At 63.5% G+C, this 56,156-nt stretch carries 53 protein-coding genes (2 of these 53 only partly in view); 31 read left to right on the forward strand and 22 right to left on the reverse strand.

Annotation, left to right across the window (positions count from 1 at the left end; genetic code table 11):
* From VDP79_RS14055 to gcl, 7 genes are all read right to left on the reverse strand, one after another.
* Window positions 1-105: the beginning of a malate synthase G gene (locus VDP79_RS14055; RefSeq protein WP_323018781.1), read on the reverse strand. It extends 2,070 nt beyond the left edge of the window; the window shows 105 of its 2,175 coding nt (coding positions 1-105); it begins with the start codon at window positions 103-105; its stop codon lies beyond the left edge, outside the window.
* Window positions 106-281: 176 nt separating this feature from the next.
* Window positions 282-1,706 carry a pyruvate kinase gene (pyk, locus tag VDP79_RS14060; RefSeq protein WP_323018782.1) on the reverse strand — a complete coding sequence of 475 codons (1,425 nt, stop codon included), beginning with the start codon at window positions 1,704-1,706 and terminating at the stop codon, window positions 282-284.
* A complete protein-coding gene (locus VDP79_RS14065) occupies window positions 1,703-2,146 on the reverse strand; it encodes a GlcG/HbpS family heme-binding protein (protein WP_323018783.1) in 444 nt (147 codons plus the stop codon). Before VDP79_RS14065 ends, pyk begins: the two co-directional genes overlap by 4 nt.
* Window positions 2,147-2,174: 28 nt before the next feature.
* Window positions 2,175-3,434: a glycerate kinase gene (locus VDP79_RS14070; RefSeq protein ID WP_323018784.1), complete on the reverse strand. Its 1,260-nt coding sequence runs from the start codon at window positions 3,432-3,434 to the stop codon at window positions 2,175-2,177.
* A 97-nt stretch (window positions 3,435-3,531) separates the two neighbouring features.
* Window positions 3,532-4,416 carry a 2-hydroxy-3-oxopropionate reductase gene (locus VDP79_RS14075; RefSeq protein WP_323018785.1) on the reverse strand — a complete coding sequence of 295 codons (885 nt, stop codon included), beginning with the start codon at window positions 4,414-4,416 and terminating at the stop codon, window positions 3,532-3,534.
* Between the two features lie 37 nt (window positions 4,417-4,453).
* Window positions 4,454-5,230: a hydroxypyruvate isomerase gene (gene hyi / locus VDP79_RS14080; protein WP_323018786.1), complete on the reverse strand. Its 777-nt coding sequence runs from the start codon at window positions 5,228-5,230 to the stop codon at window positions 4,454-4,456.
* 60 nt (window positions 5,231-5,290) lie between these two features.
* On the reverse strand, window positions 5,291-7,072 hold the full coding sequence (gcl, locus tag VDP79_RS14085; RefSeq protein ID WP_323018787.1) for a glyoxylate carboligase: 1,782 nt from the start codon (window positions 7,070-7,072) through the stop codon (window positions 5,291-5,293).
* A gap of 221 nt (window positions 7,073-7,293) precedes the next feature.
* Here gcl and VDP79_RS14090 point away from each other — a divergent pair, with 221 nt between their 5' ends.
* From VDP79_RS14090 to VDP79_RS14105, 4 genes are read left to right on the forward strand one after another with little or no spacing between them, the layout of a single operon-like run.
* Window positions 7,294-8,205: a LysR family transcriptional regulator gene (locus VDP79_RS14090; protein ID WP_323018788.1), complete on the forward strand. Its 912-nt coding sequence runs from the start codon at window positions 7,294-7,296 to the stop codon at window positions 8,203-8,205.
* Window positions 8,206-8,221: 16 nt separating this feature from the next.
* The gene (gene maiA, locus VDP79_RS14095) at window positions 8,222-8,905 is read left to right on the forward strand and encodes a maleylacetoacetate isomerase (protein ID WP_323018789.1); all 684 of its coding nucleotides are present in this window, start codon (window positions 8,222-8,224) and stop codon (window positions 8,903-8,905) included.
* Window positions 8,906-8,915: 10 nt separating this feature from the next.
* Window positions 8,916-9,809 (forward strand): DMT family transporter, encoded by an 894-nt coding sequence (locus VDP79_RS14100; protein WP_323018790.1) that lies wholly within the window; start codon window positions 8,916-8,918, stop codon window positions 9,807-9,809.
* 10 nt (window positions 9,810-9,819) lie between these two features.
* Window positions 9,820-10,761: a LysR substrate-binding domain-containing protein gene (locus VDP79_RS14105; protein ID WP_323018791.1), complete on the forward strand. Its 942-nt coding sequence runs from the start codon at window positions 9,820-9,822 to the stop codon at window positions 10,759-10,761.
* Window positions 10,762-10,776: 15 nt separating this feature from the next.
* Here VDP79_RS14105 and VDP79_RS14110 read toward each other — a convergent pair whose 3' ends face one another.
* Complete coding sequence (locus VDP79_RS14110) at window positions 10,777-11,277, reverse strand: Lrp/AsnC family transcriptional regulator (protein ID WP_323018792.1); 501 nt, start codon at window positions 11,275-11,277, stop codon at window positions 10,777-10,779.
* Between the two features lie 154 nt (window positions 11,278-11,431).
* On the opposite strand from VDP79_RS14110, the gene kynU reads away from it, so the two are divergent.
* The 16 genes from kynU to VDP79_RS14190 all read left to right on the forward strand — a co-directional run bounded on the left by kynU (window position 11,432) and on the right by VDP79_RS14190 (window position 26,970).
* Window positions 11,432-12,682, forward strand: coding sequence for a kynureninase (kynU, locus tag VDP79_RS14115; protein WP_323018793.1), 1,251 nt, complete (start codon window positions 11,432-11,434; stop codon window positions 12,680-12,682).
* Window positions 12,683-12,787: 105 nt separating this feature from the next.
* Window positions 12,788-14,206, forward strand: coding sequence for an amino acid permease (locus VDP79_RS14120; protein WP_323018794.1), 1,419 nt, complete (start codon window positions 12,788-12,790; stop codon window positions 14,204-14,206).
* Window positions 14,207-14,212: 6 nt separating this feature from the next.
* Window positions 14,213-14,971 carry an alpha/beta hydrolase gene (locus VDP79_RS14125; protein WP_323018795.1) on the forward strand — a complete coding sequence of 253 codons (759 nt, stop codon included), beginning with the start codon at window positions 14,213-14,215 and terminating at the stop codon, window positions 14,969-14,971.
* A 161-nt stretch (window positions 14,972-15,132) separates the two neighbouring features.
* The gene (locus tag VDP79_RS14130; RefSeq protein ID WP_323018796.1) at window positions 15,133-16,617 is read left to right on the forward strand and encodes a 2-hydroxymuconic semialdehyde dehydrogenase; all 1,485 of its coding nucleotides are present in this window, start codon (window positions 15,133-15,135) and stop codon (window positions 16,615-16,617) included.
* A gap of 2 nt (window positions 16,618-16,619) precedes the next feature.
* Window positions 16,620-17,045 (forward strand): RidA family protein, encoded by a 426-nt coding sequence (locus VDP79_RS14135; RefSeq protein WP_323018797.1) that lies wholly within the window; start codon window positions 16,620-16,622, stop codon window positions 17,043-17,045.
* An 85-nt stretch (window positions 17,046-17,130) separates the two neighbouring features.
* Window positions 17,131-17,703 (forward strand): 3-hydroxyanthranilate 3,4-dioxygenase, encoded by a 573-nt coding sequence (gene nbaC, locus VDP79_RS14140; protein ID WP_323018798.1) that lies wholly within the window; start codon window positions 17,131-17,133, stop codon window positions 17,701-17,703.
* A gap of 38 nt (window positions 17,704-17,741) precedes the next feature.
* Window positions 17,742-18,734 (forward strand): amidohydrolase family protein, encoded by a 993-nt coding sequence (locus VDP79_RS14145; protein ID WP_323018799.1) that lies wholly within the window; start codon window positions 17,742-17,744, stop codon window positions 18,732-18,734.
* Window positions 18,735-18,745: 11 nt separating this feature from the next.
* A complete protein-coding gene (gene dmpE, locus VDP79_RS14150; RefSeq protein WP_323018800.1) occupies window positions 18,746-19,531 on the forward strand; it encodes a 2-oxopent-4-enoate hydratase in 786 nt (261 codons plus the stop codon).
* A gap of 11 nt (window positions 19,532-19,542) precedes the next feature.
* Complete coding sequence (locus VDP79_RS14155; protein WP_323018969.1) at window positions 19,543-20,451, forward strand: acetaldehyde dehydrogenase (acetylating); 909 nt, start codon at window positions 19,543-19,545, stop codon at window positions 20,449-20,451.
* Between the two features lie 11 nt (window positions 20,452-20,462).
* On the forward strand, window positions 20,463-21,491 hold the full coding sequence (dmpG, locus tag VDP79_RS14160) for a 4-hydroxy-2-oxovalerate aldolase (protein WP_323018801.1): 1,029 nt from the start codon (window positions 20,463-20,465) through the stop codon (window positions 21,489-21,491).
* Window positions 21,488-22,276, forward strand: a complete 789-nt coding sequence (dmpH, locus tag VDP79_RS14165; protein WP_323018802.1) for a 2-oxo-3-hexenedioate decarboxylase — start codon at window positions 21,488-21,490, stop codon at window positions 22,274-22,276. The genes dmpG and dmpH overlap by 4 nt, the downstream gene beginning before the upstream one ends.
* A gap of 49 nt (window positions 22,277-22,325) precedes the next feature.
* Window positions 22,326-23,495 carry an ABC transporter substrate-binding protein gene (locus VDP79_RS14170; protein WP_323018803.1) on the forward strand — a complete coding sequence of 390 codons (1,170 nt, stop codon included), beginning with the start codon at window positions 22,326-22,328 and terminating at the stop codon, window positions 23,493-23,495.
* Window positions 23,496-23,554: 59 nt separating this feature from the next.
* Window positions 23,555-24,475 (forward strand): branched-chain amino acid ABC transporter permease, encoded by a 921-nt coding sequence (locus tag VDP79_RS14175; RefSeq protein ID WP_323018804.1) that lies wholly within the window; start codon window positions 23,555-23,557, stop codon window positions 24,473-24,475.
* Between the two features lie 27 nt (window positions 24,476-24,502).
* Window positions 24,503-25,468 carry a branched-chain amino acid ABC transporter permease gene (locus VDP79_RS14180; RefSeq protein ID WP_323018805.1) on the forward strand — a complete coding sequence of 322 codons (966 nt, stop codon included), beginning with the start codon at window positions 24,503-24,505 and terminating at the stop codon, window positions 25,466-25,468.
* A gap of 1 nt (window position 25,469) precedes the next feature.
* On the forward strand, window positions 25,470-26,231 hold the full coding sequence (locus VDP79_RS14185) for an ABC transporter ATP-binding protein (protein WP_323018806.1): 762 nt from the start codon (window positions 25,470-25,472) through the stop codon (window positions 26,229-26,231).
* A 28-nt stretch (window positions 26,232-26,259) separates the two neighbouring features.
* Complete coding sequence (locus VDP79_RS14190; RefSeq protein WP_323018807.1) at window positions 26,260-26,970, forward strand: ABC transporter ATP-binding protein; 711 nt, start codon at window positions 26,260-26,262, stop codon at window positions 26,968-26,970.
* A 57-nt stretch (window positions 26,971-27,027) separates the two neighbouring features.
* Here VDP79_RS14190 and VDP79_RS14195 read toward each other — a convergent pair whose 3' ends face one another.
* The gene (locus VDP79_RS14195) at window positions 27,028-27,540 is read right to left on the reverse strand and encodes an ureidoglycolate lyase (RefSeq protein ID WP_323018808.1); all 513 of its coding nucleotides are present in this window, start codon (window positions 27,538-27,540) and stop codon (window positions 27,028-27,030) included.
* 16 nt (window positions 27,541-27,556) lie between these two features.
* Window positions 27,557-28,084, reverse strand: a complete 528-nt coding sequence (gene uraD, locus VDP79_RS14200) for a 2-oxo-4-hydroxy-4-carboxy-5-ureidoimidazoline decarboxylase (RefSeq protein WP_323018809.1) — start codon at window positions 28,082-28,084, stop codon at window positions 27,557-27,559.
* A 98-nt stretch (window positions 28,085-28,182) separates the two neighbouring features.
* On the opposite strand from uraD, the gene VDP79_RS14205 reads away from it, so the two are divergent.
* A complete protein-coding gene (locus VDP79_RS14205; RefSeq protein WP_323018810.1) occupies window positions 28,183-29,118 on the forward strand; it encodes a LysR family transcriptional regulator in 936 nt (311 codons plus the stop codon).
* Window positions 29,119-29,159: 41 nt separating this feature from the next.
* On the opposite strand, the gene VDP79_RS14210 is transcribed toward VDP79_RS14205, so the two are convergent.
* Both VDP79_RS14210 and VDP79_RS14215 read right to left on the reverse strand, forming a co-directional pair.
* Complete coding sequence (locus VDP79_RS14210) at window positions 29,160-30,548, reverse strand: NCS2 family permease (RefSeq protein ID WP_323018811.1); 1,389 nt, start codon at window positions 30,546-30,548, stop codon at window positions 29,160-29,162.
* A gap of 194 nt (window positions 30,549-30,742) precedes the next feature.
* Entirely contained in the window at window positions 30,743-31,690 is a 948-nt protein-coding gene (locus VDP79_RS14215) for a LysR family transcriptional regulator (protein WP_323018812.1), read from the reverse strand.
* Window positions 31,691-31,832: 142 nt separating this feature from the next.
* On the opposite strand from VDP79_RS14215, the gene xdhA reads away from it, so the two are divergent.
* The 6 genes from xdhA (at window position 31,833) to VDP79_RS14245 (ending at window position 40,257) form a co-directional block, all read left to right on the forward strand.
* A complete protein-coding gene (gene xdhA, locus VDP79_RS14220; protein WP_323018970.1) occupies window positions 31,833-33,317 on the forward strand; it encodes a xanthine dehydrogenase small subunit in 1,485 nt (494 codons plus the stop codon).
* Between the two features lie 16 nt (window positions 33,318-33,333).
* The gene (gene xdhB / locus VDP79_RS14225; RefSeq protein WP_416233133.1) at window positions 33,334-35,706 is read left to right on the forward strand and encodes a xanthine dehydrogenase molybdopterin binding subunit; all 2,373 of its coding nucleotides are present in this window, start codon (window positions 33,334-33,336) and stop codon (window positions 35,704-35,706) included.
* Window positions 35,703-36,737 carry a xanthine dehydrogenase accessory protein XdhC gene (gene xdhC / locus VDP79_RS14230; protein WP_323018814.1) on the forward strand — a complete coding sequence of 345 codons (1,035 nt, stop codon included), beginning with the start codon at window positions 35,703-35,705 and terminating at the stop codon, window positions 36,735-36,737. The genes xdhB and xdhC overlap by 4 nt, the downstream gene beginning before the upstream one ends.
* Window positions 36,738-36,788: 51 nt before the next feature.
* Window positions 36,789-38,120: a guanine deaminase gene (gene guaD, locus VDP79_RS14235; RefSeq protein WP_323018815.1), complete on the forward strand. Its 1,332-nt coding sequence runs from the start codon at window positions 36,789-36,791 to the stop codon at window positions 38,118-38,120.
* A gap of 104 nt (window positions 38,121-38,224) precedes the next feature.
* Window positions 38,225-39,709: an AMP nucleosidase gene (locus tag VDP79_RS14240; protein ID WP_323018816.1), complete on the forward strand. Its 1,485-nt coding sequence runs from the start codon at window positions 38,225-38,227 to the stop codon at window positions 39,707-39,709.
* Window positions 39,709-40,257 (forward strand): YaeQ family protein, encoded by a 549-nt coding sequence (locus VDP79_RS14245; protein WP_323018817.1) that lies wholly within the window; start codon window positions 39,709-39,711, stop codon window positions 40,255-40,257. The genes VDP79_RS14240 and VDP79_RS14245 overlap by 1 nt, the downstream gene beginning before the upstream one ends.
* Window positions 40,258-40,316: 59 nt before the next feature.
* Here the strand turns inward: VDP79_RS14245 and VDP79_RS14250 are convergent, their stop codons facing one another.
* From VDP79_RS14250 to VDP79_RS14270, 5 genes are all read right to left on the reverse strand, one after another.
* Window positions 40,317-41,180 (reverse strand): aldo/keto reductase, encoded by an 864-nt coding sequence (locus VDP79_RS14250; protein WP_323018818.1) that lies wholly within the window; start codon window positions 41,178-41,180, stop codon window positions 40,317-40,319.
* Between the two features lie 120 nt (window positions 41,181-41,300).
* Window positions 41,301-42,053, reverse strand: coding sequence for a TSUP family transporter (locus VDP79_RS14255; protein ID WP_323018819.1), 753 nt, complete (start codon window positions 42,051-42,053; stop codon window positions 41,301-41,303).
* Window positions 42,054-42,445: 392 nt separating this feature from the next.
* The gene (locus VDP79_RS14260; protein WP_323018820.1) at window positions 42,446-43,471 is read right to left on the reverse strand and encodes a DctP family TRAP transporter solute-binding subunit; all 1,026 of its coding nucleotides are present in this window, start codon (window positions 43,469-43,471) and stop codon (window positions 42,446-42,448) included.
* A 55-nt stretch (window positions 43,472-43,526) separates the two neighbouring features.
* Complete coding sequence (locus tag VDP79_RS14265) at window positions 43,527-44,825, reverse strand: TRAP transporter large permease (protein ID WP_323018821.1); 1,299 nt, start codon at window positions 44,823-44,825, stop codon at window positions 43,527-43,529.
* Entirely contained in the window at window positions 44,822-45,346 is a 525-nt protein-coding gene (locus VDP79_RS14270) for a TRAP transporter small permease (RefSeq protein ID WP_323018822.1), read from the reverse strand. Before VDP79_RS14270 ends, VDP79_RS14265 begins: the two co-directional genes overlap by 4 nt.
* Window positions 45,347-45,592: 246 nt before the next feature.
* Between VDP79_RS14270 and ilvB the strand changes: the two genes are divergently transcribed.
* Window positions 45,593-47,293: a biosynthetic-type acetolactate synthase large subunit gene (gene ilvB, locus VDP79_RS14275; RefSeq protein ID WP_416233134.1), complete on the forward strand. Its 1,701-nt coding sequence runs from the start codon at window positions 45,593-45,595 to the stop codon at window positions 47,291-47,293.
* Window positions 47,294-47,345: 52 nt separating this feature from the next.
* On the opposite strand, the gene VDP79_RS14280 is transcribed toward ilvB, so the two are convergent.
* Genes VDP79_RS14280 through VDP79_RS14290 form a run of 3 tightly spaced genes read right to left on the reverse strand, consistent with a single transcriptional unit; the run spans window position 47,346 to window position 50,691 of the window.
* Window positions 47,346-48,104 (reverse strand): SDR family oxidoreductase, encoded by a 759-nt coding sequence (locus VDP79_RS14280; protein ID WP_323018824.1) that lies wholly within the window; start codon window positions 48,102-48,104, stop codon window positions 47,346-47,348.
* A 17-nt stretch (window positions 48,105-48,121) separates the two neighbouring features.
* Window positions 48,122-49,579 (reverse strand): aldehyde dehydrogenase family protein, encoded by a 1,458-nt coding sequence (locus tag VDP79_RS14285; protein WP_323018825.1) that lies wholly within the window; start codon window positions 49,577-49,579, stop codon window positions 48,122-48,124.
* Between the two features lie 32 nt (window positions 49,580-49,611).
* A complete protein-coding gene (locus VDP79_RS14290) occupies window positions 49,612-50,691 on the reverse strand; it encodes a tartrate dehydrogenase (RefSeq protein ID WP_323018826.1) in 1,080 nt (359 codons plus the stop codon).
* A 186-nt stretch (window positions 50,692-50,877) separates the two neighbouring features.
* Between VDP79_RS14290 and VDP79_RS14295 the strand changes: the two genes are divergently transcribed.
* The 3 genes from VDP79_RS14295 to VDP79_RS14305 all read left to right on the forward strand — a co-directional run bounded on the left by VDP79_RS14295 (window position 50,878) and on the right by VDP79_RS14305 (window position 53,800).
* Window positions 50,878-51,858, forward strand: a complete 981-nt coding sequence (locus VDP79_RS14295; protein ID WP_323018827.1) for a TRAP transporter substrate-binding protein — start codon at window positions 50,878-50,880, stop codon at window positions 51,856-51,858.
* Window positions 51,859-52,004: 146 nt separating this feature from the next.
* On the forward strand, window positions 52,005-52,514 hold the full coding sequence (locus VDP79_RS14300) for a TRAP transporter small permease (protein WP_323018828.1): 510 nt from the start codon (window positions 52,005-52,007) through the stop codon (window positions 52,512-52,514).
* 8 nt (window positions 52,515-52,522) lie between these two features.
* A complete protein-coding gene (locus tag VDP79_RS14305) occupies window positions 52,523-53,800 on the forward strand; it encodes a TRAP transporter large permease (RefSeq protein WP_323018829.1) in 1,278 nt (425 codons plus the stop codon).
* A 116-nt stretch (window positions 53,801-53,916) separates the two neighbouring features.
* On the opposite strand, the gene VDP79_RS14310 is transcribed toward VDP79_RS14305, so the two are convergent.
* On the reverse strand, window positions 53,917-54,921 hold the full coding sequence (locus VDP79_RS14310) for a TRAP transporter substrate-binding protein (RefSeq protein ID WP_323018830.1): 1,005 nt from the start codon (window positions 54,919-54,921) through the stop codon (window positions 53,917-53,919).
* A 51-nt stretch (window positions 54,922-54,972) separates the two neighbouring features.
* Window positions 54,973-56,156 carry the 3' portion of a TRAP transporter large permease subunit gene (locus VDP79_RS14315; RefSeq protein ID WP_323018831.1) on the reverse strand. It continues 97 nt past the right edge of the window, so only the last 1,184 of its 1,281 coding nucleotides appear in the window; its start codon lies off the right edge, out of view; it ends in the stop codon at window positions 54,973-54,975.

The following is a 56,156-nucleotide window of genomic DNA, read 5'->3' on the forward strand; positions in this document are numbered from 1 at the left end:
GAAGGCGGCGGGCTGCACCCCGGTGCCGGGCAGTGCTTCCTGTTCGAGGAACTGGTGCAGCACGGCTGCGACCTGGAGTCCATGGCTGGAAATGCGATCGGTCATGATGGTCCTTGGCTAATCTGAAGATCAATCCCAGGATTATAGGCAGTCTTCTATAAGAGTTAAAGGGTGATGAAGAGGGCCTGCAGGTTGTGCGATTCTGGCTAAGGCATTGATGTCACAAAGAAAAGGCCCGCATCCTAAGAAGCGGGCCGGCTATATGCCAGTGCAGATACTGCTTATTTTTCCGGCACCTGGGCGATGTGCAGCAGGTTGGTGCTGCCGCTGCGGCCAAACGGCAGGCCGGCAATGACGATCAGCGTGTCGCCCGGTGCAGCCAGCCCCGACTGTCGGGCGGCGTCCGTGGCGCAGCGGATCATTTCGCTGGATTCCTGCAGCTGCTCGGGAAAGTGCACCGGGCGCACGCCCCAGGCCAGCGCCAGGCGGCGGGCCGTGCGTTGCTCGGAGGTCAGTGCCAGAATCGGCGTGATGGGCCGTTCGCGGCAGGCCCGCAGGGCGCTGAATCCCGACGCTGTGTAGGCAACGGTAGCAGCAGGCTCCAGCAGGCCCGCCACGCGGCGCAGCGCACAGCAAATGGCGTCCGGGATGTTGGATTCGGCGGGGCTGTGGGTGGCGTCCAGGTTGGCTCGCCAGGAAGGATCGGCCTCCACCTCGCAGATGATGCGGGCCATGATGGTGACGGCTTCGAGCGGATATTGGCCGGATGCCGATTCGGCGGACAGCATGACGGCGTCCGCCCCGCTGTAGACGGCGGTGGCCACGTCGGACGCTTCGGCCCGTGTGGGCACCGGGGCGGTGATCATGGATTCCAGCATCTGGGTGGCGACCACCACGGGTTTGCCGGCGGCGCGGGCATGGCGCACGATGCGTTGCTGCAGCACCGGCACGCGCTGCGGCGGCAGTTCTACGCCCAGGTCGCCGCGGGCGACCATGATGCCGTCGGCCTGGTCGATGATGGCGTCCAGATGATCGATGGCGGCGGGTTTTTCCAGTTTCGCCATGATCCAGGCCTGGTCGCCGATCAGGCTGCGGGCCTCGATGATGTCTTCGGGACGCTGCACAAACGACAGCGCCACCCAGTCCACGCCCAGCGACAGGCCAAAGGCCAGATCGGCGCGGTCTTTCGGGGTCAGGGGAGAAATCGGCAGGATGACGCCTGGCACGTTCACGCCTTTGCGGTCGGACAAGGGGCCGCCCACCATGACGGTGGTCTCGGCGAAGTCCGGGCCGTGGCGGTCCACGCGCAGGCGCAGCTTGCCATCGTCCAGCAGCAGGTCGGTGCCGTCTTCCAGGGCGGCGAAGATTTCCGGGTGCGGCAGGTTGGCGCGTTGCGTATTGCCTTCGGCCGGGTCCAGATCCAGGCGAAAGTCCTGGCCCGCCTGCAGGGTGATCTTGCCGCCGCCGATTTTTCCGACCCGCAGCTTGGGGCCTTGCAGATCCATCAGAATGCCGATGGGACGGCCGATGTCCTGTTCGATCTGACGGATGATGCGGTAGCGTTCGGCATGGTCTTCGTGGCTGCCGTGGCTGAAGTTCAGGCGAAAGACATTGGCGCCGGCATCGACCAGGGCGCGGATCTGTTCTGGGGTGGAGCTGGCGGGGCCCAGAGTCGCCAGGATGCGGGCGCGGCGTTCGGTGCTCATGCCGGTTTTCCTTGGTACAGGTGTTCGGCCAGGTGGGCCGGACCGTCCAGCGCGGCGACGCCGGCGCGGGCGACCTGGGCGTCCTGGCCGGCTTGCACGCCCGATACGCCGACGGCGCCGACCACCAGGCTGTCGTAGTAAATGGGTTCGCCGCCTTCCAGGGGCACGACCGGCATGGACAGGGCGGCGATGCGGCCCTGATTGACCATGTCTTCGTAGACTTTGCTGGGTTTGCCGCTGAGCACGCAGGCGCGCGCCTTGTCAGGGGCGACCATGGCGCTCATGATCGGCGCGGCATCCATGCGTTGCAGCCAGAGCGGGTAGCCGCCGGCGTCACAGATGGCGATGCTGACATTCCAGCCGTTCTGGCGGGCTTCGTCCTCGGCGGCGGCCGCCATGCGGCGGGCATCGTCCAGGGTCAGGACACGAATTGTTTTCATGCGGTGTCTCCTTTGGCGAACCGTCCTGTCACAGGATCAGGATGGCGCGAAAATCATTGACGTTGGTCAGGGTCGGGCCGGTGATCAGGGAATCTCCCAGGCGCTCGAAGAATCCGTGGCCGTCGTTATCGTCCAGGTGGGCGCGAGGCGGCATGCCGGCCATCCAGGCGCGGGCCAGGGTATCGGGGGTGATCAGGGCGCCGGCGATTTCCTCCTGGCCATCGACGCCGTCCGTATCGCCCGCCAGGGCGTAGATGTTGCTGGCGCCGTCCAGGGCGATGGCGGTGGACAGCAGGCATTCCACATTGCGTCCGCCGCGGCCTTGGCCGCGCACGGTGACGGTGGTTTCACCGCCCGACAACAATACGCAGGGTGCGGGCACGGGTTGGCCGTGGGCGTGGACCTGCAAGGCGATGCCAGCCAGCACCTTGCCCACGTCACGGGCTTCGCCCTCGATGCGGTCGCCCAGCAGCACCGGGGTGATGCCGGCAGCGCGGGCCACGTCGGCGGCGGCTTCCAGCGCCATCTGCGGGGTGGCGATCAGATGGGTTTCCACGCGGGCCAGCAGCGGGTCGCCGGGCTTCAGGGTTTCGCCTCGGCCCGATTCCAGCAGGGCGCGGGCGCCCGCCGGCAGGGCGATGCCGTAGCGGCGCACGATGTCCAGCGCATCGGCGCAGGTGCTGGGGTCAGCGACCGTGGGGCCGGAGGCAATGTCGTTGGGCTGGTCGCCGGGCACGTCGGAAATCAGCAGATTGATCACGCGCGCGGGGGCGCAGGCGGCCGCCAGGCGTCCACCCTTGATGCCAGACAGGTGGCGGCGCACGCAGTTCATCTCGGCAATCGTCGCGCCGGATTTCAGCAGGGCGCGGTTGATGGCCTGCTTGTCGGCCAGGGTGACGCCAGCGCCCGGCACGGGCAGCAGCGACGATCCGCCGCCGGAAATCAGACAGATCACCAGGTCGTCGGCTGTCAGGTCCCGCACTTGATCGAACAGGCGCTGGGCGGCGTGTTCGCCGGCTTCGTCGGGGACCGGGTGGGCGGCTTCCAGGATTTCCAGGCGTTCGCAGGGCACGGCGTAGCCGTAGCGGGTGACGATGACGCCTTCCAGCGGACCCGGCCAGTGTTTTTCAAACGCCTGCGCCATGGCGGCTGAGGCCTTGCCTGCGCCGATCACGATGGTGCGGCCCTTGGGGGGCGTCGGCAAAAAGGCGGGGATGCAGTGTTCCGGCTGGGCAGCGCGCACGGCGGCCTGGAACATGCGGGTCAGAAGATCGCGGGGTTCTGTCATGAGACGTCCGTGCAAGAGGCAGTGCAAAACAGCGGATTCGCGCGGCGGGGCCTGGGGGTTCAGGTCCCGTCGCGTGATCCGGGATGCCGGCAGCGGTTTACTGGCCGATCTCGTGGTTAGCCATGATCTCCAGCGCGCGCACCATGCCGGAATGATCCCATGCCGCGCCGCCGTGCGCCACGCAGGAGTTGAACAGTTCCTGGGCCACGGCGGTGCTGGGCAAAGACAGACCCAGCTGGCGCGCGGTGGTCAGGGCCAGGTTCAGGTCCTTCTGGTGCAGATTGATGCGAAAGCCCGGGTCAAAGGTGCGCTTGACCATGCGCTCGCCGTGCACTTCCAGGATGCGCGAGCTGGCAAAACCGCCCATCAGGGCCTGGCGCACCTTGGCCGGATCGGCGCCGGCCTTGGAGGCCAGCACCAGGGCTTCGCCCACGGCTTCGATGGTCAGGGCGACGATGATCTGGTTGGCGACCTTGGTGGTCTGGCCGTCGCCGTTGCCGCCGACCAGGGTGATGTTCTTGCCCATCAGCTCGAAGATCGATTGGCATTGGTCAAAGGCCGCCTGGCTGCCGCCGATCATGATGGTCAGGCTGGCGGCCTTGGCGCCGACTTCTCCGCCGGACACCGGGGCGTCCAGGTATTCGCAGCCCAGGGCGTTGATCTTCTTGGCGAATTCCTTGGTGGCGACGGGCGAGATCGAGCTCATGTCGATCACGATCTTGCCCTTGGACAGGCCGGCGGCCACGCCGTTTTCACCGAACAGGACGGCTTCGACGTCCGGGGTGTCGGGCACCATGACGATGATGATGTCGGATGCCTTGGCGACTTCAGTGCTGTTGGCCAGCGCCTTGGCGCCCGCGTCCAGCAGGCTTTGCGGGGTCTTGCCCACGGTGTAGGTGACCAGCGTGTGGCCGCCCTGGATGAGATTGGCCGCCATGGGGGTGCCCATGATACCCAGACCGATGAAACCGATATTAGCCATGTGAGTGCTCCTTGATGTTCGTGTGGGGGTGTCTGTGTCAGGCCAGCGCCTGGATCCAGCCCAGACCGTCTTCAGTGCGGGCGGCGGGTTTGTATTCGCAGCCGATCCAGCCCGTGTAGCCGGTCTGGTCGATGTGGCGCAGCAGCCAGCGATAGTTGATTTCGCCCGTGCCGGGTTCGTTGCGCCCGGGGTTGTCGGCCAGTTGGATGTGACCGATGGACCCCAGATGCTTGCTGATCGTATTGCCCAGCTCGCCTTCCATGCGCTGCGCGTGATAGATGTCGTATTGCACGTGCAGATTGTCGGAGCCGACCTCGGCGATGATGGCCAGGGCCTGATCCGTGCGGCTCAGGAAAAAGCCGGGGATGTCGAAGGTATTGATGGGCTCGATGACCAGGCGGATGCCGGCCTTTTTCAGTTCGGCGGCGGCAAAGCGCAGGTTGTTCACAAAGGTCTGGTGCGCGGCGGCCTGGTCGACACCGGCCGGAACCTTGCCGGCCAGGCAGTTCACCTGGGTGCAGCCCAGGGCCTGAGCGTAATCGATGGCCCGGGCGACGCCTTGCTTGAACTCTTCGACGCGGTCCGGGTGGCAGGCGATGCCGCGCTCACCGGCGTCCCAGTCGCCGGCGGGCAGGTTGTGCAGCACCTGGACCAGACCGTTGTCCTTCAGGCGCTTGGCCAGGTCTTCTTTGGGGTAGGCGTAGGGAAACAGGTATTCGACGCCTTGGAAACCGGCTTTGGCGGCGGCGGCGAAGCGGTCCAGAAAATCGATCTCGGTGAACAGCATCGAGAGATTGGCGGCAAATTTCGGCATGAGTGACTCCTTGGGGTTTCCGTGGCGGCCCTGCGCGGCGGGGCTGCCACGGGGCCGGTCTTAGTCCAGCAGGGTGATGGCGGTGGGGGCGTCTTCACCGCGCTCGGCCAGTTCCTCGAACTCGTTGATCGCGTTGATGTCGTTGCCCATCGAGATATTGGTGATGCGCTCCAGAATGAATTCGACCACCACCGGGACCTTGAATTCCTGGATCCAGGCGCGAGCCTGCGCAATGGCGGGCTGGATGTCCTCGACTTTTTTCACGCGGATGGCCTTGCATCCCAGGCCTTCGGCGACCTTGACGTGATCCACGCCGTAGCCGTCGGTTTCCGGCGCGTTGATGTTGTCAAAGGCCAGCTGCACGCAGTAGTCCATGTCAAAGCCGCGTTGCGACTGGCGAATCAGGCCCAGATAGGCATTATTGACCACGATATGGATGTAGGGCAGATTGAATTGCGCGCCGACGGCCAGTTCTTCGATCATGAACTGGAAGTCGTAGTCGCCCGACAGCGCTACGATTTCGTCACCGGTATTGGCGGCCACCACGCCCAGGGTCGCGGGTACAGTCCAGCCCAGGGGGCCGGCCTGGCCGGCGTTGATCCAGTGGCGCGGGCCGTAGACGTGCAGCAGCTGGGCAGCGGCGATCTGCGACAGGCCGATGGTGGTCACATAGCGGGTATTGCGGCCAAAGGCCTTGTTCATTTCTTCGTACACGCGCTGCGGCTTCAAGGGCACCTGGTCAAAGTGCGTCTTGCGCTGCATGGATTTTTCGCCCTTGCGTGCGCGGCATGCCTGCGCCCAGGCGCCGCGGTCACGCAGCTGGTCGGCGGCTTTCAGGCGCTTGGCTTCCTCGATCATCAAACGCAGGGCTGCGCCGGCGTCGGAGGCGATGCCGTAATCCGGGCCGAAGACCTTGCCGATCTGGGTGGGGTCGACGTCGATGTGCACGAACGTGCGGCCTTCGGTGTAGACGGCGGTGGAGCCGGTGTGGCGGTTGGCCCAGCGGTTGCCGATGCCCATGACGAAATCCGAGGCCAGCAGGCTGGCGTTGGCATAGCGGTGAGCGGTCTGCAGGCCGACCATGCCGGCCATCAGCGGGTGGTCGTCAGGAATGACGCCCCAGCCCATCAGGGTCGGGATGACGGGCACGCCGGTCAGTTCGGCGAATTCCTGCAGCAGGTCGGCGGCGTCGGCGCTGAAGATCCCGCCGCCGGCTACCAGCAGGGGGCGCTCGGAGGCGTTCAGCATGGCCACGGCCTTGGCCGCCTGGGCGGGCGAGGCGGCGGGCTGGTAGACCGGCAGCGGTTCGTAGGTGTCGATATCGAATTCGATTTCGGCCATCTGCACATCAAAGGGCAGATCTACCAGCACCGGGCCGGGACGCCCGGAGCGCATGACGTGGAAGGCCTGCTGCAGAATGCGCGGCACCAGTTCCGGTTCACGCGCCATCACGGCCCATTTGGTGACCGGCTTGGCGATGGTTTCGATGTCCACGGCCTGGAAGCTTTCCTTGTGCAGTTGCGCACGCGGCGCCTGGCCGGTGATGCACAGGATGGGGATGGAGTCGCCGGATGCGGAATACAGGCCGGTGATCATATCGGTGCCGGCGGGGCCGGAGGTGCCCAGACACACGCCGATATTGCCGGGGTGGGCGCGGGTATAGCCTTCGGCCATGTGCGAGGCGCCTTCGACGTGGCGCGCCAACACGTGTTTGAAGCCGCCGTTCTTGCGCAGGGCGGAATACAGCGGGTTGATGGCGGCGCCGGGCACGCCGAACAAAGTGGTGATGCCTTCTTTTTGCAGGACTGCCGCGGCGGCGTCCACTGCTCTCATCCGAGCCATGATTACTCCTTGGTCTGATCTGTTAGGTCTGCGAGTCTGGAACCAGCATAAAGAAAGGCATCCAGGACAGGAATCCCCATGAGTCTCGTTTCTGTCGATACTATAAGTATCTGATAACAGAAAGCTGGAGTAGAATTTCTGAACGGAAGAGAGGCGTTGATTGCATCGATATTCCCTGTCGCACAAGGACATGGCAGTTGTTTCAGGCATCGGAGACCAGCATGGGCCGCTATACCGACATCAGCAGTTTTGTATTGATTGCCGATAAGGGCAGTTTCGCGGCGGCTGCCCTGGTGGAAGGCGTCACGCCGGTGGTCATGGGGCGGCGTCTGACGGCGTTGGAAAAGCGCCTGGGCGTGCAGCTGATGCACCGCTCGACGCGCGGCCTGGTGCTGACCGAACTGGGCGAACGCTATCTGGAGCAATGCCAGCAGCTGATTCAGGATTTCGATGCAGCCGACGCCAGCATCGTCGCGCGCCGGCGCACGCTGAGCGGCCATCTGGTGGTGTCGGCGCCGGCGTCGTTCGGGCGCCAGCATGTCGCGCCGCATGCGCTGGCGTTTCGCCAGCGCTACCCGGATCTGGCGCTGTCCTTCAATTTCACCGACAGCGTGGTGGATCTGGTGCGCGAGGGCTATGACATGGCGATCCGTATCGGCGAAGTCACGGACCCGAACTATGTCGCGGTGCGGCTGTTTCCCAACCAGCGTGTCGTCTGCGGCACCCCGGCCTATTTCGAATCGCATGGCGTGCCCAGGGTGCCCGAAGATCTGGTGCGGCATAATTGCCTGGCCTTCAATCTGCAAGGCGGTCAGCATCGCGGCTGGACTTTCGTGCGCGACGGCAAGCCTTTTGCCGTGCGGGTGCGGGGGGATCTGGCGTGCAATGACGGCGAATTGCTTTATGAATGGGTCCGCCAGGGCCTGGGCATCGGCTGGCGCTCTACCTGGGAAATCCAGCGTGAACTGAAGCGCGGCGAACTGGTGACGGTGCTGGATGAATTCGCCCTGCCCGCCTACGACATCCAGGCGGTCTACCCGCAGCAGCGGTATCTGCCGGCCAAGGTGCGCTATTTCATTGATGATTTAAAGCTTCATTACCAGCAGGCCGGGTACTGGGAAGGCGGGCGATGAAAGGGGTGGATCATGCGTGAACTCTATTCTTTTTTTTAATAGCTCAGCGGCGTATCGCGTGCGCATCGCTTTGGGCCTGAAGGGGCTGGATTACAGGATCGTGCCTGTTGACCTACTGAAAAAAGGCGGGGGCGAGCAGCGCGATGCGGCCTATCTGGACCGCAATCCGGCAGGTCTGGTGCCGGTGCTGGTAGATGACAGACACGTCCTGACTCAGTCGCTGGCCATCATCGAGTACCTGGACGAGGTGTACAGGACCCCGCCGCTGTTGCCGCCGGATCCGGTGGGCCGCGCCCGGGTGCGGGCGCTGGCCTTGTCCATCGCAGCCGATATTCATCCCTTGAATAATCTGCGGGTGCTGCGCCGGCTGGCGCATGATCTGCAGATAGAGAAACCCGCCCGTGACGACTGGTATCGGCATTGGGTCATGGTGGGCTTCCAGGCCCTGGAGGCGCATCTGCGGTCTTCCGACACCGGACGGTGCTGTCATGGGGATGACCCGGGGTTGGCGGATTGCTGCCTGATTCCTCAGGTCCACAATGCGCGCCGTCTCCAGGTCGATATGGCGGCCTATCCCAATATAGAGCGTATCGCGGTCTATTGCGGTGATCTGCCGGCCTTCCGCGCCGCGCATCCGGATGTCCAACCGGACGCGCATCCCCAGGTGAAAAGACAGGATGTGCGCCCGGGGGCAGGCTAAAATGCGGTCTATGAGAACACCGGAAATTTCCTCGCGCCGCAATGAACGTCTCGCCTTGTTGGCGCTGGCCGGGATGGCGATAGGCTGGGGCTACAACTGGGTGGTGATGAAATCGGTGCTGGCCTACGTCGGGCCTTTCGATTTTTCCGCCCTGCGCACCCTGTTTGGCGCCATGTTGCTGCTGGCCGTGCTGGCGGTGTTGCGCCGGCCGATGCGCATCCGGGCCCTGGGGCGCGTCATCCTGCTGGGGGTGCTGCAGACGGGGGCGTTTTCCGCCCTGATCCAGATCGCCCTGCTGCATGGCGGCGCCGGCAAGACGTCCATCCTGGTCTATACCATGCCCTTTTGGGTGATCCCCATGGCCTGGGTGGCTTTCGGGGAACGGGTGCGCGGTCTGCAGTGGCTGGCGCTGGCGCTGGCCGCGCTGGGGCTGACCCTGATTTTGGAGCCCTGGACCCTGCATGCCGATTTCATGAGCGAATTGCTGGCCGTGTCCGCCGGGCTGTGCTGGGCGCTGGCGACCATCGTGGCCAAATGGATCCGGCGCGACTATCCCATGGATGCCTTGCCGCTGACGGCCTGGCAGATGCTGTTCGGCGCTTTGGCCCTGTGCCTGGCGGCGTGGGTGGTGCCTGAAAAACCGATCGATCCGGCGCCGTATTTCTATGGGGCGCTGATTTATAACGCCGTCATCGCCACGGCCCTGGCCTGGTTTTTGTGGTTGTTCGCTTTGCAGCACCTGTCAGCCGGTGTGGCCAGCATGTCGGCGTTGGGCGTGCCCGTGGTCGGCGTGCTGGCAGGCTGGCTGCAGCTGGGCGAACAGCCCGGTGTGCTGGAACTGACCGGCATGGTGCTGATCGGGATCGCCTTGGTCGTGGTCAGCATGCGATCCGCCCAGAAATAGCCGCCGCGCCATGGTGTCCGACGACCACTTGTCGCGTATCCGCGAGCTGAAATTCAAGCAGCTGCTGGTCTTCGAGCGCGTGGCGACGTTGGGGTCCATGCACAAGGCGGCTGAAGCCGTCCATATGACGCAGCCCAATGTGGTCAAGATCGTGCGCCAGCTGGAAGACTTGCTGGATGTGACATTGTTCGAGCGTCACAGCAAAGGGGTGCGCCTGACGGTGTTCGCCGATCATTTGCTGGAGCGCATCCGCCCCATGTTGGGGGACGCCCGCGCCATGAGCGAGGAGCTGACCGCTTTGCGCGGCGGCGACGGCGGGCAGGTGGCGGTGGGCACGCTGATTTCAGCATCGGCCTGGTTGCTGCCCGAAAGCGCCGCCCTGATGAAGCAGCGTCACCCCAAGGTCGGGCTGATGATCCAGGAAGCCACCAACGACATTCTGTTCCCGATGCTGCAGGTGGGTGAATTGGACGTGATCCTGGGGCGGCTGCCTGACAGCCCTGGTGAAGGCGTGGAGACCCACGCGATCTACCAGGACGAGTTGATGATCGTGGCGCGGGCCAAGCACCCGCTGTCCCAGGGGGCGGAATGCGCCGTGCGGGATTTGTTGGATTACCCCTGGATCGTGCCGTCCAATGCCTCGCCGGTGCGCCGGCAGGTGGACCAGTTCTTCCTGAGCCGCCAGATGCCCATTCCGGACAACCAGATCGTCTCCCTGTCCATGCTGACCAATCTGGGGATTCTGGCCCGCTCCGATGCGCTGGCCATGTTGCCCAGCGTCGCCGCCCGTCCATTGATCCAGGTGGGCGTGTTGTTCGAAGTCCCCATCCACGTGCGCCTGCCCTTTGGCGCCATCGGCTACAGCGTGCGGGCCGACCGTGCGTTGGTGCCGGCAGCGGCTGCTTTTGTGCAGGTGTTGCGCGAAGTCGGGGCGCGGGCCGGGGTGGTATAGCGCGGGCGCGTTGCGTCAGCGGGATTCCGGGGCAGAGGCGCCGCCCTGCAGGCTGTCGATCGGCACGAATTTTCCACGCGACTTCAGCTTGTCCAGCACGATCTGTGAATGAATGCGCGTCACGCCGCGTAGTTTGTTCAGGCGATTGACGATGAATTGCGAGAATTCCTCGAAATCCCGCGTGCGTACATACAGCAGATAGTTGGCCTGGCCCGTCACGATGAAGGCGTTGACGACTTCGTCCATGGCCTGGATTTCGCGGGTGAAGTATTGGTGTTCGGATTCATTGAGCTGGCCGATGTTCAGTTCGACGAAGGCCTCGATCCTGAACCCTAGCTTGGGGGCGCTGAGCGTGGCGTTATAGCCCTCGATGTAGCCGTGTTCTTCCAGCAGCTTGACCCGCCGGTGGCAGGCGGATGGCGAGAGCGCGACCAGATCGGCGAGTTCCTGATTACTGAGGCGCCCGTTGGTCTGCAGAGTGCCCAGGATTTTCAAGTCCAGTGCGTCCAGTCTCATTTATCAAATTTCCTGCGAATTGGTTGTCATAAATTCGAATAACATTCCATATCATACCGATAATATTGGAATTTTCGAAGAATTTGTCATCACCTCGATGCTAGACTATTTTTATCGAAGTTCGTTGAAAACAGCCGCTGTAGAGGAAAAAAACATGGTGACTTTGGAACAGTGCCGGGCCTGGGATGCCGCCGATGAGCTGGCCAGCTTGCGTCAGCACTTCGATCTGCCTTCGGGTGTCATCTATCTGGATGGCAATTCGCTGGGCGCGCTGCCGAACCATGCCTTGAGTCGTGCGCAGGATGTGATCCAGCGCGAATGGGGTGTGGATCTGATCAACAGCTGGAACAAGAACAGCTGGTGGACCTTGCCCACGCGTCTGGGGGATTTGCTGGCGCCGGTCATCGGCGCCGGGGCGGGCGAGGCCGTCGTCACCGACACGACCTCGACGAATCTCTTCAAGGTCGTGGCCAGCGCCGTGCGTATCCAGCAGCACGAGCACCCGCAGAAAAAGGTCATTCTGGCCGAGCGCGATGCGTTTCCCACCGATTTGTACATGATTCAGGGCCTGTCGGAATTCCTGGATCGCGGCTACGAACTGCAGTTGATCGATCAACCGGAGGATCTGCCGGCAGCGCTGACCGATCAGGTGGCCGTCGTCGTGCTATCGCACGTCAATTACCGCACAGGCTATCTGCACGACATGGCGGCGGTCAGCGAGCAGGTGCATGCCAAGGGCGGCTTGATCATCTGGGACCTGTGTCATTCGATCGGCGCGGTCCCCATGGACCTGGGCGCTGCCGGTGCGGATTTTGCCGTCGGCTGCACCTATAAATATCTGAATGGCGGCCCGGGATCGCCTGCCATGCTGTGGGTCAATCCCCGTTTGCGTCAGCAAGCCTGGCAACCCCTGTCGGGTTGGTGGGGGCATGCGCGCCCCTTCGATATGTCTACCGAGTACGCGCCAGATGCCGGCATCCGCAGTTTCTTGTGCGGTACGCAGCCCATCGTGTCGATGGCTTTGGTAGCGTGCGGCCTGGAGATCTTCCACCAGACCGACATGCAGGCGATCCGCCGCAAATCGCTGGCCATGACGGATCTGTTCATCCAGTTGGTGGAGCAGGAATGCGCCGGCCAGGAGATCGAACTGATCACGCCGCGTGATCATCATTGCCGTGGCAGTCACGTCAGCTTCCGTCATCCGCAAGGGTATGCCGTGGTCCAGGCGCTGATTGCGCGCGGCGTGGTGGGCGATTATCGCGAGCCGGAGGTCATGCGTTTTGGCGTGACGCCGTTGTACCTGCGCTTCGAGGACATCTGGAATGCCGTCCAACACCTGAAGGCTGTACTGCTGCAGCGTGAATGGGATCAGGAGCAGTTCCGGACCCGAGGCTTGGTGACCTGATGCAAGTGTTTTATCCCGTCTGATCCTTATAAGCGCCAGCTAGAGCGCACCTATCGGACAGGCGGGGCTCTCAAAAAACCTCCCATCCAGGGAAGGAGACAAATCATGAGTGGGTTCGACAAAATCCAGTCCCGGGAAGCCGGACTGCACAAGAAATTGACCGCTGGGCAGATGAGTATGATCGCCATCGGCGGGGCGATCGGTACCGGCCTGTTTCTGGGCAGCAAGTTCGCGATCGGCTTTGCCGGTCCGGGCGTGATCATCAGCTATGTGATCGGCGGTATCGTCGCCTTATTGCTGATGGGCTGCCTGGCCGAGATGACGGTGCAGCATTCCACCTCCGGTTCGTTCGGCGCGTACGCGGAACACTACATCGGTCCGCTGGCCGGATTCCTGGTCCGTTACTGTTACTGGTCCTGCATCGTGCTGGCCGTGGGCACCGAAGTGACGGCGGTCGCGGAATATATGAAATTCTGGTTTCCGGGCATGCCCGCCTGGATCTGGATCGTCGGGTTTTCGGCGGCCCTGATCGGCGTCAACGCCTATAGCGTCAAGGCGTTCGGGTCGGTGGAATATTGGTTCTCGGCTATCAAGGTCTTTGCCATCATCGCCTTCATTTTGCTGGCGGTCGGCGTCTTGTTCGGCTCTTATCAAGCCCAGACGGTCGTCAGCAATCTGACTGATCAGGGGGGATTCCTGCCGCATGGCTGGGGTGGCGTGTGGACCGGGGTCATCATTTCGATCTTCAGTTATCTCAGTATTGAAATGATCGCTGTCGCCGCCGGAGAGGCCGAACATCCCAAGCAGGCCGTGCGTGCCGCCTTCAAGGCCACCATCGTGCGGCTGGTGATTTTCTACCTGTTGTCGCTGTCCTTGATCGTGATGCTGGTGCCCTGGAAGGCCCTGGTGGCCGACGGGACGACCAGCCCGTTTGTAACCGTGATGCAGGCGGTGGACATCCCCTTTGCAGACAGCATCCTGAACTTCATCGTCATCGTGGCGGCGCTGTCGGCCATGAACAGCATGCTGTACATCTCGACGCGCATGCTGTTCAGCCTGGCGCGGGCCGGGGATGCACCCGCCGTCCTGGGCCGGGTACATGAATCGGGCGTGCCGCTGAACGCTTTGGCGGTGTCGGCCAGCGGCATTGCGGTGGCGGCTTCCGTCTACGTCGCCAATCCGGGCGCCGCCTTTCCCATCATGATCGCCCTGTCCATGTTCGGCGCGCTGTTCACCTGGGGCATGATTTTCTTCACGCACCTGTTTTTCCGCCGCCGCATGATCCGGGATGGCGTGACGCTGGAATTCCGCATGGTCGGATTTCCTTTCGGCACGCTGCTGGGTCTGGGGCTGATCCTGGCGATCATGTTGACGACCTGGTTCATCGATATCTTTCACGCCACGCTGGTGTTCGGCGTGCCGTTCCTGCTGGTGCTGCTGGCGGTGTACGGCGTGCGGCGCTGGCGTCGCGCAGGCGCGCAGCCTGCCGCCGATGCCGGGCAGTCGGGTAGCGCTGGGTATTGATGCAGGATGCATCGCCCCTATGACAATAGCCAGACCGTCGCGGATGAAGCGGCGGTGCTGGCGGACTTTGCCCGGCGCAGCCGGCAGGTCTATCAGGATGTGCCGCATCGGCGGGATGTGCCTTACGGCGCCGGGCCGCGCTGCGTGCTGGATGTCTTTGATTGCCCGGACGCCGTGGAGACGCTGGTGTTCATCCATGGCGGCTACTGGCAGTGGTGCGACAAGACGGACTTTGCCTTCATCGTGCCCCTGCTGTTGCAGCACCGTTACCGATGCGTGTTGCTGGAATACGATCTGGCGCCGCACCGCCGCCTGGCGGATATCGTGCGGCAGGTGGGCAAGGCGCTGGATTTTCTGCGGCAGCAAACCTGGGCGGGGCAGGCGCTGACCGTCGTGGGGCATTCGGCGGGCGCGCATCTGGCCGCCTGCCATCTCGCCCATCCAGCCATGGGGGCTGTGCACCTGCTGAGCGGTGTGTATGAACTGGCGCCGATCCGCGACACGCATCTGGATCAGGCCCTGAAGCTGTCGGATGAGGAAATCGCGGACTGCAGCCCGGTGCGCCAAGCGCTTGCCCCGCGAGTGCCTTGTCATCTTGCGGTAGGCGCCCAGGAACTGCCGGAACTGCGCTGGCAAAGCGCCCATTTTGCGCAGCGGCTGCGGCAGGCCTGCCCGGATGCGCCGGTGTCGTACCGGGTCTTGCCGGACTGCAATCACTACACCATTTTGGATGCGTATTGCGCGGCGTTGGGGAACCCGGACTGAGGCCTGCCGGAGGCAGCTCGGCTTGACCCGGAAGGGCTGTCATCCATATTGTGTGGTATTTGCGATTCCATTATGGAATCATAAATCGCTGTTTTGTGATTAGAAAATAATCTCAACCCGGTCTACAGTGGTCCCAACAGACAACACAAGAGACCAACCCCGTGGCCCAGCGCATTCAACACTATATCGGCGGCCGTTTCGTGGACAGCGCCCGCCAGTTCGCCAACCTCAATCCGGTAGACGGCACGGTCGTCGGTCAGGTCTGCGAGGCCTCGGCGGCGGAGGTCGATCAGGCGGTACAGGCGGCCAAGGCCGCCTTGCAGGGCGACTGGGGGCGGTGTTCCCCGGCCCAGCGGGCCGATTGGCTGGAAAAACTGGCGGCGGGAATCGAGCAGCGTTTCGAGGCATTCGTGCAGGCCGAAGTCCTGGATACCGGTCGCACCGTGCGCCAGGCGCGCACCCTGGACGTGCCGCGCGCCATCGCCAATTTCCGTTTTTTCGCCAATCTGGTGCGCCAGGCCCATACCGAATGCTTTGAAACAATTGCCGCCGATGGCAGCCGCGCCCTGAACTACACCGTGCGCAAGCCCCTGGGCGTGGTGGTGGCGATCTCGCCCTGGAACCTGCCGATCCTGTTGTTCAGCTGGAAGGTCGCGCCCGCCCTGGCGCTGGGCAATGCGGTGGTATCCAAGCCGTCCGAGGAAACTCCTTCGTCCGCCTTTCTGCTGGCGCAGGTGGCGCACGACATCGGCTTTCCGGCGGGGGCGTTCAATGTCTTGCAGGGCTTTGGCGGCGACTCGGCCGGTCAGGCCATGATCAGCCATCCGGACATCGACGCAGTGACTTTCACAGGGGCGTCGGCCACCGGGGCGCACATCATGAAGACCGTGGCGGATGGGGTCAAGGACGTGTCCTTCGAGCTGGGCGGCAAGAATGCCGCCATTGTCTTCGAGGATGCCGATTTCGATGCCGCGGTGGATGGCGTGGTGCAGTCCACTTTCACCAATTCCGGACAGGTCTGCCTGTGCAGCGAACGCGTGCTGGTGCAACGGTCCATTTACGAGCGTTTCGTGGCGGCGCTGAAGGCCCGCACCGAGGCGCTGGTGCTGGGGCGCCCGGATGATCCGGCAACCGATATCGGGCCGATGATTTCCAAAAAACATCAGGCCAAGGTCGTGTCCTATTTCGAACTGGCCCGCCAGGAAGGCGCCACGGTCGTCACCGGCGGGGACGTGCCCGTGTTTGGTGATGATCGGGATCAGGGCTTTTGGGTGCGTCCGACGATCTGGACCGGGCTGCCTGATGATGCCCGTTGCCTGCGCGAGGAAGTGTTCGGGCCGGTGTGTCATGTGGCCCCCTTCGATACGGAAGCGCAAGCCATCGCCCGCGCCAATGATTCCGACTACGGTCTGGCGACTGCCATCTGGACCCGGGATCTGTCGCGGGCGCATCGGGTGTCGCCGCAGATGCGCAGCGGTCTGGTGTGGGTCAATACCTGGTATCTGCGTGATCTACGCACGCCGTTTGGCGGGGTGCGGCGTTCCGGGATCGGCCGCGAAGGCGGGCGTCATTCGCTGGACTTCTATTCCGAAGTCACCAACATCTGCATCAAAATCCAGGATGCGCCCTCGACAGGAGACCACTGATCATGAGTCCGTCAGATGCCAAAGTCGTCATCGGTAAGGCCGCCCCGCGCGGCAAATTTCCCCATGTAAAGCGGGCGGGCGATTTTCTGTTTGTCTCGGGTACCAGTTCGCGCCGCGCCGACAACACCCTGGCCGGGGTGGAACCCATCGATGCCATGGGCGCCATGCGTCTGGACATCCGTGAACAGACCCGCGCCGTGATCGAAAACATCCGCGACATCCTGGGCAGTGTGGGCGCGGGTCTGGAAGACCTGGTGGAAGTCAGCGCGTATCTGGTCGATATGGCGGATTTTGCCGGCTACAACGACGTCTATGGCGAATTCTTCGGCTACGACGGCCCGACCCGTACGACGGTCGCGGTGCATCAGTTGCCGCACCCGCACCTGCGCATTGAAATCAAGGCGATCGCCTATCAGCCGCAGCCTTAGCGGGCGATACCGAAAGCGGCCCCGACTGCCGCCGCCGTCCGATACGTGCCGGGACCACCTGGCCTTAGAACGCAAGGAGACATGCATGGAACTGAAATACGGAATGCCCAAGAACCTGATGGGCTGGGTCGACGCCAATCGGGCGCAGCTGTCGCCGCCTGTCTGCAATGCCGCGATCTTCGAGGACGGCAACTACATCATCAATATGGTCGGCGGCGGCAATCAGCGCACGGACTTTCATGACAACTCCACCGAGGAAGTCTTCTACCAGATTCGCGGCGAGGCATCCCTGATCATCTGGGATCGCGGCCGTTACGAACGCATCGTCCTGAAGGAAGGCGACATCTTCCTGCAGCCGCCCCATCTGATTCATTCGCCGCAACGTCCGGACGCCAACGGCCTGTGCCTGCTGATCGAACATCCGCGGCCCCAGGGGGCGCTGGACGCCTTGCAGTGGCATTGCGCCCATTGCGGCGCCCAGATCTGGCGCGCCGAAAAGCAGCTGGAAAGCCTGGTGGACGATCTGCCCAAGATCTATCAACAGTTCTACGCCGTCGGCGAGGCCGACCGCGTGTGCCCCGATTGCGGCACGCAGCACCCCGGCAAGGACTACACCGTCTGGCACCGGCAGCTGAGCAAATCGCCGCTGCGGGTGTAGGCGGGATGTTGCCGACCCAACCAGGAAACCGAAGAAAAATGATCGACATACATGCCCATATTTTCCCCCGCATCAGCCGGGCCGACGCCCAGGCGCTGGACCCGGTCCAGGCCCCATGGTTGAAGGTCATCAGCCCCGATGAGGGCATGATCATGAAGGGCGACAGTGAATTCCGCCCTGTCATTCCCGTGCTGTGGGATCCGGATCTGCGTGTGGCGGACATGGACCGTCTGGGTCTGGACATGCAGATCGTCAGCGCGACGCCCATCATGTTCGGCTACGAGCTGGATGCCCATAAGGTCGCCGGCTGGGCTGCCCGCATGAATGATCTGACGCTGGAATACTGCGCCGGACACCCGGCCCGCCTGAAGGCCCTGGCGCAGGTCCCGCTGCAGGACACGGAAATGGCTTGCCGCGAGGCATCCCGTGCCATGGCCGCCGGCCATGTGGGCGTGCAGATCGGCAATCACGTGGGCGACCGTGACCTGGATGATGCGCAGCTGGTGGAATTCCTGCATCACTGCGCGGTGAACCAAATTCCTGTGCTGGCGCACCCCTGGGACATGATGGGCGGGCCCAATCGCATGCGCCAATGGATGTTGCCCTGGCTGGTCGCCATGCCGGCAGAGACGTCCCTGGGAATTCTGTCGCTGATCCTGTCGGGGGCGTTCGAGCGTCTGCCGCGCAGTTTGAAACTGTGCTTCGCCCATGGCGGCGGCTCTTTCGCCTTTACCCTGGGGCGCGTGGACAACGCCTGGAAATACCGCGACATCGTGCGTCAGGATTGCCCGCATCTGCCGTCTTCGTATTGCGACCGGTTTTCGGTCGATTCCGCCGTCTTCGATCCCAAGGCCTTGCGGCTGCTGGTGGACGTGATGGGCAGCGAACGCGTCATGCTGGGGTCTGACTACCCCTATCCCTTGGGCGAAGAAAAAATCGGTCAATTGGTGTCCGACACTGCCAGCCTGGCGGCGCTGGAAAAGCAGCGCATCCTGGCGGACAACGCCAAAGCCTTCTTCAACCTTGCCTGACGCGAGCAACCATGGAAAAGACATTGATTGAACAACTGGGCGACGAGCTGCATGAGGCCTGGGTCACGCGTCAGGTGATCGCGCCGCTGACCGAACGGCACCCGGACATCACGATTCAGGACGCCTACCATGTCCAGCAGCGGATGATCAGCCGCCGCCTGCAGGCCGGTGCGCGTGTGGTGGGCAAGAAGGTCGGCGTGACCAGCCAGGCCGTGATGGACATGCTGGGCGTCTATCAGCCCGATTTCGGCTATCTGCTCAGCGACATGGTGGTGGCCCCCGGCGAAGCGATTTCCATGGCCGGGCTGATCCAGCCCAAGGCCGAGGGCGAGATCGCCTTCATTCTGAAGAAAGATCTGACGGGGCCGGGCGTAGGCGTCAGCGACGTACTGGCCGCGACCGAAGCCGTGGTTACCTGCTTCGAGATCGTCGATTCCCGGATCCGTGATTGGCAGATCAAGATCCAGGACACCGTGGCCGACAACGCCTCCTGCGGGGTATTCGTGCTGGGCGACCAACTGGTCAGCCCGCGTGGGCTGGACCTGCGCACCTGCGGCATGGTGTTTGAAAAGAACGGCGAGCTGCTGGGCACCGGCGCAGGCGCGGCGGCGCTGGGGCATCCGGCCAATGCCGTGGCCTGGTTGGCCAATGCCCTGGGGGCGCTGGGCGTCGGCCTGAAGGCCGGAGAAGTCATCCTGTCCGGTTCGCTGGCGGCGATGGCGCCAGTCAAGGCGGGTGACAGCCTGCAGGTGTCGATTGGCGGCATCGGCCACTGCGGCGTGCGCTTTACCGCATAGCAAAGGAAAACATCATGGAAAAAATTCGGTGTGCATTGATCGGCTCCGGCAATATCGGCACAGACCTGCTGTACAAATTGCAGCGCAGCGAGGTGCTGGAACCCGTCTGGATGGTGGGCATCGACCCGCAATCCGAAGGCTTGGCCCGCGCGCGTGACATGGGCTTGAAAACCACGGCGGACGGCGTGGACGGCTTGCTGCCGCATATGGCCGAAGACCGCATCCAGATTGCCTTCGACGCGACCTCGGCCTACGTGCATGCGGAAAACAGCCGCAAGATCACCGCGCACGGTGCGATGATGATCGACCTGACGCCGGCGGCCATCGGCCCGTACTGCATCCCGCCCGTGAACCTGGACGGGCATGTTCGGCAGCAGGAACGGAACGTCAATATGGTGACGTGCGGCGGTCAGGCCACGATTCCCATGGTGGCGGCGGTGTCGCGGGTGCAGCCCGTGGGCTATGCCGAAATCGTCGCCACGGTGTCTTCGCGCTCGGCCGGCCCCGGCACGCGGCGCAACATCGACGAATTCACGACGACCACGGCGGGCGCTGTGGAAAAAGTGGGCGGTGCACGTCAGGGCAAGGCCATCATCATCCTGAATCCGGCCGATCCCCCGCTGATCATGCGCGACACCGTGCATTGTCTGACTGATGAGGATCCGGACGAGGCCGCCATCACGGAATCCGTGCAGCGGATGGTGGCGCAAGTGCAGCGTTACGTCCCCGGCTATCGGCTGGTCAACGGCCCGGTGTTCGACGGCAAGCGCGTGTCGATCTACCTGGAAGTCGAGGGCCTGGGCGATTACCTGCCCAAGTCCGCCGGCAATCTGGACATCATGACGGCCGCCGCCGCTCGGACGGCGGAAATGTTCGCCGAACGCATCCAAAAGGGTGAGATCACCCTGTCAGCCGCCTGAAGGAGTTCGCCATGACTGCTGAAAAGACATTCGTCACCCTGCACGACATGACGCTGCGCGATGGCATGCACGCCATGCGTCACCAGATCACGCTGGATCAGATGAAGGCCGTGGCCCGGGGCCTGGACGAGGCCGGCATGCCCATGATCGAAGTCACCCACGGCGATGGCCTGGGCGGCTCGTCGGTCAACTACGGCTTTTCCCTGCACACCGACGAGGAATACCTGAGCACGGTGATCCCGCTGATGAAAAAGACCAAGGTCTCGGCGCTGCTGCTGCCGGGCATCGGCACGGTCGGGCATCTGCGCATGGCCCACGACCTGGGGGTGCATACCATTCGTGTGGCCACGCATTGCACCGAGGCCGACGTCTCGCAGCAGCATATCGAGGTCGCCCGCAGCCTGGACATGGACACGGTGGGCTTCTTGATGATGAGCCACATGAACACGCCCGATGGATTGGTCGCGCAGGCCAGGCTGATGGAAGGCTACGGCGCCAATTGCATCTACTTGACTGATTCCGCCGGCCATATGCTGCCGCATCAGGTACGGGAAAAGGTCACGCGTCTGCGCGACGCCCTGAAACCGGATACCGAAATCGGTTTTCACGGCCACCATAATCTGTCCATGGGGGTAGCCAACAGCATGGCGGCCATCGACGCCGGCGCCAACCGCATCGACGCGGCTTGCTCGGGCATGGGGGCGGGGTCGGGCAACACGCCCATGGAAGCCCTGGTGGCGGTCTGCAATCTGATGGACATCGTCACTGGCGTGGATTTGTTCAAGGTGCAGGATGTGGCCGAGGACATCGTCTTTCCCATGATGCAAGAACCTGTGCGCCTGAGCCGCGATGCGTTGACGCTGGGCTATGCCGGGGTCTATGGATCGTTTCTGCTGTTCGCCCGCCGCGCCGAAAAACGCTACGGCGTGCCGGCCCGGGAAATCCTGGTGGAAATGGGCCGGCGCGGCATGGTCGGCGGCCAGGAAGACATGATCGAGGACACGGCGCTGAGCCTGGCCCGCCAACGGAGCGTGGCATGAGTTTAGATACTGCTGTCATCGGGGAACTGGCCGAGCGCCTGGAAAACTGCGAACTGCAGGCGCACGATACGCTGAAGATCACCCTGGATCATCCCGAGATGGATTGGGACGACGCCTATGCCGTGCAGGACGAAATCCTGCGGCGCAAACGGGCGCGCGGCGCGCGGCTGGTGGGGCTGAAGGCTGGGCTGACCTCATTTGCCAAGATGCGTCAGATGGGGATCGACACGCCGATCTTCGGCTTTCTGGTGGACTCTTTCCTGGTGCCCGATGGCGGCCAGTGCCGCCATGCCGACCTGATTCACCCCAAGGTCGAGCCGGAAATCGTCTTCGTCACCAAGGCGCCTCTGAAAGGACCCGGCTGCACGATTGCCGAGGTGCTGGCCGCCACGGACTTCGTGCTGGCCGGCATCGAGATCATCGACAGCCGTTACCGCGATTTCAAATTCGATCTGAAAAGCGTGGTGGCGGACAACTGCTCGTCTTCGCGTTTCGTGGTGGGCGGCATCATGCGCGATCCGCGCGACCTGGATCTGCGCACCACCGGCGCAGTGATGGAAAAGAACGGCCAGATCGTGTCCTTGGGGGCGGGCGCTGCCGTGCTGGGCCATCCGGCCAATGCCGTGTCCATGCTGGCCAATCATCTGGGCCGGCGCGGCGCCGAGATTCCCGCCGGCGCCTTGATTCTGACGGGCGGCCTGACCGAAGCCGTGGCGGTTCAGCCCGGTGATCACGTCGCCCTGCACATGCAGGGCATGGGTTGCACGTCGCTGACTTTCGTGTAATATCAACAATACTTTAAAACTAAATTATTAAATCCTGCAGGAGACAAACATGGCATTTCGCAAAACCTTGCTGACGGCCGCCCTGACCCTGTCCTTGGGGTTGACCGCGGGGTCGGCGCTGGCAGACGTGAAGATCGGCTTTCTGGCCACCTTGTCCGGTTCCGGTGCAGCGCTGGGCCAGGATATGGTGGATGGCTTCAATCTGGCGCTGGAAGAACGCGGCGGCAAACTGGGCGGGCAGAACATCGTGCTGCTGAAGGAAGATGACCAGCTCAAACCCGATGTCGGCGTGCAGGCCGTGCAGAAATTCCTGGAAAAAGACAAGGTCGATCTGGTGGCCGGGGTCACGTTTTCCAATGTCATGATGGCGATCGCCAAACCGCTGGCCGATGCCGATATGACCTTCGTCGGATCGAATGCAGGACCGGCGCCGCTGGCGGGTAATCAGTGCAATGCGGGCTTTTTCTTCGCCTCCTGGCAGAACGACGGCCAGGCCGAAGTCATGGGCCAGTTCGCCACCGACCAGAAATACAAAGACGTCTACATGATCACCCCGAACTACCAATCGGGCCGCGATCAAGTCAAAGGCTTTACGCGCTTTTACACGGGCCGCATCTCGGGCGAGGTCTATACCCAGCTGGGCCAGCAGGATTATTCGGCGGAATTGCTGGCCCTGCAGGCTGCCAAACCGTCTGCCGTGTGGGTTTTCCTGCCGGGCGGCATGGGCGTGAATTTCGTCAAGCAATACAAGCAGTTCGGCCTGATGGGCAAGATCCCGCTGCTGACCGTATCCACGGTGGATGGCAGCACCTTGCCGGCCCTGGGTGACGCTGCGTTGGGCGCCTATGCCGGCACATTCTGGGGGCCGGATTTCAAGAATCCCGTCAGCGAAGCCTTTGTCGCCGCCTTCGAGAAAAAATACAATCGCATTCCTTCGCAGTACGCCGCGCAATCCTATGATTCGGCCTTGCTGATCGACAGCGCCTTGAAAAAGACCGCCGGCAATACGGCTGATAAAAAGGCCTTCCGGGATGCCTTGCGCGCTGCTGACTATGCGTCCTTGCGCGGGGCCTACAAGTTCAACGTTAACGGCTTCCCGATCGAAGACTTCTACGCCTTTGAAGTCGCCAAGGACGCGCAGGGCAGGGTGTCACTGAAGACCATCGCCAAGCCCCTGACGAATCACTCCGACGCCTATTTCGGGAAGTGCAAGATCTGATTCGTGTGCGCAAGCCCTGACAAACGGGCGGCGCAAGCCGCCCGCCACGGAGGACGGACATGAGTCCGCAGCTGTTGTTCATGCAGGCCCTGAACGGCCTGCAATACGGGATCCTGTTGTTTCTGCTGGCCGCCGGCCTGACCCTGGTCTTTGGCATCATGAGCTTCATCAACCTGGCTCATGGGGCGCTGTACATGATGGGGGCCTATTTCGCGGCCGCCGCCTTCGGCTATACGAATTCCTTTCTGTTGGCGATCATGGCGGGGCTGGGGGGCGCCATGCTGCTGGGCGTGTTGCTGGACCGCAGCGGCTTTTCCCGCTTGTATCCCAGAGCGCACCTGGATCAGGTGTTGGCAACCTTCGGTCTGATGCTGTTTTTCAACGAAGCCGTGCGCATGATCTGGGGATCGGCGCCGATCTTCATGAGCTTGCCGGATGCCCTTAGCAATACCGTCATGGTGCTGGGCACGCCGTATCCGCTGTACCGTCTGGTGATCATCCTGGTGGGCCTGCTGGTGGCGCTGGGGCTGTATCTGCTGATCGAGCGCACCCGTATCGGCATGCTGATCCGCGCCGGCGCAAGCAACCGCGCCATGGTGTCGGCGCTGGGGGTGAACATCGGCTGGCTGAACACTTTTATCTTCGCTCTGGGGGCCGGTCTGGCCGGCTTGGGCGGCGCGATGGTCGGGCCGATTCTGTCGGTGCAGCCGGGCATGGGGGATTCGATCCTGATCATGACGCTGGTGGTGATCGTCATCGGCGGCATCGGTTCGATCCGCGGAGCCTTTCTGGGGGCGCTGGTGGTCGGCCTGGTCGATACCTTGGGGCGCACGGTCATGCCGGCGCTGCTGAGCCAGGCCTTGGCGCAGGAATTGGCCAGCACCTTGGGTGCGGCTATTTCGTCGTTGGCGGTGTATGTCCTGATGGTGATCGTGCTGGCCATCAAGCCCGAAGGCCTGTTTCCCGTGAAAAAGCGCTAAGGCCGGATGACTATGGAATCTTCGACCATGAATACAAGCATGCCGCGTCATGCGGCGGGCCTGTCCTTGCCGGTCCTGCTGACCGTGCTGATTTTTGTGTTGTTGTTGTTGGTGCCGGTCTATGCCAGCCTGACCGATAGCCCTTATGTGCTGCTGCAGTTCAGCCGCATTCTGGTGTTCGCTTTGGCGGCGGTCGGTTTGAACCTGGCGCTGGGCTATGGAGGCCTGGTCAGCTTTGGCCATGCCATGTACATCGGCATCGGCGCCTATTGCGTCGCGGTCGCCTCGCATTATGGCGCTGATAGCGGGGTGCTCCATCTGCTGCTGGTCGTGCTGGTGACGGCGCTGGTCGCGGCGCCGGTGGGATTGATTGCGCTGCGCACGCACGGCATCGCCTTCATCATGATTACGCTGGCGCTGGCGCAGATGTTCTATTTCCTGGCGGTGGGGCTCAAGCAGTATGGCGGCGACGAAGGCCTGCCGATTCGACAGCTGAGCCATTTCGGGACGCTGACAGGCAGCCATGTGGGCTTGTACCTGGCCTTGCTGGCCTGTCTGGGCGGCAGCCTGCTGCTGTTGCGCCGGGTGATCCGCTCGCGTTTCGGCCTGATCCTGCGGGCCAGCAGCATGGATGCCAGGCGGGTGCAGGCGGTCGGCACAACCCCGCTGGGGTACCGGCTGATGGCCTACGTGCTGTCTGCCGAATTATGCGCGCTGGCAGGCTTCTTTCTGGCCAATCTGACTTCCTTCGCCTCGCCCGCCTATATGGCGTGGACCGCCTCGGGCGAGCTCATCATCATGGTGCTGCTGGGCGGCGCCGGCACCCTGGTCGGCCCGGTGGTCGGCGCGGCGGGATTCCTGTTGCTGGAAGACGTCCTGAAAGGCCTGACGGATCACTGGATGATCATCATGGGCCCGGTGATCGTGCTCATCGTGCTGTTTTTGCGCAATGGGCTGTGGGGCATGATTGGCGCTTCCAAGGAGGGCCGCTGACATGCAGCCTTTGCTTTCCATTCGCGGCTTGGTGAAACGGTACGGCGGCCTGTTGGTCACGGATCATGTGGATCTGGACATCCTGCCCGGTGAAATTCATGCCGTCATCGGCCCCAACGGGGCGGGAAAGACCACTTTGATCAGCCAGATCATGGGTGAAATCCCCAGCGATCAGGGCAACATCAGCCTGAGCGGACGATCGATCAATGGTTTGTCCATGGCGCGTCGGGTACGGGCCGGGATCGGGCGATCCTATCAGGTCACCTCGGTCATCCAGCAGTTCACTGTGCTGGAAAACGTCATCCTGGCGGTGCAAGGCTGCCAGGGGCATGGCTTTCATTTTTGGACGCCTGCCGTGGAAACGCCCGCCCTGACGAAACGGGCGGATGAACTCATCGATCTGATGGGTCTGTCAGCTTGGCGGGCTGCGTTGGCTGCGTCCTTGTCCTACGGCCAGCAGCGGCAATTGGAAATCGCGATGGCGCTGGCGGCCAATCCCAAGGTCTTGCTGTTGGACGAACCCATGGCTGGCATGGGGCATGGCGACACGGGATCGGACATGATGGTGGGTCTGTTGCAGCGCCTGAAGGACCGGTACGCCATCCTGCTGATCGAGCATGACATGGACGCGGTGTTTTCGCTGGCTGACCGGATCAGCGTGCTGTTCTATGGCAAGATCATCTGCTGCGGCGATGTGGATGCTATCCGTCAGAGTCCCGAGGTCCGGGAAGCCTATCTGGGTGATGAAGAGGTGCCGGCATGAAGACGGTACATGATGCCAAGGAAACAGTATGAGCCTGTTGCTGAAGGTCGAGGGTCTGGAATCCGGTTACGGGCGCAGCCAGGTGCTGTATGGCATGCACCTGCAGATCGATGCCGGGCAATGCGTGACGCTGCTGGGCCGCAACGGCATGGGCAAGACCACGACGATCAAAAGCATCATGGGCATGCATCCGGCCTGGCAGGGCCAGGTGCAGTTCAACGGCGCGCCCATCCAGAATCTGCCCAGCCATCGGGTGGCGCAGCGGGGGGTCGGCCTGGTGCCGGAGGGCCGTCAGATCTTTCCCAATCTGTCGGTCGAAGAAAACCTGATCGCAACGGCGGCGGATCGGCATAAAAAGGCCAATCCCTGGACCTTGCCGCGTATCTATGAATTATTTCCGCGTCTGCAGGAGCGTGCCGGCAATTTCGGCAATCAGCTGTCGGGCGGCGAGCAGCAGATGCTGGCGATCAGCCGGGCCTTGATGACCAACCCGGAATTGCTGATTCTGGACGAGGCGACTGAAGGCCTGTCGCCGTTGGTGCGTCAGGAAATCTGGGCCGCATTGGCGCTGCTGCGCCGCGAGGGCATGGCGATCCTGGTGATCGACAAGAATCTTGCGCCGCTGCTGCAGCTGGCGGATCACCACTACATCGTGGAAAAAGGACGCATCGTCTGGGATGGGCATTCTGATGCCCTGAAGGCGGACGCCGACGCCCGGCAACGATATCTGGGCGCCTGACGGCCTGGGGGATGTGCAGGACGGCGTTCGGGCTGCCCTGCGTACGCACTGCGCGGATCAGCTCAGGGCGGGAATCACGCTGGGAGCTTCCATCTGCACGATGTCGCAGTTATCGCCCGGGCCTGCGCGGTCGATGATCAGAAAATCGGAGACGGCTTCCAGGCCCAGCAGCGGATGGTGCCAGACGCCACGCGCATAATTCACGCCTTGCTTGCCGGTGCACAGAAACACGCGCAAGTCGTCCACCGTGGGGGTGGATTCAGCCTTGGCGACCACCACCAGATACGGGCGCTCCGACAGCGGGATGAAAGCCTGGCTGGCCTTGGGGTGGCGTTCCATCATGGTGATGGTGAACGGCAAGGGGCGCGGCTGACCGCGAAAGATCGACACGATGGCGCGACCGTCGGCGCCTGGTTCGATATGCGCCAGGTCGTGATAGCGTTCGGTATTGCCTTCGTTGATGGTGAAATGCTTGACCGTGTCGTCCGCCTGGATCACGTCGCCGAACGGCGCAAAGGCCTGGCGGGTCAGGGGTTCGATGGTCAGACGGGTCGGGGTGATCGTACTCATGAGGGGCTCCGTAAGATCAGGCGAACTGCGCGTCCAGCCGAAAGCGGGCGATTTGCCCGATCTGGTCCAGGCAGGTGGCGAATTCGGTGTCCTGATCATTGTGCAGCCGTTCTTCGATGGCGTCCATGATCTGGTAGCGGTTGCGGCCCTTGACCGCAATGACAAAGGGAAAGCCGAAGTGTTCCCGATAGCTGGTGTTCAGGCTGCGCAGGCGCTGCAGCTCTGCGGCGCTGCACTGATCCAGGCCGGCGCCGCGTTGTTCGCCGGTGGACGCGTCGGTCAGCGTGCCCGCCGCGGCTTCCTTGCCTGCCAGTTCCGGGTGAGCCGTGATCAGGGCCAGCTGTTCGGCCGGATCCGCCTGCTGCACGACGCGCACCATGGCATCGTGCAGGGCGTTGACGTCGGCGAACGGCCGCGCCGCCCAGGCGCGTGCAGGGATCCAGGGGGAATGTTCGAAGATCGCCCCGAGTTCCCGGGAAAATTCGGACTGCGACAGCGCAGAAAGCTCGCTCAGGGTCATGGTGGGTATCGTCAAATGTGTCATGATAGAAAGTCTACGGGGTATCCCGCCTCAAATGAAGAGTGTCACTGCGTATAAGTGGTATAAGCGGAATCGCATTTCCGGAACAAGGAGCCCTCCCGATGTCGACGCGACGCAGCAGCGCCATGCTGGATACGTATTTGCTCAAGGTCTTTTGTATCCTGATGGCCGAGCGCAGCGTGTCGCGCACGGCGCTGAAGCTGAATCAGTCTCAGCCGGCCATCAGCGTGGCCCTGAAAAACCTGCGACTGATCTTCCAGGATCCGCTGCTGGTGCGCGAAAAGGGCGGCATGGTGCCCACCGACCGGGCGCTGGCGATTCTGGAACATGCCAAATCGGCGCTGACCTCTATCGACACCATGCTGGAAACCGGCGAAGACTTCGATCCGGCCAGCAGCCGCCAGGTCTTTCGCATCGGGTCGCCGGACTATCTGGCTCCCGCTTTTGCTGCATCGGTGGTGGCGCGTTTCCGGCGCGAGGCGCCCCATGCGCGGTTGGTGCTGCATGCGCTGGGGCCGGATTTCGATTTTGAACATTCCCTGGCCGAGGGCAATCTGGATGTGGTGATCGGCAACTGGCCCGAACCGCCGGATCGCATGCACCTGTCGGTGCTGCTGGAAGACCAGATCGTCTGCCTGATGTCGGCGGATCATCCACTGGCCTCGCAGCGCCTGACTCAGGATGATTTTCGCCGCATCCAGCATATCGTGCCGACCCCGTATTCCATGACGCAGCGCGGCATGATCGATACAGTGCTGACGTCGCTGCGCATTCAGCGCGAGGAATGTGTGGAAGCGCAGTCCTTCATGCTGGCGCCGTATCTGCTGCCAGGCACCGATCTGGTGTTCACGACGACCCGGCATTTCGCCCGCTATTACGCAGGCTTGCTGCCGCTGGCGATCGTGGAATCGCCCATTGATTTCCCGCCGATGCGTTTTTATCAGCTGTGGCATGCGCGCAATCATCATGCGCCCTCCCATCAGTGGTTGAGGCATTTGCTGGGGGATTGCGGCCGGGCCTTGTTGGCCCAGCCGTAAGAGGATCGGCATTGGCGTCGCCGGGCTGGCGCCCGGCGTCTTTAAATCGCCCAGCCGCCCAGGTAGAACACCGCCAGAGCCACCGCGATGGTCAGGGTGCCTACGTTCAGCTTGCGCCATTCGCCGGCGAATATCCGGCCGATCACCAGGGTGCTGAAACCCAGCATGATGCCGGTGACGATGTTGCAGGTCAGCACGATGAATACGGCGCACACCATGCCAGCCATCGTGTCGACGGTATCGTCCAGGTGCAGCTTGCTGACGCCGCCCAGCATCAGCAGGCCCACGTACATCAGCGCCGGCGCGGTGGCGTAGGCCGGCACCAGGGATGCCAGCGGCGACAGGAAGATCAGCGCCAGGAAACCCAGGCCGACGATGGTGGCGGTCAGGCCGGTCTTGCCGCCTGCTGCGGTGCCGGCGGCTGATTCGATGTACGCAGCGGCCGGGGCGCCGCCCAGGCCCGCAGAGACGATGGAGCTGACCGAGTCGGACGTGAGCGCCCGGCCACCATTGATGATTTGGCCATTTTCATCCAGCTGGCCGGCTTGTCCTGCTACGGCGCGGATCGTGCCGGTGGCGTCAAAGACGGCCGTCATGACCAAGGCCAGCACGCTGGGGATGACGACGGCGCTGAGCGCCCCGCCCACATCCATGGCGCCGATCAGCGAGTGCTCGCCGCCAAACGAGGGCAAGGCGAACAGGCCCTTGAAGGTGACGGCGGGGTCCCAGATCAGGCCGACGGCCGACAGCGCCAGGATGACCAGCAGGATGCCGCCGGGCACGCGCCGCCGCTCCAGGCCGAAAATGGCGGCCAGTCCCACGACGGACAGCAGCGCGGGCATGGCGTTGAGCGTGCCCAGCGATACCGGCAGTCCCGGACCAGGATTCTTCACGACCAGGCCGACCTCGTTGGCGGCGATCAGCAGCAGAAACAGGCCGATGCCGATGCCTGTGCCGTGCGCAATGCCCACTGGCAGGTTGCGCAGGATCCACGTGCGTACGCCGGTCACGGAAATGCCGGTGAAGATCAGGCCCATCAGGAAGATGGCGCCCAGGGCGATGGCGGGCGAGAGCCCCTGGCCCAGCACCAGATCGAAGGCCGTGAAAGCGGTCAAGGAAATCGCGCAGCCTACGGCGATCGGCAGATTGGCCCAGAGCCCCATCAGCAGAGAGCCGAAGGCGCTGGTCAGACAGACGGCGATGAAGACCGATGAGGTATCAAAGCCGGCCTTGCCCAGCATGGCCGGGACGACGAAGACCGAATACACCATGGCCAGGAAAGTCGTCAGACCGGCCAGGGTTTCCTGGCGCACGTTGGTGCCGCGCGCCGTCAGCTGAAAGCGCTGTTCCAGCCAGGTGTTGGGGATAATGTGATGCGGTGTGGCGGAGGTCTCGAACCCCGCAGGCAAAACGGTTTCCTGCTCGCTCATGAGCCTTGTCTCCTGATGATCGGCCGGCTCGTGGTCCGGCTTTGTGTAAGGGGCGCGCGGCTGCAAGCGCAGTCGGCCTGATTCATTCTAGGGACAAGGATTTGTGCTGTGAGCGTGTGGCGATGATGACAATTATCAAGCTGCGCTGATGTTGTTCTGACCGCCATCGCCGGTGATGCACGCCTCGGCGGGGCTCATGAATCGGTGCGTTTCTCCAGGCTGGCCTGCAACATGGAGGCTACCCGGACGATGCATTGACGCAGCCAGATGACTTCGGCTGCGCCGTGGCAGCGGCGGTGCCACAACAGGTAAAAGCGCATCGCCGGAAACGGAAAAGGCGAGGGCAGAATGGTGATGGGCAGGTAGCGGGCGTAGTGCTGGGCGAACTGTCTGCCGGTGGTGAAAATCAGGTCGGTGCGCAGCAGCATGCCGGCCACCTGGCCGAAATAGGGAATGGTCATCTGGATGTTGCGCCGCAGGCCCTGGGCGGCCAGGTAGCCGTCGATGAAGCTTTGCCGCTCGGACACGTAAGGAAAGGGCGCCAGATGGGGCAATTCCAAGTATTGCTTCAGGCTCAGATCCCGCCGCACGATAGGGTTCTGGCTGCCCACCATGCAGACGACTTCGTCGTCGAATAATCGCGCCATGTGCATCTGCGGCGGCGGTTCCAGCCAGTTGCCGATCACCACATCCAGACCGCCATCTTCCAGGCCGCCAGCGTAGTCGTAATCGGCATTGATCGGGTGTACGATGAATTTGGCATGGGGCGCTTCGCGGCGCAGGATTTCGGCGATATTCGGCAGGAACATCGCATCCAGGTAGTCGGGCGCCCCCAGGTGAAATTCACGCGTCGAATGGGCGGGATCAAAGGCCCCGGGCGGTTGGGTGATGCGCTCGATGGCGGACAGGGCGTCGTTGGCATGGGCCAGCAGTTCCAGGCCGCGCTCGGTGGCCACCATGCCGGTTTTGCTGCGCACCAGCACCGGGTCGCCGGTGATCTCGCGCAGCCGCCGCAGCGAATTGCTGATCGCGGGCTGGGACAGGCCCAGCTTGATCGCGGCGCGTGACACGCTTTGCTCGGTCAACAGGATCTGCAGGATGCGCAGCAGGTGGGTGTCCATGGAATCGCGGGTTTTGCTCATGCGGCCCATTATTCACGGCGCGGACGTCGGCGTCCATGATCAGTGACCCTGATAAGCGCCATCATTGTGGATGAATGCCGGGCCTGGCGGCTTGATGCTATCTTGGGCCATAACACCCGGCTTGAACATAAAAGGTACCATGATGGAGACAACAGCCATTCGCTTTCATTATCGTGGACAGGTCCACGAAGTCACGGATCAGCCCACGACCCGCACCGTCTTGCAGTATCTGCGCGATGACCTGTGTTGCATGGGCACCAAAGAAGGCTGCGCCGAAGGCGATTGCGGGGCCTGTACCGTGATGGTGGCCGAACCTGATGGCCAAGGCGGCGTGACCATGCGCGCAGTCAATTCCTGCATTCAGTTCCTGCCCACGCTGGACGGCAAGGCGCTGTACACGGTCGAAGACCTGCGCCAGCCGGATGGCTCGCTGCATCCGGTGCAGCAGGCCATGGTGGACTGCCATGGCTCGCAATGCGGCTTCTGTACACCCGGTTTCGTCATGTCCCTGTGGGGCATGTATCTGGCCCATGGCCCGCAGGATGCCGCCCCCACCCGCACCCAGATCGATGATGCCTTGTCGGGCAATCTGTGCCGTTGCACGGGCTACCAACCCATCGTGCGGGCGGCGGGCGAGATGTATCAATACCCGGCAGTCGACTTCGACCGGGCCGCGCTGGCAAAGGTCTTGGCGGCCTTGCAGCGCGACGAGGTCTTTTCCTACATGCATGACGGGCAGACGTTCCATGCGCCACGCACGCTGGCGCAGCTGGCCCAGCTGCGGCTGGACTATCCGGACGCCCGCATCCTGGCTGGCAGCACCGACGTCGGTCTGTGGGTCACCAAGCAGCATCGCGATCTGCCGCATCTGATCTATATCGGCCAGGTACGCGAATTGCGCGACATCCACCAGGAAGGCGACGAATTGTTCATCGGCGCGGGCGCGCTGCTGAACGACGCCTACGATGCCCTGGTGGCGCATATCCCCGAACTGGCCGAACTGCGCCAGCGCTTTGCGTCGTTTCCGATTCGCAACGCCGGCACCTTGGGCGGCAATGTGGCCAATGGTTCGCCCATCGGCGATTCCATGCCGGCCTTGATCGCCTTGAATACCCGGATCGTGTTGCGGCGCGGCGAGCGTGTGCGGGAAATGCCCCTGGAAGACTTCTATCTGGCTTACCAGAAAAATGCCGCTGAAACGGGCGAATTCGTGCAGGGGCTGCGTGTGCCCGTGCAGGTCGAAGGCCGTCAGTTCCGTGCCTACAAGCTGTCCAAGCGTTTTGATCAGGACATTTCCGCCGTCTGCGCCGCCTTCGCCGTGGTGCTGGACGAGACCGGCACAGTACGCGATCTGCGCACCGGTTTTGGCGGTGTGGCCGCGACCCCTTGCCGCGCACGGTCGGTGGAAGCCGCCTTGCAGGGCCAGCCTTGGGACGAAACCCATGTGCGCGCTGCGATGGAAGCAGTGGCCCAGGATTTCAAACCGCTAAGCGATATGCGGGCCAGCAGCGCGTATCGCTTGCTGGCGTCGCAGAATCTGCTGTATCGCTTTTATCTGGAAACCGCCCCTGGGGCGCCGTTGGCGACGCATCAGGTGAATACGGCCAATCTGGCCGAACTTGCTTGAGGAGGCCAATATGAACATGCGTGTCAATATTCCGGTTGAACTGGATCGACTGGCTGTCGGCAACGACAGCATTCCGCGCCCCGTGGTGGGCGAACCTGCCGCCGGGGCGGCCAGCCCTCACGAATCGGCGACGCTGCACGTCAGCGGCGAAGCCATCTATACCGACGACATTCCTGAATTACGCAATACCGTGTACGCGGCGTTGGGCCTGTCCGACAAGCCCCACGCCCGTATCACCGCCATGGATCTGGATGCCGTGCGCCAGGCCCCCGGGGTGCTGGATGTGCTGACGGCCCAGGATATTCCGGGGGTGAACGATTGCGGCCCGGTGATCGAGGATGATCCCATCCTGGCCGACGGCCTTGTGCAATATGTCGGCCAGCCGATGTTCGTGGTGGTCGCCAAAACGGTGGACCAGGCCCGCCGTGCGGCCCGCCTGGGCAAGATCACCTACGAGGAGCTGCCTTTCCTGCTGACCCCCAAACAGGCCAAGGATGCCGGCGCCGGCACCACGGACGAACTGCGCCTGATCCAGGGCGACGTGCAAAAGGCGCTGGATGGCGCTCCGGTGCGGCTGACGGGTGTGTTTTCCTGCGGCGGCCAGGAGCAGTTCTACCTGGAAGGCCAGATCGCCTACGCCATCCCGCGTGAAAAGGACGGCATGCAGGTGCTGTGCTCTACCCAGCACCCGACGGAAATGCAGCACGCAGTGGCGCACGCCCTGGGCTGGCAGCGCCACCAGGTCGAGATCGAATGCCGGCGCCTGGGCGGCGGTTTCGGCGGCAAAGAATCCCAATCCGCGCTGTTCGCCTGCGTCGCGTCCGTCTGCGCGGTGCGTTTGCAGCGGCCGGTGAAGCTGCGGGCCGATCGTGATGACGACATGATGATCACGGGCAAGCGCCACGGCTTCTATTTTGAATATGACGTCGGCTTCGATGCGCAAGGCCTGATCCTGGGCGTGCGCCTGGACATGACGCTGCATTCGGGCTTTTCAGCGGACCTGTCCGAAGCGGTCGCCAGTCGGGCGCTGGCCCACTTCGACAATGCCTATTACATCCCGGCGGCCGACATCCACACCATGTGCGGCAAGCTCAACACACAGTCGGCCACGGCATTTCGCGGCTTTGGTGCACCGCAAGGCGCGCTGGTCACAGAGGTCCTGATCGACCGCGTGGCCCGTCAGTTGGGTAAGGATCCGCTGGATATACGCTACCTGAACCTGTACGGCACGGAGTCACGCAACGTCACGCCGTATGGCGAGGTCGTGGAAGGCAATCTGCTGCATCCCATCATCAGCGAACTGGAAGAGAGCTCCGACTACCGCGCGCGCCGTCAGGCGGTACGCGAATTCAATGCGCACAGCCCGGTCCTGAAAAAAGGTCTGGCGCTGACGCCGGTGAAGTTCGGCATTTCCTTCAACGTGCCGGCCTTCAATCAGGCGGGTGCGCTGGTGCACATCTATCGCGATGGGTCCGTGCTGCTGAACCATGGCGGCATTGAAATGGGCCAGGGGCTGAACACCAAGGTCGCGCAGATCGTGGCCAACACGCTGGGCCTGGACCTGGAATGCGTGCGCGTCACCGCCACGGATACCTACAAGGTCGTCAATACTTCTGCGACGGCGGCATCGACCGGGTCCGACCTGAACGGCAAGGCGGCCGAGGACGCTGCTTTGACCCTGCGCACCCGCCTGGCGGACTTTGCCGCTCGCAAATACGGCGGCAAGGCGGAAGACGCGACCTTCGCCTGGCGCCAGGTCAGCATCAATGGCAAGACCCTGCCCTTTGCCCAACTGGTCGAGGAAGCCTACTGGGATCGGGTGCAGCTGTGGTCCGACGGGTTCTACAAGACGCCCGGCATCGTGTGGGACAAGACCACCTGCCATGGCAACCCCTTCTTCTACTACGCCTTTGGCGCAGCGGTGTCCGAAGTCGTTGTCGATACCCTGACGGGTGAATGGAAGCTGCTGCGGGCCGACATCCTGCATGACGCGGGGGCCTCCATCAATCCGGCCATCGATATCGGTCAGGTCGAGGGCGGCTACATCCAGGGCATGGGCTGGTTGACGACCGAGGAACTGGTCTGGCGCGACGATGGCCGTCTGACCACGCATGCGCCGTCCACCTACAAGATCCCAGCCATCAGCGATTGTCCGCGCGATTTTCGGGTGCGGCTGTTCAAGGCCCGCAACCATGCGGATTCCATCCATCATTCCAAGGCCGTCGGCGAGCCGCCGCTGGTGCATGGCGTCAGCGTGTTCAATGCGATCGCCGACGCGCTATCCGCCCTGGGCGATGGACATGCATCGCCCGATCTGAACGCCCCGGCGACCCCCGAGGCCATTCTGGTGGCGGCTCAGGAACTGCGGCAACGCAGTGCCGTCAGATGACAGCCTGGATCGATCAGGCCCTCTGGTGCCTGGATCGTCAGCAAGCTGTCGTGTTGATCAGCGTGGCTTCCGTGCGCGGATCGGCGCCCCGGGAGGCCGGCGCCAAGATGCTGGTGTCGGCCGGCCATCAGTGGCTGACGATCGGCGGCGGCCAGCTGGAATGGCAGGCGACGCATCTGGCGCGTGAGCATCTGCAGCGCGGCGACCAACCCGACCGTTGGGTGCGGGACATGCCGCTGGCGGCGTCCCTGGGGCAGTGCTGCGGCGGCTTGGTCACGCTGCTGTTCGAGCAGCTGCGGGAGACGGATCGCAGTTGGCTGCAGCAGGCGCGGGACCGTCTGCGGGGACAGGAATCCTTCGAGCGCGAAGTCGGTATCGGCGGGCCGGGCCTGGAGCCTTGGGTCCGGTTGCAGGAATCTGCGGCGGCCTCGCATCCCCGCAACCGCTTTCAGGCCAGCCGCCTGCTGGATCCGAATGATGCGCGCGGCTGCCCGGTGTTGACCGAACCCCTGATTCCGGATGCCTTGCATGTTGTGGTGTTTGGCGCCGGTCACGTGGGCCATGCCCTGGTGAATATTCTGGGGACGCTGCCTTGTCGCGTCACCTGGGTCGATGCCAGAGACGATCTGTTTCCCGACTCGGTGGCGCCGAACGTCGCCATCGAAGCGACCGACACCCCCGAAGCGATCATCGACCAGGCGCCGCCGGGCGGCTGCTACCTGATCATGACGCATGATCACGCGCTGGATCAGCATCTGTGCGAACAGCTGATGAAGCGCGGCGATGCGGCGTATGTCGGCCTGATCGGTTCGGCGACCAAATGGCATAAATTCCAGCAGCGATTTACTGCGCGCGGCATTCCGCCGGAACGCCATGCCCTGATCACCTGCCCGATCGGCGAACCGGGCATCGAGGGCAAACAGCCCGCAGTGATCGCGGTGGCGGTCGCCGCGCAGCTGATGCGCTTGCGCACCCGGCTGATGCATCAGGATGCCGCGCCGGCGTCGGCGGATATCGCCTTGGCGCATTAGCACCACACATCCGGCGCTTCTGCCGGTCAATATAAGATTCAGGAGACCTTCATGACCTCGACGTCCAATACCCAGGCTGTGTCCGACATTCAGGCCTACCGCGCCCAGCTGCTGTATTTCCGCGATACGCCCAAGGCCGAAGACGAAGCCTGTGAATGGATTCGCGACGGCCTGCTGGTGGTGCGCGATGGCCGCATCGAGCAGTGCGGCGATTACGATCAGCTGGCGGACAGCCTGCCGGCCGGTACAGCCGTGCATGACTGGCGCAACCGTTTGATCACGCCGGGCTTTATCGACACGCACATCCACTACCCGCAGACCGATATGATCGCGTCGCCGGCGCCCGGCTTGTTGCCCTGGCTGGAAACCTATACGTTCCCCACCGAACGGCGCTTCGAGAACCCCGACTACGCGCAGGACGTGGCGAAGTTCTTTCTGGACGAGCTGCTGCGCTGCGGCACCACGACAGCGCTGGTGTATTGCACGGTGCACCCCGGTTCGGCGCAGGCCTTCTTCGAGGAAAGCCATGCGCGCAATCTGCGCATGGTGGCCGGCAAGGTCATGATGGATCGCAATTGCCCGGAATATTTGCGCGACACGGCGGAATCCGGCGCGCGCGACAGCGAGATGCTGCTGCAGCGCTGGCATGGCACGGGCCGCCAGATGTATGCCTTGACGCCGCGTTTTGCGCCCACTTCCACCCCGGAACAGCTGGGCCGCTGCCGCGAATTGGCGCAGCGTTATCAGGATGTGTTCATCCAGTCGCACGTATCGGAAAACCAGGACGAGGTGAAATGGGTGATGTCCCTGTTCCCCGGTCACCGCAGCTATCTGGATATTTACGATGACTATGGTTTGCTGCGCCCGCGCGCGGTATACGGCCATTGCGTCTGGCTGGACGACGATGATCGCCGTCGCATGCGGGATGCCGGCGCCGTGGCGGCGCACTGCCCCACGTCCAATCAGTTCCTGGGCAGCGGCCTGTTCGATTTTGCCGCCGCCAAGGATTTCGGCATGCCGGTGACCCTGGCCACCGACGTCGGCGGGGGGTCGTCCTTTTCCATGCTGCAGACCATGAACGAGGCCCATAAGGTCGCGCGCCTGTCGGGCTACTATCTGACGGCGCGGCGCATGTTCTGGCAGGCCACGCAGGGGGCGGCCAAGCACCTGGGGCTGACCGGGCAGATCGGCACGCTGGAAGCTGGCGCCGAAGCCGACTTCATCGTGCTGGACCCCCAGGCGACGCCCTTGCTGGCCCGGCGCAGCAGCTATGCCGATTCCCTGGAAGAACAGTTGTTCGCCCTGGCCATGCTGGGAGATGACCGCGCCATTGCCGCGACGTACGCGGCGGGTAAAGAGGTGCACCGGCGCAAAGCGCAGTAAGCCCCTGGGGGCGACCTGGCGGTTTGGTGTCGTGCGGCGTGGCGGATGCCGGAGAGCCTCCATCTGTCATAAAGACCTGCCATAATTGGTGCATGAATACATTCATGGATGCTACCCGCCCGACCCGCCTGCCGCCGCTGGTGCCCTTTGCCAGTTATGACGATGCCGACGCCGCTGTCGATCAGCTGATCAGCCTGTATCAGCGCAATACCGCTTTTATCCGGGACGCTTTCCGGGAATACGGCGCCGGCACGCTGGAAGTCGGCCAGCGCGTGCGGGCCTGCTATCCGGCCATCCGCATTCGCATCAACACCTACCCGGATGTGGACAGCCGCCTGTCCTATGGCCATCTGGTCGAACCCGGCGTCTACATGACGACGGTGACGCGTCCGGCGCTGTTCCATGACTATCTGCGCGAACAGGTGCGCTTGCTGTTGCGCAATCACCAGGTGCCGGTGGAGATCGGCGAATCCGATCTGCCGATTCCGCTGCATTTCGCCTTCCCCGAAGGCGAATATGCGCAGGGGGAATATTCCGAAGTCCCCGGACATACCTTGCGGGATCATTTCGACGTGCCCGATCTGGCGGTCACCGACGACGCCATCGTCAACGGCACCTGGCGCGGGCGGTCGAACCAGCCGCGACCGCTGGCGCCCTTTACCGGCCCGCGCATCGACTATTCCCTGCAGCGGCTGCAGCACTACACCAGTACGTCGCCGTCGCATTTCCAGGATTTCGTGCTGTTTACGAACTACCAGTTCTATGTGGACGAGTTCGTGAAATGGGCGCGCGATACGCTGGCGTCGGGCGGGGGCGGCTATACGGCGCTGGTCGAGCCGGGCAACCACATCGTTACGCAGGAAACAGCGGCGCAGCCTGCGCCGCCGCTGGCTTTCAACCCGCAGATGCCCACTTATCACCTGAAGCGTGAGGGGCATACGGGCATTACCCTGATCAATATCGGCGTGGGGCCATCCAATGCCAAGACCATCACCGACCATGTGGCGGTGCTGCGCCCGTCGGCCTGGCTGATGCTGGGTCATTGCGCGGGGTTGCGCACCACCCAGCGGCTGGGCGACTATGTGCTGGCCCACGGCTATGTGCGCCAGGATCACGTGCTGGACGACGATCTGCCGTTGTGGGTGCCCGTGCCGCCGCTGGCCGAAGTCCAGGTCGCCCTGGAAGACGCCGTGGCCGAAGTCGCCGGCCTGTCGGGCTGGGAGTTGAAAAAAATCATGCGTACCGGCACGGTCGCCACCATCGACAACCGTAACTGGGAATTGCGCGATCAGCAGGAACCGGTGCTGCGTCTGTCGCAGTCGCGGGCGATTGCGCTGGACATGGAATCCGCCACCATCGCCGCCAATGGTTTCCGCTTCCGGGTGCCCTACGGCACGCTGCTGTGCGTGTCCGACAAGCCCCTGCACGGCGAATTGAAACTGCCCGGCATGGCCAGCGCGTTTTACCGCACCCAGGTCAACCAGCACCTGCACATCGGCATCCGGGCGCTGGAACACTTGCGCGAGATGCCCGGCGAGCGCCTGCATTCGCGTAAACTGCGCAGCTTCATCGAGACGGCGTTCAAATAATGGCTCTGCGTGCCACCATTTACAAAGCCGAAATCAATATCGCCGACAACGATCGCGGCTATTACGGCACCCACACCGTCACCCTGGCGCGGCATCCCTCGGAAACCGACGAGCGCCTGATGGTGCGCTTGCTGGCCTATGCTCTGTGGGTGCAGGCCGATGAGCGGCTGGTGTTCACGCGGGGCCTGAGCGACACCGACGAGCCGGATCTGTGGAATCTGGACTTGACCGGCGCCGTGCAGCAGTGGGTCGAAATCGGCTTGCCCGATGAACGCCGTCTGCTGAAAGCCTGTGGCCGCGCCGACCAAGTCATCGTCTTGGCCTACGGCCGGGGGGCGGATGTCTGGTGGTCGAGTGTGCGCAACAAGGTCTCGCGCGCCCGCAATCTGCAGGCGTATGTGCTGGATGCGGAAGCCACGAAAACCCTGGCCGGGCTGGCCGACCGCAATATGAGCCTGAGCATCAATATCACGGACCGCAGCGCCTGGGTAAGTTGTGATCGTGGCGATATCAGCCTGGATGTGCGCAGCCTGCTCGAATCCGCCTGACGCATCCATGATGGCAGGGTGTCCGGCGGGCATCGATCGCCGCGCGGCTGCGGCACAGCTCAGGCGGCCGCTTTATCCAGGGTCTCGAATTCCTGATCGCTCAGGCTTACCTGGGCGCCCGCCACGTTCTGGGCCAGGTGCTCGGGGTTGCCGGTGCCGGGGATCGGCAGCATCACCGGGGATCGCTTCAGCAGCCAGGCCAGCGCAATGGCGCTGGCGCTGACTTGGTGGCGGCGTGCGATATCTTCCAGGACGGAGCCCGGTTGCGCCAGCTTGCCGGCGTTCAGCGGGTACCAGGGAATGAAGCCGATATTGTGCTCGGTGCAGTAGTCCAGCACGGCCTCGCTTTTGCGTTCCCCCAGGTTGTACTGGTTCTGCACGGTGGCGACGGGGAAATACTGTTGGGCTTCCTCGATGTCGGCGGGGCGGACTTCGCTCAGGCCGACATGGCGGATCAGACCTTCCTTGCGCATGTCGGCGATCACCTGCAGCTGCGCCCGGCGTGGCGTGTCGGGGTCCAGGCGGTGCAGCTGCCACAGGTCGATGCGGTCCACGCCCAAGCGACGCAGGCTCATCAGCACACATTGACGCAGATAGTCGGGCTGGGCCAGCGGCGTCCATTGGTCGGGGCCATGGCGCAGCAGGCCGCCCTTGGTGGCGATCAACAGCCCCTGGTAGGGATGCAGTGCATCACGGATCAGGATTTCGCTGATGAATGGTCCGTAGCTGTCGGCGGTATCGATGAAATTCACCCCCAGCTCGGGCAAGCGCCGCAGGGTAGCCAGGGCGGCTGCCGGGTTGGCTGGCGCGCCCCAGATGCCGGGGCCGGTGATGCGCATCGCCCCGTACCCCAGCCGGTGAACGGGGATGTCGCCGCCAATCAGAAATGTGCCGGATGCGGCCGCGTTGGGGATCGTGGACATGGAAACCGCCTGATCATGATGGTGTGGAGTGTTCATGATAGGACGGTGTCTGCGCAGACACCAGTCGCTTGCCAGGCAGGCCACGGGCAAGGGATGCTGCCGCCATGGGCGGCGCGACGGTTATGGTTCCAGAATCATCTTGGCCGACACGATCACGGCCATGGTCACCATCAGGATGCGGATCAGTTGATGACCGCGTGTGACCACCAGCCGGGCGCCGATGGTGCCGCCTACCCATTGCCCGGCCAGCATCGGCAAGCCGTAGGCCCAGACGATGTTGCCATGCCAGGCAAAGAAAATCACTGCGGCCAGATTGCTGCACAGGTTCAGCAGCTTGGCGTGTGCGGTGGCTTTGACCAGGTTCATGCCCAGCAGCGTGACGAAGGAAATCGCCAGGAATGTGCCGGTGCCCGGCCCGAAGAAACCATCGTAAAAACCGATCAGCGGCGCCAGCGTGGCGGCGTACAGAGCCATGGTGATGCGCTGCGTGCGGTCCTGTGCGCCGACTCTGGGCGACAGCAGAAAGTACAGGGCAAAGCCGATCAGCAGGATAGGGATGACTTGTTTCAGGACGCTGCTGTCGACTCGCGTCAGCGCGATGCCGCCCGCCAATGATCCCAGGAATGTGCCTAGCATCATCCAGAGGCTGCGCTTCAGATCGATCTGCCCCATACGCAGGAAGTGCAGCGTTGCAGCGGTGGACCCGGCAATGCCGCCGATCTTGTTGGTGGCGATCGCCGCCCCCGGCGGCAGGCCGACTGCCAGCAATGCCGGAATTGTGATCAGCCCGCCGCCGCCCGCGATGGCGTCGATGGTGCCTGCCACCAGGGCGACAATGAACAGCAGGGCGACGACGTCAAAGGTGATTTCCATGATGGCGGATGAAGATCCCAGGAGTGGGCGGTCACATCATACGCGTGTGTCGGGAGGATTACTCAAGAAACCGGGCGCGTCGGAGCATGCCCCTTCATCCGGTTTACGTCGCCCGGTCCCGGCTTTGCCGGGACTGCCCTCCTTCCAGACTGTCATCGGGGCGTTCGCCAAACGCGCGGGGTGCTCAGTCCCCCGGACTGAGCACAAGCGCCCCGCTTGAACGGTGGCTCACTTGCCTCCCCGCTGACAGCCTTCCAGTCGGCGAGCTCCAAGTAAACCTGCTGAAGGGGCATGCTCCGGCGCGCCCTTGCAGCATGGCAACCTGCCGGCATCGGAAGCGGAGAGGCAGGCCTTGACAGAGCATTGCCCCGCCGAGGCCTGCACTGCCCGCATCAACGCTTGGCGATGTCCGCCTGCGCTTGCTTGACCAGATCGGGACCGATCTGCTTGGCCCATTTATCGAACACCGGCTGTGTCGCCTTGGCGAAGGCGCTGATCTGATCGGGCGACAGCACCGTCACCGTCACCCCGTGGCCTTCGATTTCCTTGAGCAGGGAATCGTCCGTATTGGTCACGCCCTTGCGTGCAATCACCAGTTCACGCTGGCCGGCTTCGATGGCCGCTTCGCGCACGATCTTCTTGTCCTCGGGCGCCCAGGATTCCCAGACATCCTTGTTCACCACGAACACCAGCGGATCGGCCACGTAGTTCCACAGGCTGAGGTATTTCTGGCCTACATCGTAGAGTTTTGCGCCCGCATAGATCGACAGCGGGTTTTCCTGGCCGTCCACCGCGCCGCTGGCCAGCGCCGGCTGGGCGTCGGCCCAGCTCATTTGCGTCGGGTTGGCGCCCAGCGCCGTGAAGGTGTCGATGTACAGCGGCGAGCCTACTACGCGCAGCTTCATGCCCTTGATGTCTTCCGGGGTTTTGACCTCGCGCACTGAATTGGACAGCTGGCGGTAGCCGTTTTCACCCCAAGCCAGCGGCACGACGCCTTTTTTCGAGAGGATGTCGAACAGCTGCGTGCCGACTTTGCCCTGCGTCAGCGCGTCGATGGCCGGGTAGTCCGGCATCAGGAAAGGCAGGGAGAACAGATTCAGTTCCTTGACCTGCGGGGACCAGTTGATCGTCGAACCGATCGCCATGTCGATCACGCCCTGGCGGATGGCCGTGAATTCCCGTGTCTGGTCGCCCTGCACCAGGGAGGTGCCGGGGTAGACCTTGATGTTGATGCGCCCGTTGGTGCGCTCACGCACCAGATCGGACCAGATCACCGCCCCCTGGCCCCAGGGGAAGTTGGTGCCCACCACGATGGACAGTTTGTATTCGGATTTGTAGTCGGCCGCCTGGGCCGGCAGCGTCGTGGCCAGGGCCGAGACGGCCAGGGCGGTGGCGCCGATCAATCGTGTGAATCGCATGGTTCAAGTCTCCTCTGTAAAAATTCCCCGGCGGGCGATGCGTCGTCCGCTGATGTCAGTATCCCAGATAATGCGGCAGCCACAGTGCGATCTGCGGAAAGAGCACGACCAGCACCAAGGTGCACAGCATGCCGCCCACCAGCCACAGCACCCAAGGCACGGTGCTTTCCATGGGGATCCGGGCGATTTTGCTGGACACCATCAGATTGACGGCGACGGGCGGCGTGAACTGGCCCACGGCCACCATCAGTGTCAGCACCACGCCCAGCCAGACCAGGTCCCAATGGAACACCATGGCGACCGGCAGGATCAGCGGCACGAAGATCAGAAAGATCGAAATGCCGTCCAGAAACATGCCCGCTACGATCAGCAGCAGAATCAGCAGCGTCAGGACGCCGTATTCCCCCAGGCCGGAATCCACGATGGCATGGGTGATCGGGTCGATGATGGACAGGGTGGACAGCGACCAGGCGAAAATGCCCGCCAGCGTCACGATCATCATGATGACAGCGGATAGTTCGCCGGCCTCGCGCAGGATCGGAAACAGATCGCGCCAGCGCATGGTGCGGTGGATGAACATGCCGATGAACAAGCCGTAGAACACGGCCACGACGGCGGCTTCCGTGGGTGTGAAATAGCCCATGCGCATGCCGCCCAGAATGATGACGGGGGCGGCCAGGCCGGGGATGGCCTCGAACAGGCTGCGCCAGAAGGGCGGGCGGGGTTCCTGGCGGGATGCTGCGCCCATGTTGTGGCGCCTGGCCAGCCAGACAGCGGGAATGATCAGCCCGATGCCCGCCAGGATGCCGGGCAGCATGCCGGCGGCGAACAACGCCGGGACGGACGCCTGCGGCACCAGCACCGAATAGATGATCATGGCGATGGACGGCGGGATCAGGATGTCGGTGGCGGCGCCGGCCGCCACCACGCTGGCCGAATAGGCGGGGGGATAGCCCGCGCGGCTCATGGCGCCGATCATGATGGCGCCCACGGCGGCGGCGCAGGCCGGACCCGATCCGGAGATCCCGCCCAGGAACATCGCGACGCTGATGGCGACGACGGACAGCATGCCGGGGCCATTGCCGGTGATGGACTGGGCCAGACGCACCAGGCGGGCCGCGACGCCGGATCGATCGAAGATCGACCCTACCAGAACGAACATGGGGATGGCCAGCAGCGGATATTTGGCCAGCCCCGCGTAGAAGCTTTGCGAGACGGCCATCAGGCCGAACCAGTGCGTGTCGGGGTTGGCCAGGGCGATGGCCAGGGTGCCGGCCCCGCCCAGGGCGACGCCCACCGGCACGCCGACCACCATCAAGGCGACGAACAGCGCGAACAGCAGGGTGGCGATCATCGGGATGCCCCCCAGGTGCGGTGCAGCATGCCGGCCAGACGCAGGGTGATGATGGCGGCCAGGATCGGCAACCACATGGAATACCACCAGGTCGGCACGCCGATGGCCGGCGACGTATCACCCCAGTTGAATTCGTCCAGGGCCATGCGGCCCAGCATGATGGTCAGGCCGGCGAAAAACAGCAGGCAGATGCTGTCCGTGAGCAGAGCGAAGCGCCGTTGGCGAGCGGGCGAGCCGCCATCGGCCAGCAGTTCGATGCGGATATGCAGACGGCGCACGAAGGCGGAAGACCCCGCGCTCATGGTCAGCACGACCAACAGGAAGATGGAGATTTCCTCGGTCCAGGCAAAGGATTCGTCCGTCAGGTAGCGCACGACGACGTTGGCCATCGTGATGCAGGCCAGGGCGCCCAGACTGAGCACCGTGAGCCAGTCTTCGAAACGCAATGACACCCGGACGGGCGGATCGGGAAGAGGGGTATAAGCGGGGGAGGCAGGATCGGCGGCGTGATCGTCAGGCATGAACTCGACAGCAATTAGAAACGGAAAACGGGGATGGTAAAGGAATATCCGCCAATGAAACTGTCATCCTACAGCGGAATCATGCGTTTGCCAGCCTGGGATATCCCTTGGAGGCCGTGACAAGATAAACTGGGCCATCCTCCAAATTTCTATCAGGTCTTGCCCGTGAATGCCCCCGTCCCTGCGCCTGCGCGCGCCGCCTCTCCTGTCGCCACGCCTGCCGCAGGCCGTCATGGCGCTGAAGTTCTGCTGGATACGCTGATCGCCCTGGGGGTGGATACCGTGTTCGGCTACCCCGGCGGCGCGGTGCTGCCGCTGTACGACGCCCTGTATGCCGAGCCGCGCATCCGCCACGTACTGGTGCGCCACGAACAGGCCGCCATGCATGCGGCTGAAGGCTATGCGCGATCCACGGGACGGCCGGGCGTGGTATTCGTGACCTCGGGTCCGGGTATGTCCAACACCACCACAGGCTTGCTCGACGCGCTCTGCGATTCCATTCCCGTGCTGTGCATCAGCGGCCAGGTGGCGACCGGCGCCATCGGCACCGATGCCTTCCAGGAATGCGATGCGGTCGGGATTTCGCGTCCGGTCACCAAATGGAATGCGCAGGTGCGCCGCGTCGAAGACGTGGCCGATCTGGCAGCCAAGGCCCTGCGCCTGACGAAATCCGGCCGGCCGGGGCCGGTGCTGCTGGATTTCCCCAAAGACCTGCAGATGGCGCTGGTGCCGCCGGAGCATGTGGCGCCCGCTGCGGAACCCGATAGCAGCGTGGAAACCCTGTCGCCCACGACCGAGGCCTCTATCAAGCGCGCTGCCGCGCTGATCGCCCGGGCGCGCCGTCCGGTGTTCTATGGCGGGGGCGGCCTGATCAATTCAGGCGTCGATGCCTGTCATGCCTTCCGGTCCCTGGTGCAGGCCACCGGAGCACCCTGCACCCTGACGTTGATGGGCCTGGGCGCCTATCCGGCCGGCGATGCGCAGTTTCTGGGCATGCTGGGCATGCACGGCACGCTGCAGGCCAACCTGGCCATGCACCATGCCGACCTGATCATCTGCGTGGGGGCGCGGTTCGATGATCGCATCACCGGTCGCCTGTCGGATTTCTGCCCGCACGCCGACAAGATCCACCTGGACATCGATCCGGCCTCGATCAACAAGGTCGTGCGCGCCGACGTATCGTTGGTGGGCGATTGCTACCCCCTGTTGCGCGCCCTGCACAAAGAACTGGGCCAATACACGCTGGAATCCGATGGTCTGGACGAATGGTGGCAGCGCATCGGGGTCTGGCAGGCGCGTGATTGCCTGAAGGTCGAACCGTCCGCCGATGTGATCCTGCCGCAGGATCTGATGCAGCGCGTCAACCGCCTGCTGGCCGGACGCGATGCCGTCGTGTCCACCGACGTGGGCCAGCATCAGATGTGGGCGGCGCAGTATATCCAGATGGACCGCCCCAACCGCTGGCTGACGTCGGGCGGTGCGGGCACCATGGGCTATGGTTTGCCGGCCGCCATCGGGGCGCAGATCGCGCACCCGGACAAGCCCGTGGTGTGCGTCAGCGGGGATGCGTCCGTGCTGATGAACATCCAGGAACTGGCCACGGCCATGCAGCATCGGGCGCCGGTCAAACTGATTTTGTGCAATAACGGCCACATGGGCATGGTGCGCCAGTGGCAGGAATTGATCCATGATGGCCGCTACAGCCACAGCTACAACGCCTCGATTCCGGATTTCGTGGCGCTGGCCGGGGCCTTTGGCTGGGGCGCGGCGCGGGTGGATCATCCGCGCGATCTGGACGCCGCGCTGGCGGCCTGCATGGCATACGATGGGCCGTATTTCCTGGATGTGGCCGTGGTGCCGCTGCAGAACTGCTTTCCCATGATGCCGGCCGGCTACGGCCACCAGCAGGTGATGCTGTCCGAGGATACCTGGTACGTCGAGGAATGACGTCGCACGCTCCGCCACGCCGATGACAGGCATGGCGGGGCGGCGGTGGCGGCTACACGCAGCGCCCGCCGTCGACCTCCAGACAGGCGCCGGTGATGAACGAGGCCTCGTCGGACGCCAGGTACAGACAGGCATTGGCTACGTCTTCCGGCGTGGAAAAACGCCCCAGCGGAATGCTGGCCGTGAATTTGGCCCGTGCTTCCGGGGTGTCGGGTACGCCCATGAATTCCGTCAGCAGGCCGGTGGCGCCCACGACCGGGTTGACGCAGTTGACGCGAATGCGGTCCGGCCCCAGTTCGGCGGCCATGGACCGGCTGGTGGTGACGACGGCGCCTTTGGTGCCGTTGTACCAGGTCAGGCCGGGGCGCGGGCGGATGGCGGCGGTGGACGCAATGTTCACGAAGACTCCGCCGCCGCGCTGACGAAAATGCGGCACGAAGGTCTGTGCGCTCAGGAAAATGCTTTTGACGTTGATCGCATAGATGCGGTCGAATTCAGATTCCGAGATTTCCAGCATGGGGCGGTTGCGGTGCGTGGCGCCGGCATTGTTGACCACGATGTCGGCGCCCGCATAGTGGCTGACCGCAGCCGCCAGCAGATCCTGCATGCTGGCGGCGCGGGACACGTCCACGTGGACGAACTGGGCCTGCCCCTGAGCGGCGCGGATCAGATCCACGGTTTCCTGGCCGGCGGCGTCGTTGATGTCGGCCACGATGACGCGGGCGCCTTCCCGCGCAAAAGTGGCGGCGATGCCGCGGCCGAATCCCGATCCGGCGCCGGTCACGATAGCGACTTTATTGTCCAAACGCATGAGGTCTCCTGGTGGGTTCAATCGATGACGCCGTGGCGGATGGCGACGGTTTTCAGCGTGGTGAAGCCCAGCAGGGCCTCGAAACCTTTTTCGCGGCCGTAACCGCTGGATTTGACTCCGCCAAACGGTAGTTCCACGCCGCCGCCTGCGCCGTAGTTGTTGATGAAGACCTGGCCGCAGCGCAGTTGCCGCGCCAGCCGTAGCTGGCGGGCGCCGTCGCGCGTCCAGACGCCTGCGACCAGGCCATAGGCCGTGTCATTGGCCAGCGCCAGCGCGTCGGATTCCGTGCGGAAAGATTGCGCCACCAGGATCGGCCCGAAGATTTCTTCCTGCGCCAATGCGCTGTCCTGGGGTACGTCGCGAAACAGCACGGGCGCCTGGTAGTAGCCGTGGGCCGGGGCGTCGGCCGTGAGCTGGCCACGGGCCGCTTCAGTCAGGCCTTCGGCCTGTGCGGCGGCCAGGATCTGGCGGACGCGCTCGAATTGTTTCTGGTTGATCAGCGGCCCCAGGTCCGGGTGGGCGGATGCCGGCCCCGCCCGCAGGGTGCGAAAGCGGTCCGCCAGGCGCGACAGCAGCGTTTCGTAGCAGCCTTCTTGTACCAGCAGACGGCTGCCTGCCGAGCAGGTCTGGCCGCTGTTCTGGATGATGGCGTTGACGATCACCGGCAAGGCGGCATCCAGGTCTGCGTCGTCAAAGACGATCTGCGGGGATTTGCCGCCCAGCTCCAGGACCGCGGGGCAGTGATGGCGGGCGGCGGCTTCGGCCACCCGCTGGCCCGTGACGGTAGATCCGGTGAAGGAAATGTGCTGGATGCCGGGATGGGCGCACAGCGCGGCGCCTGCCTCGTGGCCGTAGCCGGTGACGACATTCAATGCCCCGGCAGGAAAGCCGGTGCGGGCGGCCAGTTCCGCCAGATACAGGGTGGACAGGCTGGCGTCCTCGGCGGGTTTGACCACACAGGCGTTGCCGGCCGCCAGAGATGCGCCGACGCTGCGCCCGAAGATCTGCACCGGATAGTTCCAGGGAATGATATGGCCCGTCACGCCGTGGGGTTCGCGCACGGTCATGACGGTGTAGCCGGTTTCATATGGCAGGGTCTCGCCATGCAGCTTGTCGCAGGCGCCAGCGTAGAACTCGAAATAGCGGGCCAGGGCCAGCACATCGTTGCGGGCGGTGTGCAAGGTCTTGCCGGTGTCGCGGGCCTCGATGCCGGCCAGTTCGTCGGCATGGCTGAGCACGGCCCGCCCCCAATCGGCCAGCAGCCGTCCGCGATCACGGGCGCTGGTGCGGGCCCAGGGGCCGTCCAGATGTGCGCCCATGGCGGCCTGCGCGGCCTGGACTGCGCAGTCGATGTCGGCGGCGGAACCTTGGGCGATCTGGTCGTAGACCTGGCCGTCCGAGGGGTCGATCACCGGGATGGTGCGCTCGTCAGCGACAGGGTGCGGGGTGTTGGCGATGAAGTGATGGGCGGGCATGGCGGTATTCCATAGAAAGGGCGCCGGCGGGGTCAGGCCTTGTCGATGTGCTCGGCGATCGCCTGGCCGACCTGGACGGTATTGGCATTGCCGCCCATATCGGGGGTGCGCGGACCATCGGCCAGCACGGCTTCGATGGCCTGCATGACGGCGTGGGCCGCATCGCTGCAGGCCGGCTGGCCCTGGCTGAGGTGATCCAGCATCAGGGCTGCTGACCATATCTGGCCGACCGGGTTGGCGATGCCGCGCCCGGCGATGTCGGGGGCCGATCCGTGCACGGGCTCGAACAGCGACGGCCAGACGCGGTCGGGATTCAGATTGGCCGATGGCGCGATGCCGATGGTGCCGGTGCACGCAGGCCCCAGGTCCGACAGGATGTCTCCGAACAGGTTCGAGGCCACGATGACGTCGAAGCGATCCGGATGCTGCACCAGATGGGCGCAGAGGATATCGATGTGGAATTTATCCCAGCTGACCTGAGGATGTTCCTGGGCGATGGCTTCGACGCGTTCGTCCCAGAATGGCATGGTGATGGAAATGCCATTGGATTTGGTGGCGGCCGTCAGGTGGCGGCGTGGCCGGCTGGCTGCCAGCTCGAACGCATAGCGCAGCACCCGGTCGGCGCCGAACCGGCTGAAGACCGATTCCTGGATCGCGATTTCCCGGTCTGTGCCGGCGAACATCCGGCCGCCCGCGTTGGAATATTCGCCTTCGGTATTTTCGCGCACAACCAGAAAGTCTATGTCGCCGGGGGCGCGACCGGCCAGCGGGCAGGGGACGCCACGCATCAGCCGGGCTGGGCGCAGATTGACGTATTGGTCGAACTCGCGGCGGATGGTAATGATGGATTCCCAGATGGCGATGTGATCCGGCACCCGGTCAGGGGCGCCCACCGCACCGAACAGGATGGCGTCATGCCGGCCGATCTGGGTTTTCCAGTCTGCCGGCATCATCCGGCCATGGCGTTCGTAGTGATCGCAGCCCCAGTCGAATGTGTCGAACTGGAAGCTCAGTTGAAAGCGCCGGGAGACCGCTTGCAGAACCCGCAGGCCTTCGGCCATGACTTCCACCCCGATGCCGTCGCCGGGGATGACTGCGATTTTTTGACTCATGACGCCTGTGTCCTATGCGTGGTTTCAGTCATCATACGACAGGGCAATCATGATGAGCAGCGCCGAAAACTGGTGGATACCCCTAGGCTTGCCCGCGTTGCGAGTCAGGATGCCTTCGTGTTAGAACTTGACTGAGCCGGTATTCGGCAGCTGTCCGGGAAGGCGGCATCATTATTGGGAGACATCATGCATCACGGAAAAAAACTCATCGGCTGGCTGGCGGCAGCGACCCTGGCGGGTCTGACGGCGGCTACGCCGGTTCTGGCCCAGACCACGCTGAAAATGGCGTATGCCTTGTCGGAAAATTCGCATTATGGGGCGGGCGCCACGGCGTTTGCCAAAACATTGGAAGCCAGCATGCCCGGCTTCAAGATCCAGCAGTTTCCCAACAGCCAGCTGGGCGGTGAACGGGAAGTCATCGAGGGCCTGCAATTGGGCACCATCGATCTGGCCATCGTCTCGACGGGGGCCAGCCTGAATTTCGTGCCGCAGACCGGGGTCTTCGATATCCCCTTCCTGTTTCGTGATCTGGCCCATGCCCGCAAGGTGCTGGACGGCAAGATCGGCCAGGACATGCTGGCCGAATTCCCCAAGCGCGGCCTGATCGCGCTGGCCTGGGGCGAACAGGGCTTCCGTCACCTGACCAACAATGTCCGCCCTGTCAAAGAACCTGCCGACATCAAGGGCCTGAAGATCCGCACCACGGAAAATCCCATCCACATCGCAGCCTTCCGGGAATTGGGCGTGCTGGCCACGCCCATGGCCTGGCCTGAAGTCGCCACCGCCCTGCAGCAAGGCACCATCGACGGCCAGGAAAACCCGCTGTCGGTGATCGTGTCGGTGAAAATGTGGCAGCTGCAGAAATACCTGTCCCTGACCGCGCACGTCTATGGGCCGGCGCTGGTGCTGATGTCGCCTGCGGCCTATAACGGCTTGTCCGATGCCGACAAGGATAAATTCAAGGCGGCCGGCGTCGCCAGCGCCCAGGCCATGCGCCAGTTCGTCGATCAGGTCGAAAAAGACGGCCTGGAAACCCTGAAGGCCAACGGCATGCAGGTCAATACGGTGGACCATGCCGCCTTCGTCAAGGCCGTTCAGCCGATCTACCCGCAGTATTACAAGCAATTCGGCCAGCAACTGGTCGAATCCATCCGTGATACGCAGTAAGCCCATGAGCGCGCCGGGCCGCCCCAAGCGCGAATTCCCCCTCGGGGGATGGCGCGTAGCGCCAAGGGGGACGTCATGAGCGCGCCGGGCCGCCCCAAGCGCGAATTCCCCCTCGGGGGATGGCGCGTAGCGCCAAGGGGGATGTCATGATTGCGCCGGGCCGCCCCCAGCGCGCGCTGGGTCGGATTGACCGGGGCCTGTCCCGGCTGGTGTCCTGGGTGGCCCAGGGCTTGTTGTGGTCGTCCGTCGCGGCGGGCTTCTACCAGGTCCTGGCGCGGTTCGTGTTGGAATCCCCGTCCGCCTGGTCGGAAGCCTGGACGCGGGCGTCCATCATCTGGGCCGTCATGCTGGGCATGGCGTTGGCGTTCCGTCAGGGGGCCATGCTGGGCGTCGATCTGCTGCACAATCTGCTGGCGCCGCGCCGCGCGCGGTTGCTGGAACACGGCGTCCTGTTGATCGTCGTCTGTTTTCTGGGTTTTCTGGTCTGGATCGGGGCCGACATGACCTGGCGGGTGCGGTTTCAGAGCACGCCCAGTCTGGGGGTATCGATTTCCTGGATCTATCTGTCCATTCCTACGGGCGCCTTTCTGGCTTTGTTCGGCGCCCTGGCCTATTGGGCCGAGGACTCCCGCGTCCCGTACGTTGAAACCGTCTAGGAGCCTCCATGTCGCAATTGATGGTTGTCTCCATGTTGCTGTTTTTCGGCCTGACGGTGCCGGTGGCGGTGTCCATCGGCTTGGCCACCATGGTCGGCGTGGGCTTCGACGGGCACATGACCTGGCTGGTGATCGCCCAGCAACTGTATGCCGCCCTGGATAAGTACCCGTTGGTCGCTGTGCCTTTCTTCATTCTGGCCGGCAATCTGATGGAAGAAGGCGGTATTTCCGAGCGCATGGTGGAATTCGCCAAGAGCGTGGTGGGCGGGGTGCAAGGCGGCCTGGCCTGCAGCTGTGTGCTGACCTGCATGATTTTCGCAGCGGTGGCAGGGTCCAGCGTGGCCACGACCTTTGCCGTGGGGGCCATTCTGATCCCGGCCATGGTCAAGCATGGCTATCCGGCGCCGTTCGCCGCATCTCTGCAGGCCTCGGCGGCGGAACTGGGGGTCATCATTCCGCCCTCGATCCCCATGATTCTGTATGCCGTGTCCACGGATACGTCCGTGGGCGAGGTCTTCATTTCCGGGATCGGCCCCGGGATTCTGATCGTGGTGGGCCTGATGTTCTATGTCTGGCTGTATGCCCGGCGCAACGGTCTGGGAAAACACGATGGCGATGGCCGCCTGCCTGTCTGGGCGGCCTTCAAAAAGGCCTGGTGGGCGCTGCTGATGCCGGTCATCATCCTGGGCGGCATCTATGGCGGCATCTTCACGCCGACGGAAGCATCCGCTGTGGCAGTGGTCTACGCCCTGTTCGTGGGAATTTTCATTTATCGCCGGCTGAGTTTCGCTTCTTTGGGGCGCACCTTTCACCGGTCGGTGGTGTCCACGGCCATCATCATGTTCATCATCGCCAATGCGGGGGTGTTCGGCTTTCTGCTGAATCGGGCAGGGGTCCCAATGGCCCTGGGCGAATGGCTCAGCCATCTGTTCGGCAGCGAAATCACGTTTCTGCTGGGTGTGAACGTGGCGCTGTTCATCATCGGCATGTTCATCGAAACCTCGGCATCCATCGTGGTGCTGGCGCCGTTGCTGCTGCCGGTCGCCACGCAGTTCGGGGTGGACCCGGCGCATTTCGGGGTGATCATGGTGGTTAACCTGGCGCTGGGCATGGTGACGCCGCCCTTCGGCGTGAACCTGTTTGCCGCCTGCACGGTGGCCAAAGTGCCCATCGAACGCCTGATCCGGCCGCTGCTGCCTTTCGTGGCCGTGGTGCTGGCCTGCCTGATAGTCATCACCTACTGGCCGGACCTGTCGCTGTATTTCCGCGATCTGGTGTATCGCTGATCAACAGAGTGCGGCGCTAAAGCAAAACCCCGGCGGATCCAATCCGTCGGGGTTTTGACTGGCGGCTGCGAAGGCTGGGAGAGCAAGCGGGCGCAGCCTGCGCAGCGAGGGGTTTACTACCCCTTGCGGATTGCCTGCAGTTGATCCTGCACGGCCTGCCACAGATCGGGGCCGACTTCCTTTTTGATCTGCTCGTTGACCGGCTCGATGGTGCCGCGCATCCGCTGCACTTCTTCCGCACTGACGGTGTTGACCTGCATGCCGTCCGCCTTCAGCTGCGTCAGGGCCTTTTCGGCTTCTGCACGGGTGTCCTTGCGCTCGAAATCGCGGCTGACCTTGGCCGCCTGCATCAGGACGTTGCGCTCATCGGCGCTCAGGCTGTCCCACCATTTCTTGCTGGCCGTGACGATCCAGGGGCTGTAGACGTGGTTGGTGACGCTCAGGTACTTCTGCACTTCAAAGAACTTGCTGGACAGGATGGTGTTGTAGGGATTTTCCTGACCATCCACCGTCTTGGTTTCCAGGGCGGTGAACAGTTCGGAGAACGGCAGCGGCACGGCATTGGCGCCCAGACGCTGGAAGGTATCCAGGAAAACGGTGTTCTGCATGACCCGCAGCTTCAGGCCGCTGAAGTCTTCAGCGCGCTCGACGGGTTTCTTGCTGTTGGTCAGGTTGCGAAAGCCGTTTTCCCAGTAGACCAGGCCGATCATGCCCTTGTCGCTGAGCTTGTCCATGATCTGCTGACCGGTCTTGCCGTCCAGCACCTGGTCGGCCTCTTCGCCGGAATTGAACAGAAACGGCGTGTCCCACAGGGCCATTTCAGGCGTGATGCCGACCAGCGTCGCGGTAGAGCCGACCATCATTTCCTGGGCGCCGCCGATCAGCGCCTGCTGCATCTGGATATCGGACCCCAGAGCGGCTGCGCCGATGGCGCGTACCTTCATCTTGCCGTTGGACAGCTTGGCGACTTCGTCGGCAAAGACCTGGGCGGCGCGCCCTTGGTTGGAATCCTGGTTCAGGCCGTAGCCGAAGCGGATCAAGCGGGTATCGGCGGCATGCGCCGCCAGCGACAGCGTGCTGGCCGCCAATGTGGCGGCGAGGAGCAGGGTTTTCAGTTTCATAGGAAGTCTCCTTGGTGGATGAAAGCGCCGGGGGAAGCGGCTTCGTCTGCCTTAGCCTAACCAGCGGACAGGGGCGGTGACGATTTGGGGAAATGCCACCAGCAGAGCCAGCAGCAGGACGTAGGCGAATAGAAAGGGGGCGATGCCTCGGATGACGGCTTCCATGCGGACGCCGCCCACGCCGGCGACGACGTTCAGCACGGTCCCCACTGGCGGAGTGATCAGCCCCAGACAGCCGGTGAACACGAACATGAATCCGAAATAGATGGGATCGATGTGCGCCTTCAGCGCCAGCGGCAGGCAGACGGGCGCGAAGATCAGGATGATCGGGGTCAGGTCCATGGACGTACCCACCAGCAGCAGGAAGATCACCATGCAGACCATGAAGAGCTTGGGGTGGCCCAGAATAGGTTGGAACAGCTCGGCCAGCTGGTTGGGCAGATCCGCCAGCGTGATCATGTAGGCGGCGACGGTGGCCGCGCCGCACAGGAACATGACAATGGCGGTGGTGATGCTGGATGTGACGAGCACTTCATAAGTGGTCTTCCAGGACAGGGCGCGGTAGATGAAGCGGGAGACCAGAAAGGCATAGACCGCGGCGACGACGGCCGCCTCGGTGGGCGTGAAGATGCCGAAGCGTATGCCTCCCAGGATGATCACGGGCATGAAAATAGCCCAGGTGCTGTCCGCCACGGCTTTGCGGCGTTCTGCGCGGGTCGAGCGTTCGGCGGACGGCAGACCCCGGCGGCGGGCGACCATGCGCCACGCGATCAGCAGGGCGCCGCCCATCAGGATGCCGGGCACGATGCCGCTGACGAACAGCTTGCTGATAGAGGTGTTGGTGGTGACGCCGTAGATGATGAACGGCAAGGAAGGCGGAATGATGGGGCCGATGATGCCGCCCGACGCCAGCAGGCCCGTGCTGTAGTCCAGCGGGTAGTTCTGCTGGCGCATCATGGGCAGCAGGATGGTGGCTAGCGCCGCCGTATCGGCGATGGCGGACCCGCTCATCGAGGCCAGCAAGACCGCGGCGAACACAGTCACGTACCCCAGGCCGCCGGGGATATGGCCGACGAATACGCGGGCCATGTCGATGATCCGCTGGCTTAAGCCGCCGGCATTCATCAGTTCGCCCGCCAGCACGAAAAACGGCACGGCCAGCAATGGGAAATTGTCGAAGCCGGCTTGCAGGTTCTGGGCCAGCAGCTGCGTATTGAAGAAATCCAGTTGCCACA

The organism is Castellaniella sp. (assembly GCF_034675905.1).
Classification (GTDB): domain Bacteria; phylum Pseudomonadota; class Gammaproteobacteria; order Burkholderiales; family Burkholderiaceae_B; genus Castellaniella.

What these genes read in the sequence shown, in the direction of transcription:
- VDP79_RS14120 (WP_323018794.1), top strand. Translation starts at nt 12,788, where the DNA reads ATGAGTGGGTTCGACAAAATCCAGTCCCGGGAAGCCGGACTGCACAAG.
- kynU (WP_323018793.1), top strand. Translation starts at nt 11,432, where the DNA reads ATGGTGACTTTGGAACAGTGCCGGGCCTGGGATGCCGCCGATGAGCTG.
- VDP79_RS14100 (WP_323018790.1), top strand. Translation starts at nt 8,916, where the DNA reads ATGAGAACACCGGAAATTTCCTCGCGCCGCAATGAACGTCTCGCCTTG.
- VDP79_RS14090 (WP_323018788.1), top strand. Translation starts at nt 7,294, where the DNA reads ATGGGCCGCTATACCGACATCAGCAGTTTTGTATTGATTGCCGATAAG.
- VDP79_RS14290 (WP_323018826.1), bottom strand. Translation starts at nt 50,691, where the DNA reads ATGAGTCAAAAAATCGCAGTCATCCCCGGCGACGGCATCGGGGTGGAA.
- VDP79_RS14185 (WP_323018806.1), top strand. Translation starts at nt 25,470, where the DNA reads ATGCAGCCTTTGCTTTCCATTCGCGGCTTGGTGAAACGGTACGGCGGC.
- VDP79_RS14170 (WP_323018803.1), top strand. Translation starts at nt 22,326, where the DNA reads ATGGCATTTCGCAAAACCTTGCTGACGGCCGCCCTGACCCTGTCCTTG.
- VDP79_RS14110 (WP_323018792.1), bottom strand. Translation starts at nt 11,277, where the DNA reads ATGAGACTGGACGCACTGGACTTGAAAATCCTGGGCACTCTGCAGACC.
- VDP79_RS14260 (WP_323018820.1), bottom strand. Translation starts at nt 43,471, where the DNA reads ATGCGATTCACACGATTGATCGGCGCCACCGCCCTGGCCGTCTCGGCC.
- VDP79_RS14250 (WP_323018818.1), bottom strand. Translation starts at nt 41,180, where the DNA reads ATGTCCACGATCCCCAACGCGGCCGCATCCGGCACATTTCTGATTGGC.
- gcl (WP_323018787.1), bottom strand. Translation starts at nt 7,072, where the DNA reads ATGGCTCGGATGAGAGCAGTGGACGCCGCCGCGGCAGTCCTGCAAAAA.
- VDP79_RS14300 (WP_323018828.1), top strand. Translation starts at nt 52,005, where the DNA reads ATGATTGCGCCGGGCCGCCCCCAGCGCGCGCTGGGTCGGATTGACCGG.
- VDP79_RS14180 (WP_323018805.1), top strand. Translation starts at nt 24,503, where the DNA reads ATGAATACAAGCATGCCGCGTCATGCGGCGGGCCTGTCCTTGCCGGTC.
- VDP79_RS14210 (WP_323018811.1), bottom strand. Translation starts at nt 30,548, where the DNA reads ATGAGCGAGCAGGAAACCGTTTTGCCTGCGGGGTTCGAGACCTCCGCC.
- pyk (WP_323018782.1), bottom strand. Translation starts at nt 1,706, where the DNA reads ATGAGCACCGAACGCCGCGCCCGCATCCTGGCGACTCTGGGCCCCGCC.
- VDP79_RS14205 (WP_323018810.1), top strand. Translation starts at nt 28,183, where the DNA reads ATGTCGACGCGACGCAGCAGCGCCATGCTGGATACGTATTTGCTCAAG.
- VDP79_RS14075 (WP_323018785.1), bottom strand. Translation starts at nt 4,416, where the DNA reads ATGGCTAATATCGGTTTCATCGGTCTGGGTATCATGGGCACCCCCATG.
- dmpH (WP_323018802.1), top strand. Translation starts at nt 21,488, where the DNA reads ATGAGTTTAGATACTGCTGTCATCGGGGAACTGGCCGAGCGCCTGGAA.
- VDP79_RS14305 (WP_323018829.1), top strand. Translation starts at nt 52,523, where the DNA reads ATGTCGCAATTGATGGTTGTCTCCATGTTGCTGTTTTTCGGCCTGACG.
- VDP79_RS14215 (WP_323018812.1), bottom strand. Translation starts at nt 31,690, where the DNA reads ATGAGCAAAACCCGCGATTCCATGGACACCCACCTGCTGCGCATCCTG.
- VDP79_RS14265 (WP_323018821.1), bottom strand. Translation starts at nt 44,825, where the DNA reads ATGATCGCCACCCTGCTGTTCGCGCTGTTCGTCGCCTTGATGGTGGTC.
- VDP79_RS14145 (WP_323018799.1), top strand. Translation starts at nt 17,742, where the DNA reads ATGATCGACATACATGCCCATATTTTCCCCCGCATCAGCCGGGCCGAC.
- guaD (WP_323018815.1), top strand. Translation starts at nt 36,789, where the DNA reads ATGACCTCGACGTCCAATACCCAGGCTGTGTCCGACATTCAGGCCTAC.
- VDP79_RS14295 (WP_323018827.1), top strand. Translation starts at nt 50,878, where the DNA reads ATGCATCACGGAAAAAAACTCATCGGCTGGCTGGCGGCAGCGACCCTG.
- nbaC (WP_323018798.1), top strand. Translation starts at nt 17,131, where the DNA reads ATGGAACTGAAATACGGAATGCCCAAGAACCTGATGGGCTGGGTCGAC.
- xdhC (WP_323018814.1), top strand. Translation starts at nt 35,703, where the DNA reads ATGACAGCCTGGATCGATCAGGCCCTCTGGTGCCTGGATCGTCAGCAA.
- uraD (WP_323018809.1), bottom strand. Translation starts at nt 28,084, where the DNA reads ATGACACATTTGACGATACCCACCATGACCCTGAGCGAGCTTTCTGCG.
- VDP79_RS14125 (WP_323018795.1), top strand. Translation starts at nt 14,213, where the DNA reads ATGCATCGCCCCTATGACAATAGCCAGACCGTCGCGGATGAAGCGGCG.
- VDP79_RS14270 (WP_323018822.1), bottom strand. Translation starts at nt 45,346, where the DNA reads ATGCCTGACGATCACGCCGCCGATCCTGCCTCCCCCGCTTATACCCCT.
- dmpE (WP_323018800.1), top strand. Translation starts at nt 18,746, where the DNA reads ATGGAAAAGACATTGATTGAACAACTGGGCGACGAGCTGCATGAGGCC.
- hyi (WP_323018786.1), bottom strand. Translation starts at nt 5,230, where the DNA reads ATGCCGAAATTTGCCGCCAATCTCTCGATGCTGTTCACCGAGATCGAT.
- VDP79_RS14280 (WP_323018824.1), bottom strand. Translation starts at nt 48,104, where the DNA reads ATGCGTTTGGACAATAAAGTCGCTATCGTGACCGGCGCCGGATCGGGA.
- VDP79_RS14310 (WP_323018830.1), bottom strand. Translation starts at nt 54,921, where the DNA reads ATGAAACTGAAAACCCTGCTCCTCGCCGCCACATTGGCGGCCAGCACG.
- xdhA (WP_323018970.1), top strand. Translation starts at nt 31,833, where the DNA reads ATGGAGACAACAGCCATTCGCTTTCATTATCGTGGACAGGTCCACGAA.
- VDP79_RS14135 (WP_323018797.1), top strand. Translation starts at nt 16,620, where the DNA reads ATGAGTCCGTCAGATGCCAAAGTCGTCATCGGTAAGGCCGCCCCGCGC.
- VDP79_RS14285 (WP_323018825.1), bottom strand. Translation starts at nt 49,579, where the DNA reads ATGCCCGCCCATCACTTCATCGCCAACACCCCGCACCCTGTCGCTGAC.
- VDP79_RS14105 (WP_323018791.1), top strand. Translation starts at nt 9,820, where the DNA reads ATGGTGTCCGACGACCACTTGTCGCGTATCCGCGAGCTGAAATTCAAG.
- VDP79_RS14240 (WP_323018816.1), top strand. Translation starts at nt 38,225, where the DNA reads ATGGATGCTACCCGCCCGACCCGCCTGCCGCCGCTGGTGCCCTTTGCC.
- VDP79_RS14255 (WP_323018819.1), bottom strand. Translation starts at nt 42,053, where the DNA reads ATGGAAATCACCTTTGACGTCGTCGCCCTGCTGTTCATTGTCGCCCTG.
- VDP79_RS14245 (WP_323018817.1), top strand. Translation starts at nt 39,709, where the DNA reads ATGGCTCTGCGTGCCACCATTTACAAAGCCGAAATCAATATCGCCGAC.
- xdhB (WP_416233133.1), top strand. Translation starts at nt 33,334, where the DNA reads ATGCGTGTCAATATTCCGGTTGAACTGGATCGACTGGCTGTCGGCAAC.
- VDP79_RS14175 (WP_323018804.1), top strand. Translation starts at nt 23,555, where the DNA reads ATGAGTCCGCAGCTGTTGTTCATGCAGGCCCTGAACGGCCTGCAATAC.
- VDP79_RS14195 (WP_323018808.1), bottom strand. Translation starts at nt 27,540, where the DNA reads ATGAGTACGATCACCCCGACCCGTCTGACCATCGAACCCCTGACCCGC.
- dmpG (WP_323018801.1), top strand. Translation starts at nt 20,463, where the DNA reads ATGACTGCTGAAAAGACATTCGTCACCCTGCACGACATGACGCTGCGC.
- VDP79_RS14070 (WP_323018784.1), bottom strand. Translation starts at nt 3,434, where the DNA reads ATGACAGAACCCCGCGATCTTCTGACCCGCATGTTCCAGGCCGCCGTG.
- VDP79_RS14065 (WP_323018783.1), bottom strand. Translation starts at nt 2,146, where the DNA reads ATGAAAACAATTCGTGTCCTGACCCTGGACGATGCCCGCCGCATGGCG.
- VDP79_RS14190 (WP_323018807.1), top strand. Translation starts at nt 26,260, where the DNA reads ATGAGCCTGTTGCTGAAGGTCGAGGGTCTGGAATCCGGTTACGGGCGC.